This is a genomic window from Aeromicrobium alkaliterrae (assembly GCF_039529015.1).
In the GTDB taxonomy this organism is placed as follows: Bacteria; Actinomycetota; Actinomycetes; order Propionibacteriales; family Nocardioidaceae; genus Aeromicrobium; species Aeromicrobium alkaliterrae.
On the sequence record NZ_BAAAME010000004.1, the window covers coordinates 666,513 to 723,023 of the forward strand.

The following is a 56,511-nucleotide window of genomic DNA, read 5'->3' on the forward strand; positions in this document are numbered from 1 at the left end:
CTGCGGGGCCCTCGTCGGTCAGCGGCCCTTCGGGCGCATGAGGGAGCGGATCGCGGGGGCGAAGACGCCGACGTCGATCGAGGCGTCGAGCGAGCGCATCGCGCCCATCCCGATGCCGAGGCTCAGCAGCGACGTCGCGGCCTGCTCCGGGGTCAGCGCGAGCTCGATGCCCTCCTCCTCGGCGATCTGGGCGATCAGGCCGGCGGCCATCGTGCGCATGTCGCGGTGCCGCTTGACCAGCTCGCTCGCGACGAAGGGGCTGTGACGCGCAGCGGCGGCGAACTCGACCTCGAGCGCGGTGTACCGCGGGCTGCCGACGCTCTTGCGGGCCCACTCGACGAAGGCGTCGATGCGGCTGTCGAGGTCGGTGCGAGCGCTGAACGCCTCGACGATGCCCTCGATCTGCTCGGCGTGGAGGCTGTCGAGCACCGCGAGGCACAGCTCCTCCTTGCCGGCGAAGTTCGAGTAGACCGCGCCCTTGGAGAAACCGGCGGTGACGGCGACCTTGTCCAGCGGCGTGGCGGCGTAGCCCTCGGTCAGGAACAGGTCGCGCGCGACCTCCACGAGACGCTCGCGCGTCTGGGCCTGCCGCTCCGCTCGGGTGATCCGGGTCCCGTCGACCGTCACGTCGTCCTCCTCACATCGGTGCGCCTCCATCTTGGCGGACCGTTCAGATACCGATAGTATCCGAAACGTGATCAGCACCGACACCCTCATCATCGGCAGCGGCTTCTCCGGCATGGGCATGGCCATGAAGCTCCGCGAAGCCGGCCGCACCGACTTCCTCGTGCTCGAGAAGGCCGACGACGTCGGCGGCACGTGGCGCGACAACACGTACCCCGGCGCGGAGTGCGACGTCCAGAGCCACATGTACTCCTTCTCCTACGAGCTCAACCCGCAGTGGTCGCGCGAGTACTCCGGCCAGGCCGAGATCTGGGAGTACATGCGCGGCGTCGCCAAGAAGCACCACCTCCACGACGTCATCCACTTCGGCACCGAGATGACGGGCGCCACGTGGGACGAGGACCGGCAGCGCTGGACCGTCACGACCAACGGCGAGACGTACGACACGCGCGTGCTCGTCTCGGGCATCGGCGGCCTACACATCCCGAACATCCCCCAGATCAAGGGCGCCGAGTCCTTCACGGGCGCACGCTTCCACTCCGCCCAGTGGGACCACGACGTCGACCTGACCGGCAAGCGCGTCGCGGTCATCGGCACCGGCGCCAGCGCGATCCAGTTCATCCCGCAGATCGCCCCGATCGTCGGCCAGCTCGACGTGCACCAGCGCACCGCCCCGTGGGTCGTGCCGAAGTCCAACCACGACATCGTGGGCAAGAAGAAGGCCTTCATCTCCAAGGTCCCCGGCGGCACGCGCGCCTACCGCAACCTGCACTACTGGATGAACGAGGCGACCCAGCTGGGCTTCACCGGCCCGCTGCAGAACATCACCTCGGTCGTCGAGAAGAAGGTCTCGGGCTACATCCGCAAGACGGTCAACGACCCGGAGACCGCCGAGAAGCTGATCCCCGACTACCGCCTCGGCTGCAAGCGCGTGCTCAAGACCGACAACTACATCCCGGTCTACAACCAGGAGAACGTCGCACTGATCGACACCGGCGTCGAGGAGATCACGCCGACCGGCATCCGCACGAAGGACGGCGAGTTCCGCGAGGTCGACGTCATCATCTACGGCACGGGCTTCCACGTGACCGACGCGTTCCAGTGGGTCCACGTGACCGGCGAGGGCGGCCGCGACCTGTCGAAGACCTTCGACGAGCACGGCATCGAGACCTACAACGGCATCGCGGTCTCGCACTTCCCGAACTTCTTCCTGCTGCTGGGTCCGAACACGGCGCTCGGCCACAACTCGGTCGTGTTCATGATCGAGCAGCAGACGAAGTGGATCATCAAGCTGCTCGAGGCGATGGACGAGCGCGGGGCCGGCGCGGTCCAGCCGACGTCACAGGCGCAGAGCGAGTTCAACGACGCGATCCAGGAGAAGGTCTCCAAGGGCGTGTGGAGCCAGGGCGGCTGCACGAGCTGGTACCTCGACAGCAAGGGCAAGAACCGCACGATCTGGCCCGGCTTCACGTTCCGCTACTGGTGGCACCTGCGCACCGTCGAGCGCGACGACTTCATCTGGCACACCGCCGCCCGCGAGACCACCCGCGCCGCGTAGCCGACGTACCGCTCGCGAGTGAGTTTCCGCCCCTCCGCGAGTGAGTTTCCGCCCTCGCGAGGGGCGGAAACTCACTCCTGGCGGGGCGGGAATCCACTCGCGGCGGGGCGGGAATCCACTCGCCGCGGGGCGGGAATCCACTCGCGAGCGGTCGTTCGTCAGTGGGGGGCGACGGAGACGACGCGGAGCACGGCCTCGCCCGCCTCGTCGGAGGCGTCGAGGTCGACCTCGGCCGTGATGCCCCAGTCGCGGTCGCCGTCGGGGTCGGCGAACGTCTGGCGCACCGTCCACGCCCGTGAGCCCGGGTCGAACGACGCCGGCGGGGTCTCGTCGACCTGGAAGAACTGCGGTCCACGGGCCTCCGGTCCGGTGCCCAGCTCGTCGTACTCCTCGCGGTAGGCCAAGATCGCCTCCCGCCACGCCTCGGCGTCCCAGCCGTCGTCGCCGTCGAGCTCGCCGAGCGCCGTCCACCGGCCGAAGGCCGCCAGCTCGACCCGGCGGAACAGCGCGTTGCGCACCAGCACCCGGAACGCCCGCGCGTTGCCCGTGACGGGCCGGGGCGGGGCGTTGCCGTCGGCCTTGGGCCGCACGTCCGCGGGGTCGGTGCCGGGGTTGATCAGCTCCTCCCACTCGTCGAGCAGGCTGGAGTCGGTCTGGCGCACGAGCTCGCCGAGCCACTCGGTCAGGTCCTCGAGCTCGGTGTCGCGCGCCTTCTCGGGCACCGTGCGCCCGAGCGTCTTGTAGACGTCGGAGAGGTACCGCAGCACCAGCCCCTCGGATCGCGCGAGCTGGTAGTCACCGATCAGCTCGGAGAATGTCATCGCGCGCTCCCACATCTCGCGCACGACCGACTTCGGCTTGAGCTCGTGATCGGCGACCCACGGGTGCCCGATCCGATACGCCTCGTAGCCGGCCGTCAGCAGCTCCTCGAGCGGCTTGGGGTGCGTGATCTCGTCGAGCAGCTCCATCCGCTCGTCGTACTCGATCCCGTCCATCTTCATCTCGTTGATCGCCTCGCCGCGGGCACGGTGTCGCTGGGCGTTGATGATCGGGCGCGGGTCGTCGAGCGTGGCCTCGATGACCGAGACGACGTCGTGCGCGTACGTCGGCGACTCGCGGTCGAGCAGCTCCAGCGCCGCGACCGCGAACGGCGACAGCGGCTGGTTGAGCGCGAAGTTGGCCTGCAGGTCGATCGTGAGCCGCAGGGTGCGGCCCTCCGCGTCGGGCGGGTCGACGGCCTCGACCACGCCGCCGGCGAGCAGCGCCTCGATGATCGCGTCGACCTGGGCGAGCATCCGGTCCTGCGACTCCTCGGTCTCGCCGCTCTCGCGCAGGAGCCGCTCGAGCGACGCCCGGGCATCGCCGGGCCGGCTGACGACGTCGAGCACCATCGCGTGACTGACCCGCATCCGCGACACGAGCGGCTCGGGCGTTCCGCCGACGAGCTTGTCGAACGTGCCCTGCCCCCACGACACGAAGCCCTCGGGCGCCTTCTTGCGCTGGACCCGCTTGAGCTTCTTCGGGTCGTCGCCGGCCTTGCGCACGAGCCGGGCGTTCTCGATCTCGTGCTCGGGCGCCTCGACCACGACGTGCCCGATCGTGTCGTAGCCCGCACGCCCGGCGCGCCCGGCGATCTGCTGGAACTCCCGGACCTGGAGCTGGCGCTGGCGCGTGCCGTCGTACTTGCTGAGGCCGCTGAACAGCACCGTGCGGATCGGCACGTTGATGCCGACGCCGAGCGTGTCGGTGCCGCACACGACCTTCAGCAGGCCCTGCTGCGTCAGGGTCTCGACGAGTCGCCGGTAGCGCGGCAGCATCCCGGCGTGGTGCACGCCGACACCCATCCGCACGAGCCGCGAGAGGGTCTTGCCGAACGCCGACGAGAACCGGAAGTCGCCCAGGGCCTCGGCGATCTGGTCGCGCTCCTCGCGGGTCGCGACCTTGATGCTCGTGAGCGCCTGCGCCCGCTCGAGCGCGGAGACCTGCGTGAAGTGGACGACGTAGACCGGCGTCTGCCCGGTCTCGACGAGCTGCTCGAGCGTCTCCTGCACGGGCGTCGTGACGTACTCGCTGACCAGCGGGACGGGCCGCTCGGTCGAGGTGACGACGGCGGTGTCGCGCCCCGTGCGGCGCGTCAGGTCGCCCTCGAGGCGGGTCGTGTCGCCGAGCGTGGCCGACATCAGCAGGAACTGCGCCCGCGGCAGCTCGATCAGCGGCACCTGCCAGGCCCAGCCGCGGTCGGGGTCGGCGTAGAAGTGGAACTCGTCCATCACGACCAGGCCGATGTCCGCGCCCGCGCCCTCGCGCAGCGCCATGTTCGCGAGGATCTCCGCCGTCGCCGCGATGATCGGGGCATCGGCGTTGACCGCGGCGTCGCCCGTGACCATGCCGACGTTCTCGGCACCGAAGATCTCGCACAGGTCGAAGAACTTCTCGCTGACGAGGGCCTTGATCGGCGCGGTGTAGACGCTGCACTCGCCGCGCGCGAGGGCCGCCGCCATCGCGCCCGTGGCGACGAGGCTCTTGCCGGAACCGGTCGGCGTTGCCAGCACGACGTTGGAGCCGGCGACGCACTCGAGGATCGCCTCGTCCTGCGCGGGGTACAGCGTCAGACCGCGGGACTCGACCCACGTGGCGATCGCCTCGTAGACGGCGTCCTCGTGGTCGGGACCGGCTTCGGGCAGCAGGTCGACGAGGCGCATGCCTGCATTCTCCCCGGCTCGACCTACGGGACCCCCGTCGGGCCGTCGTCGGCGCTCGCTAGGGTCGAGTCATGCGTGCGGTGCAGATCACAACCCTGGACGGTCCCGAGGCAGTTGGCGTCGCGGAGGTCGAGGCCCCCGACTCCGCCGGCAAGGTGCTCATCGAGGTGAAGGCCGCCGGCGTGGCCTTCCCCGACGTGCTCCAGTCGCGCGGCCAGTACCAGCTGCGGCCCGAGCTCCCGTTCGTGCCGGGCTCGGAGGTCGCCGGGATCGTCGTCGAGGCGCCCGAGGACTCCGAGTTCGCCCCCGGCGACCGCGTCGCGGCCCTGAGCTTCCTCGGCGGCTTCGCCGAGCACGTCGCGGTGGACGAGCAGTTCGTCTTCCCGCTGCCCGAGGCCGTCTCGTTCGAGAAGGGCGCCTCGGTCATCTTCAACTACGGCACCGCCTACTTCGCGCTGATCGAGCGCGGGCACCTGCAGCCCGGCGAGACCGTCCTGGTGCACGGCGCCGCGGGCGGTGTCGGCACGGCAGCGATCCAGGTCGCCAAGGCGTTCGGCTCCGGCTCGGTCGTCGCCGTGGTGTCGACCCCGGAGAAGGGCGATGTGGCGATCACCGCGGGCGCCGACTCCTACGTCCTGGCCGACGGCTTCCGCGAGGCGCTCACCGAGAAGTTCGACCTCGTGGTCGACCCGGTCGGTGGCGACCGCTTCACCGACTCCCTGCGCAGCCTGGCCGAGGACGGCCGCCTGCTCGTGATCGGCTTCACCGGCGGATCGATCCCCGAGGTCAAGGTCAACCGCCTGCTGCTGAACAACACGACCGTCGTGGGCGTCGGCTGGGGTGCGTACGCCCTCTCCCGCCAGGGCCACGTGCGGATGGAGTGGGACGCGCTGCTGCCGCACCTCGTCTCGGGTGCGCTCGACCCGGTCATCTCCTCGACCCGGCCGCTCGAGGGCGTGGTCGACGCGCTGCTGGAGATCGACCAGCGCCGGGCCACCGGCAAGGTCCTGCTCGTTCCCTGAGCCGCCTCGCACCGTGCCCAACCCCACCGAGGTCCACGACCCGCGCTCCGGCGCCTGGGTCGCGGTGCTGACGTCCGCCACGACCACGGCGATCCTGCAGGACGGGTACGACACCCTGGCGGGCACGCTGCTCGCCGCGTCGAGCGTCGAGGGCCTGCGCCCCGACCAGCTGCGCGAGGTCGCCGGACTCGACGACCCGGAACCGCGGGGGTTCGTCGACCTCGTCACGGTCGCGCCACACCCGCTCATGACGATCCACGACGAGGGCCGCTTCCGCCTCGAGCGCACCCGTGTGCCGAACGGCAGCTGCCTGTGGCGCGTCGATCCCGAGGGCGAGCGCCGGGTGCTGACCTACTACGACGGCCCGGCCTACGGCTGGCGCAACGGCCGCGGGTACACCGCGCCGACCGAGCCGCTCGGCCCGTGGGCCACGTTCAGCGGTGCCGAGTACGCCGCGGCCTTCCCCGCTGGCGAGACCGATCGGGTGGGCCTGGTCGCCGTCGGCGACGAGCCCCCCGAGGGCTTCGCCTGGACCCGCCCCGGCATCTCCCAGCGCTACGTCGACGTGACGGACCTGGACAACCTCACCGCGCGCTGACCCATCCGCCCTCCACCAGATGTGCGCACTTGTTCGGCAGAAACGGGCCCCAGCCGCCGAGTAGGTGCGCACATCTGGAGGGCGGAGCGGGGAGCGCCCTAGCCGCGGAGCTGAGCGGAGAGGGGGCAGTCGAAGGGGTCGCGGGCGCGCAGACCGACGTTGTTGAGGTAGTCGACCACGATCGCGTAGGAGTGGAAGAGGCCCACCTCCATGTAGTCGATCCCCTCCCGCTCGCAGTGAGCCCGCACCAGCGGCTGGGCCTTCTTGAGGTTGCAGCGCGGCATGTTCGGGAACAGGTGGTGCTCGATCTGGTAGTTCAGGCCACCCATCGCCCAGTCGACGACCGGGTTGCCCTTGACGTTGCGCGACACCATGACCTGGCGGCGCAGGAAGTCGAGCTTCATGCCCGGCGGGATGATCGGCATCCCCTTGTGCGCCGGCGCGAACGAGGCGCCGAGGCAGAACCCGAAGACCGCCATCTGCAGCGCGAAGAAGGCCAGCGCCTTGCCGAGCGGCAGGAAGGCCAGCAGCACCACGACGTAGATCGAGAGCCGCCCGACCACCAGGGCCAGCTCGGTGCGACGCCACGGCTGCTTCGAGGTCTTGTCGCGCGCGGCGCGGATGCTCTCGGCGTGGAGATTGAGGCCCTCGAGCGTGAGCAGCGGGAAGAACAGCCATCCCTGGCGCTTCACGAACCAGCCGGCGAACCCGGTCGTGCGCTGGGCGACGATCCCCGGCGTGAACGCGATGGCGCCCGGCCCGATGTCGGGGTCGTAGCCCTCGAGGTTCGGGCCACGGTGGTGCATGTTGTGCTTCGCGCGCCACCAGGCGAAGCTCAGGCCCGCGAACGCGCCGGCCAGGATCCGTGCGGTCCAGGCGTTGCGCGCCGGCGAGGCGAAGATCTGACGGTGCGCGGCGTCGTGGCCCAGGAATCCGAACTGCGTCACGACGACGCCGAGGACCGCCGCGAGGATCAGCTGGAACCAGGAGTTGCCGAGCAGGAAGAAGCCGACCCAGATCCCGACGAACGCGGCGACGTGCACGCCGATCTGGAGGATGTAGTACCCGCGCCGCCGCTCGAGCAGACCGGCGGCCTTGACCTCCTGCATGAGGTCGGTGAAGTGGCTGACGTACCCACCGGGGCGGCTGTCGCTCGCGGGGCCGGGGTCGTCGATCGTGTCGGTCGTGGGGTTCATCGGGGTCCGCCTCGGGACTCGGGTGTGTGCGACACCGAGCCCGGTCGTCCTCCGCGCGGCCTGCGTACCCCCTCAGGCTACGCGTTCGACGAAGGATCCGCTGACGTGAAGACCTCGCCGTTGCGCGGCATGCCCTTGACGGCCGACCGGGCCGGGTCCTTGGCGAAGGCCTCGAGCGCCGGATCGAGCTCTCCGGTCAGGCCGAGGTCGGACCAGCGCATCACGATCCCGGCCGCGGCGTCGACCGAGGCTCTGTCCATGAGCTGCACGTGCAGGTGGGGCATCGAGGTGTTGCCGGTGTTGCCCACGGCCGCCAGGACCTCGCCGGTCTCGACCCGGTCGCCCACGGCCACGGCCGCCGAACCGCGCTGGAGGTGCGCGTAGGCGGCGAACGTGCCGTCGCCGTGGTCGACCACGACGTGGTTGCCGAGCACGCGGCCGGTGCCGGCGGCCTCCCGCACGAGCGCCTCGAACGTCATCATCAGGGCGAGTCCCTGCCACGTGTTGCGGGCGCGGTGGTCGCGCTGGGCGTCGCGCACCCGCACCACGGTGCCGGCGGCCATCGCGTGGATCGACTCCCCGAAGCACGGGTACTCCTCCGGGCGGCTCGAGCGGAGCGCGAACCGCACGATCGGCGGCGTCGCCGGGCCGGACGGGCTGCAGAGGTCGATCGCTGCGTACTGGCCGCGGGTCCGGGTGCCGTGGCTCGGCAACTGCTGGCCAGGGCCGTTCATCGAGACCCACCGCCCTCGGACCGGCGGCGCCAGGACCACCGGCTCTCGTTCCGGAGTCGTCGGCGCAGCCCCGACCACGAGCGTGAGCACGGCGAACGGCACGGCGAAGTACAGGACGGCGGCGAATCCACCGGGGAGCCCCAGGCCGCCGACGCCGGGGAGCACGGCGCCCAGCACGTCGACCACCAGCAGAGCGAACAGCAGGAGCATCAGCGCGTCCCAGAGCGGCCTCAGCGCCGCGATCCCCCGCATCATGCGTCTCCCTCGCTGTCGTGGCTCAGTCGTCGGTGCGCGCGATCCGGACGGCCGGCGCGATGTGCTCGAGTCTTCCCTGCTTCCAGGCGCGATGCACCAGGAGGCCGGCGACGATCGACCCCATCGTGCCGAGGAAGAGGTCGCCCAGGGTGTCCTCGTAGAGCCGGTTCGGCAGGGCGTCCCAGCGGTGCAGGAACGCGAAGTACTCGGCGATCTCCCAGGCCAGGGCGGCCGTGACGCCGAACGCGAGCGACCGCTCCAGCACCGCGGCTCGCGTCGCCCTGCGGTCCATGGTCAGCAGCAGGACGGCCACGACCAGGAGGCCGGTGTTCATGAAGTGCATCCAGTCGTCGAACCACCAGATCTGGTCGTACAGGTCGAGCCGGTTGCCGAGGATGTCGGAGAAGCACGGGATCGTGATGCACAGGTCGGCGAGCCACGGGAAGCTCATCCGCTCGCGCCAGTACAGCGCCCAGAGCAACGGGAGGGTGAAGGCGAGGGCCGGATACCCGACCGCCCGCCACCAGGCGCCCTTGTCCTGCATGTTGCCCAAGTCGGGCGCGATGAGGGCGCCGAGCAGCAGCACGAGCAGGATCGCCTTCGCGGCGATGTCGAGCTGACGAACGGTGGAATCGAAGCGACTCCGGGGCACGAGGTCGCTGTCCATCCGTCGACCCTAGTCGCCCCACCCCCGCGCCCTCTCATGCTGTGCGCTCAGTTCAACGATGTGGATGTGCCGAAAGCGCTCATCTGGGCGCACGTCTGCGCCTAGGCTCGCTCCGTCGATGTCTGTGGAAGGACTGTGCTGGTGCTGAGCAAGCTGCGGATCTGGATCGGGGCCACCGCGCTGGCCGTGCTGGCGACCTCGGGAGGCGTGGCGCAGGCCCAGGCTGACGAGATCCCGCCGACCCCGCCCTTCACCGACGTCGCGACGAGCCACACGTTCTTCACGCACATCTCGTGGTTGGCCGAGCGCGGCATCTCGACCGGATACGGCACCGCCCCGAACCGCACGTTCCAGCCTGCGGCCCCCGTGCTGCGCGAGCAGATGGCTGCCTTCCTCTATCGCCTGGCCGGCTCGCCGACCTACACGGCGCCCGCGACCTCCCCGTTCACCGACGTCAGCACCTCGCACGTCTTCTACCGCCAGATCTCCTGGCTCTCCGCCCGGGGCATCTCCACCGGCTACGACCTCGGCGGTGGCCGCAAGGAGTTCCGTCCCGGCCAGCCCGTGCTCCGCGAGCAGATGGCAGCGTTCCTGTTCCGGTTCGAGGGCGGCACGCCCCACCCGCAGTACCGACCGAACGAGTCGAGGTACTTCTTCCAGGACGCGGTCTTCCACGCCTTCGAGCAGCAGATCAGGTGGATGGGCAACTGGGAGATCAGCACCGGGTACACCACGAGCTCGCCGTTCGCCCGACACTTCCGTCCGGGGGACCCGGTCCTGCGCGAGCAGATGGCGGCTTTCATGTTTCGGCTCGACCACACGCTGCCGCCGTCCCCGCCCCAGATCAGCATGCCGGCGTCCGCGCAGCTCGACGTCGGTAGCCAGGTCGAGCTGGCGCTGGTCCTGGCCGACGACCGCACGGGGACGTGGTCGACCAGCGCACTCCTTCCCCTGCCACCAGGACTCACCCTGGACGGGGCCCGGATCACGGGTCAGCCGACCACCGTCGGCACCTGGGTCGTCGACGTGATCTTCACCGACCAGGCAGGCCGCACGGCCGAGCACCGCCTGACGATCTCGGTCGGCACGCCGGCCGACAGCGTCACCCGGTCGGATCTCGCGACGTACCTCTACGTGTGCGCGGACCAGCCCCCCGTGACACGGCCGACGACCTCGCCGTTCACCGACCTCGACGCCGACGACCTCGGCTACGACGCCGCTCTGTGGTCACGCCAGGCCGGGCTCATGTCGGCGTCCGGCACGACGTTCCGACCCGACCATCCGGTGACGAACGCCGACCTCGCGCAGCAGCTGTACTCCTACAAGGGCAGCCCGGCCCACAGCCCCCAGGTGGTCTCGCCGTTCCTCGACGTCAGCACCTCGCACCCGCAGTACCACTTCATCGACTGGGTCGCCGCGACCGGAACCATGCGCTTCGACTCGACCGGTCGGTTCTACCCCGACCGGCCGGTGTCCCAGGCCGAGCTGGACGACCTCCCGTACCCCTGCCTCGCCGGCTGACGCCGGAGACGGATCGGGCGGAGGCGCTCAGTCGATGATGTGGCCCAGCACGGCGGGCAGGGTGGCCTTCCAGCCGTGCTTGAGATCGGCGACCGACACGCTGAACTGACCCTCGACGACGAGGTCGGTGCCGCCCGTGCGCCCGATGGAGGCCAGCTCGACGCCGTGCTTCTCGGCCAGAGCCACGAAGGCGTCGTGGTCGGCCTCCGCGACCGTCACGATCGCGCGGGCCGTGGACTCGCTGAACAGGTCGAGGAAGGGATCGTCGAGCGCGACCGTGACGCCGACGTCGTGCCGGAACGTCGACTCGGCGAGCGCGACGGCGAGGCCACCGTCGGACAGGTCGTGGGTCGAGGTCAGCACGCCGGCCGCGATCGCGTCGCGCACGAGCGCGCCGAGCGCCTGCTCGGCCGGCAGGTCGACGCGCGGCGGCAGGCCACCGAGGTGGCCGTGGACGACGTCGGCCCACGTGCCGCCGGAGAGCTCCTCCTCGGTCGAGCCGAGCAGCAGCACGTGCTCACCCTCGGCCGCGAAGCCGTGGCGCACGCGCTTGGTGACGTCGTCGATCACGCCGAGCACGCCCACGACGGGCGTGGGCAGGATCGCGGTCTCGCCGGTCTGGTTGTAGAACGAGACGTTGCCGCCCGTGACGGGGATGCCGAGCTCGGCGCAGGCGTCCTTCAGACCGTGCGTGGCCTGCTCGAACTGCCACATGACCTCGGGATCCTCCGGCGAGCCGAAGTTCAGGCAGTCGGTCACGGCCAGCGGCAGCGCGCCGGCGACCGAGATGTTGCGGAACGACTCGGCCAGCGCGAGCTGCGCGCCCGCGTACGGATCGAGCTTGGCGAAGCGGCCGTTGCAGTCGGTCGAGACCGCGACGCCGAGGTTGGTCTCGTCGTCGATGCGGACGACGCCCGCGTCGTCGGGCTGCGACGTCACGGTGTTGCCCTGCACGTAGCGGTCGTACTGGTCGGTGACCCACGACTTGTCGGCGATGTTGGGCGAGGCGACGATGCGCAGCAGCTGCTCGAGGATTTGCTCGCCCGTGGTCGGGCGCGGCAGCTGCTCGGCACCCTTGGACTGCAGCATGTCCTGCCAGATCGGGCGGGCGTAGGGACGCTCGTACGTCGGGCCGTCGTGGGCGACCGAGCGCGGGGGCACGTCGACGACGGTGTCGCCGTGCCAGTCGATCACCAGGCGGCCGGTGTCGGTGACCTGGCCGACCACCACGGCCTCGACGTCCCACTTCTCGGCGATGGCCATGAAGCCGTCCAGGTGCTGCGGCTCGACGACCGCCATCATGCGCTCCTGGCTCTCGCTCATCAGGATCTCCTCCGGCGACAGCGAGGAGTCGCGCAGCGGCACGGTGTCGAGCTCGACGTGCATGCCGCCGTCACCGGCCGAGGCCAGCTCGCTCGTCGCGCACGAGAGCCCGGCGCCGCCGAGGTCCTGGATGCCGGCGACGACGCCGGCCTGGAAGAGCTCGAGCGTGCACTCGATCAGCAGCTTCTCCATGAAGGGGTCGCCGACCTGCACGCTGGGGCGCTTGGCCGGACCGTCCGCGTCGAAGGTCTCCGAGGCCAGCACCGAGACGCCACCGATGCCGTCGCCACCCGTGCGGGCGCCGTAGAGCACCACGTGGTTGCCGACGCCGGAGGCGTGGGCGAGGTGGAGGTCCTCGTGCCGCAGCACGCCGACGCACAGGGCGTTGACGAGCGGGTTGCCGAGGTAGGTCTCGTCGAACATGACCTCACCGCCGATGTTGGGCAGGCCGAGGCAGTTGCCGTAGCCGCCGACACCGGCCACGATGCCGGGCAGCACGCGCGCGGTGTCGGGGGCGTTGAGCGGACCGAAGCGCAGCGGGTCCATCACGGCGACCGGGCGGGCGCCCATCGCGAGGATGTCGCGGACGATGCCGCCGACGCCCGTGGCCGCGCCCTGGTAGGGCTCGACGTAGCTGGGGTGGTTGTGCGACTCGACCTTGAACGTGACGGCGTAGCCCTGGCCGATGTCGATGACGCCGGCGTTTTCGCCGATGCCAGCGAGGGTCTTGCCGAGCGGGGTCTCCTGCGGCAGCTCGCCGAACTTCTTCAGGTGGACCTTGGAGGACTTGTAGGAGCAGTGCTCGCTCCACATCACCGAGTACATCGCGAGCTCGGCGCCGGTGGGGCGCCGGCCGAGGATCTCGACGATCTTCGCGAACTCGTCGGGCTTCAGCCCGAGCTCGGCCCACGGGAGCTCGCGCTCGGGGGTGGCCTCGGCGTTCGAGACGGTGTCCAGGACAGGCTTCGCGGGAGCGTCGGTCACGCGCCCATCGTATCGGTGCCGCTCAGCGACCCATCCGCTCCCATGTCGCGTCGATCCCGGCCATGACGTCGATCTCCAGGACGTCGGCCACGTCGGGGCTGCCGATCTCGCGCGCGACGTACTTCGCGACGAACTTCTTGACCTCCGCGTCGACCCCCGCAGCCTTGCGGACGACGCTCGCGCGCAGCCCGTCCGCCTTGAGGTCCATGCGGATGTCGCGGGCTGCGGGCGGGATCACCTCGATGACGATCCGCAGGTCGTCGGTCGCCCGCGCGTGCACCGTGATCGGCACGACGAGCTCGCCGTGGAAGTGGTGCTTGTCGACCTGGAGGTCGAGCTCGAAGTCCAGGTGCACCGGCAGCATCACGGTGTAGACGACCTCGTCGTTCGCGACGGAGCGCACGACGGGGTCGCCGACGTCGCCGTGCGCGGTCACCTGGGCGACGCGGCCGGGACCGACGCCGATCGGCCCGAGCTCCATCGGGCGTCCGGCGATCTGGCCGATCGCGGCCAGGATGCGCTCCTGGGTCACCGCGGCGCGGAAGAACGCCTCACCGAACTCGGCGTACGAGCAGAACGGCGTGGGTGTGACCTCCGTCATGTCGCGACAGTAGCCCAGCCTCGCGGCCTCCGGAACGGTTCGCGCGGATCAGGCTCGGGGTGTCGGATCGGGCGCCTCGAGCGCCGGGGGCGTCACCGTCGGGCGCCGGCGGGCGCCGGGGATGCGGGTCGCGAGCGAGCTCAACGGCTCGACCGCGTTGTTCAGGACCGCGACGGCCTGGTTGAGCGTGGGGATCGCCGCGCCGAGCATGTCGACGCGGGGCACGAGCGCCTCGAAGGTCTCCCCCAGCTCGACGAGCCGGTCGAGCGTGCCACCAGGCTTCAGCAGGGTCTCGAGGATGCCCTGGTCGGCGAGCAGCTGCTCGAGCAGTCCGCCCTCGGCGAGGATGCGGTCGAGCGGACCACCTTCCTCCAGGAGCCGGTCGAGCGCACCGTCCTGCTCGACGATCCGCTCCAGCGGGCCGTCGGGCGCGAGCAGCCGGTCGAGCGGTCCGCCGGGTGCGAGGAAGCGGTAGAGCGCGCCGTCCTCGGCCAGCGCCCGGTCGAGCGGACCGCCGGCCTCCAGGAGGCGGATGAACGGACCGTCCTCGGAGGCCATCCGGTCGAGCAGGCCGTCGCGGGCGAGCGCCTTGCCGATCGGACGGTCGTCGGCCGTCAGCTCGGCCAGCGTGTACGCCAGACCGACGGGCCCGTGCTCGTCCTCCATGATCCGGCTGATCCGGTCGAGCAGACCGCCTTCGGAGAGGATCTTCGAGAGCTGCGTCGCGTAGCCGCCGTCGCGCAGGAGCGGGCCCTGCGGGGAGACGAAGTAGCCGAGCGCGAGCGTGGTCTGGGTCGCCGCGACGGTGACCCGCACCGGGAGCACGGCAAGCTGGCGGAGGTCCATGGCCGTCAGCGTAGGGCGACGGACCGCCGGTGTCACTCGCCGTGACAACCGGTCAGAGCGAGCCGGCGAGGGCGCCCACCAGGGCGAACAGCGCCACGACCATCGAGATCGGCACGAGCCACAGAGCGGCGATCGTGAGCGAGATCGACCAGCCGATGCGCGGCGGCGCGAAGTTGCGGGCGCGCCGCAGGTCCTCGACCCCCTCGATCCAGCGGGCCGGCATCGTGACCCCGCGCCACGCGCCCCGCAGCCGGGAGAAGACGCGCGAGCCGCCGCCACCGGCGATCTGCTGCAGGATGCCGCGGGTCTCGTCGGCCCGGTCGCTCATCTCGACCATGATCCCGAGCTCGGTCGCGAGCGCGACCGGGTCGTCGACCGCCGCCACGACCTGACGGCGACGCCACGCGAACGCGGCGGAGACGGCGGCCATCGCCACCGCGACGACCAGTCCGACGATGCGGAACACCCCGTCGGAGGCCCCCGCGACGATCGCGGTGACCGCGATGAACGGCAGCGGGACGGCCACCAGGATCGCGGTCGGGATGCGGAGGACCCGCACGGCGACCACGAGGAGCTGGGCGGCGCGCTCGGCGGCCTGCCCCGTGCTCGTGTCGATCCGGGACGTCACGCGTCCCGCAGCCTCGTTGGTCCGGCGACCCCAACCTCGTGCGCGCTCACCCACGGCACCAGCCTACGGATGCGGCGGAAGCAGGAGTAGCGTCGCGCCGTGGCGGTGACCCTCGCGCTGATCTCGGCGCTGACGTACGGCGTGAGCGACTTCCTCGGCGGGATCTTCTCGCGCCGGGCCAGCGCGTGGCAGATCTCGGTCGCGGGGCAGAGCTCCGCCGCGGTCGTCACGTGGTGCGCCGCCCTGGTGCTGACGGGCGATCCGACCCGCACCGACCTGCTGCTCGGCGCGCTCGCCGGCCTGGGTTCCGGGTTCGGCATCGTGTTCCTCTACCGCGGGCTCGCGCACGGCCGGATGGGGGTCGTCGCCCCGGTGTCGGCGGTCGGCTCGGCGCTGGTCCCGCTGGCCGTCGGGCTCGGGCAAGGCGACCGACCCTCCGCGCTCGCGGTGGTCGGCGTGGTCTGCGCGTTCCCCGCGATCTGGCTCGTCGCCCGCCCACCGGAGGCCCTTCGAGGCTCGCAAGCTCGCACCTCAGGGACCGGGCGAACGACTGAGGACGCTCCGGCGAGCGGGTTCACCGACGGCGTGCTGGCGGGCCTGGGCTTCGGCCTCCTCTTCGCGGCCATCGGCCAGGTTCCGGACACAGCCGGCTTCACCCCGCTGGCGGTCGCCAACACCACCGCGATCCTGGCGGTCGTCGCGATGGCCGCGGCCCTGCGGCAGGCGTGGGTGCCGCGCACCCCGGCGGCGGCCCGAGGGGTGCTCCTCGGCCCACTGAGCTTCATCGCCTCGGGCACGTTCCTGCTCGCGACCCACCACGGGCTGCTGTCGATCGTCTCGGTCATCGCGGCGCTCTACCCCGCCTCGACGGTGCTGCTGGCGTGGCTGGTGCTGAAGGAGCGGATCGGGCGTGGCCAGGCCCTGGGCCTCGCGGCAGCAGCCGTCGCGGTCGCCCTCGTCGCTCTCGGTTAGGTTCGAGTCGTGCGCATCGCCACCTGGAACGTGAACTCCATCCGCAGCCGGATCGACCGCGTGGTCGCCTTCCTCGAGCGGCACGACGTCGACGTGCTCGCGATCCAGGAGACCAAGTGCCGCGAGGACCAGTTCCCCGGGCTCGAGCTCAGCACCCTCGGCTACGAGGTCGAGCACTTCGGCCTGAACCAGTGGAACGGCGTGGCGCTGATCTCGCGCGTCGGCCTGGAGGACGTGCAGCGCCAGTTCGCCGACGACCAGCCGCAGTTCGCCGACGTGCTCGAGCCGCGGGCGATCGGCGCCACGTGCGGCGGGGTGCAGGTGTGGAGCCTGTACGTGCCGAACGGGCGCGAGCTCGACCACGAGCACTACACGTACAAGCTCGCCTGGCTCGAGCGTCTCCGTCAGCAGGGCGAGGCCTGGCTCGCCGCCGATCCCGACGCCCAGATCGCCCTGACCGGCGACTGGAACATCGCGCCGGAGGACGACGACGTCTGGGACATGGCGGTGTTCGAGAACAGCACCCACGTCTCCGAGCCCGAGCGCGCCGCGTTCCGCGCGATGATCGAGACCGGCTTCACCGACGTCGTCCGACCGCACACCCCCGGCCCGGGCGTCTACACGTTCTGGGACTACCAGCAGCTCCGCTTCCCCAAGCGCCAGGGCATGCGCATCGACTTCCAGCTCTGCTCCCCCGCCCTCGCCGCCCGCGTCAGCGGCGCCTGGATCGACCGCGAGGAGCGCAAGGGCAAGGGCGCCAGCGACCACGCCCCGGTCGTCATCGATCTCGACTGAGGCCGTCCGCCCCCCTCCCTCCCCCAGATTTGCGCACTTCTTCGGGTGAATCGGGCCTGCGATGCCGAGCTAGCGCGCAAATCTGGCGGCGGGGGCTCACCAGGTCGGGCGGAGGGGGAACGAGCTCGTGCCGTCCTCGTGGGGCTTGACGGCGAGGACGTGGTGGAGCTCGATCTCGTCCTCCTCGAAGGCCAGACGCGAGCCGGCCATGTAGAGGCCCCACACCTTCGCGGTGCCGAGCGAGACCTCGCCGAGCGCCTCGTCCCAGTTCTCGACGAGGTTGCGGTTCCAGTCGCGCAGGGTGAGCGCGTAGTGCTCGCGGATGTTCTCGCTGTGGCGCACCTCGAGGCCGGCGTCGTGCGCGGCCGAGACGATGCGGCCGACGCCAGTCAGCTCGCCGTCGGGGAACACGTAGCGGTCGATGAACGCGCCCGCGCTGGCGGGCGAGGTGTTGTTGTCGCGCGTGATGCAGTGGTTGAGCAGGCGGCCGCCGGGCGTGAGCTTGTCCTCGATGAAGGCGAAGTACGAGCCGTAGTTCTTCACGCCGATGTGCTCGGTCAGGCCGATCGAGCTGATCGCGTCGAAGTCGCCCTCGGTGACGTCGCGGTAGTCGAGGAAGCGCACCTCGGCACGGTCGTCGAGGCCCTGCTCCTTGATCGCCTGCTGGGCGTAGAACGCCTGCTGCTCCGAGAGCGTCACGCCCAGGGCCTGCACCCCGTAGTGCTCGGCGGCGTGACGGACCATGCCGCCCCAGCCGCAGCCGAGGTCGAGCAGCCGCTGGCCGGGCTTGAGGTCGAGCTTGCGGCAGATCAGGTCGAACTTCTCGGCCTGCGCCTGCTCGAGGGTCGCGTCGAGCTCGGGGTAGACGGCGCACGTGTAGGCCATCGACGGACCGAGCACGAGCTCGTAGAAGCGGTTCGAGACGTCGTAGTGGTGGTGGATCGCCTCGGCGTCGCGCTGACGACTGTGCCGCCAGCCCTCGAACGCGCGGCGGGTCCGCGAGAGGTGCTCCTCCGGCGGCGGGGTGGGCGCGATGAGGTTCGCGAGCCCGAGGCTGCGCAGGACCTTGACCAGCTCGGCCGGCGGCGGGAGCTTGAAGGTGAGCCGGCTGCGGAAGTGCCGCATCAGCTCGTACGGGTCGCCGGGGTGGATGCCGTCGATCTCGAGGTCGCCCGCGACGTACGCCCGGGCGAAGCCGAGGTCGCCGGGGTGCGACATCAGGTAACGCAGTCCGCGCTCGTTGAGCAGGCGCACGGTGTACGTCGAGTCGACGTCACCGGCCGTGCTGCCGTCGTAGGCCTCGAACCGGAACGGCATCCCGTGCCGCATGAGCTTCTCGAGCGCTCCCGCGATCGTCATGAGTTCCTCACCGCCTTGTCGTACAGGGAGGTCAGCCGCCCGTTCGGGTCGTACCGACTCCGCAGATCGTCCATCGCCACGGTCCCGTAGAGCCGCGCGAAGGTTTCCTCGTCGTAGAAAGCCTCGGAGTAGAGCGATTTGTGCCCGCCGAGGGCGTGGACCTGGGTCTCGATGGCCCGGTTGACCGCGCCCGGCTCGGCATCGGCCGCCACCTGGACCGTGCCCCAGAACCCGGCGTTGACGTAGATCGCGCCGGTCTCGAGCGGGTAGGACGACCACGAGGTCGTGGTGCGCAACGGGCACAGCCAGACCGGTCGCATGCCGACCTCGGCGTCGAACCAGGTCAGGAACTCGGGGAGCGCCTCCAGCGGCACCTCGATGTCCTGGATCACGCGCTCGCGGCCGGGGACCTTCTTGATCTTGTCGAGCGTCTTGACGATGCCCAGCTTGGTGTCGAGGCCGACGAGCCGGTGGTAGACGTCGCTGCGGCGCCAGCGGCGCGGCCAGATCCGGCGCACCCAGGGGTTCTGGGCACCGAACGCCCCGGAGCACCAGAACCAGTCGGTGTCCCAGCGCCACAGGTAGTCGAGCATCGTGAGGCCGTCGGTCTCCTTGGCCTGGATCGACCGGAAGTAGATGTCCTGGCCGGTGTAGTCGCTGACGTCGATCGGCGCGTCGGTGAACTCCGCGAGGCTCAGGTAGATCTCGTCGGGCGTGAAGGCCGTGCCGTCGAGGCCGTCGACGCGTCGGCCGTCGTGCTCGCCGGTCTGGCAGATCTCGTGGATCGCCTTGATCGCGTGGTCGGCCGAGTCGAAGCGCACGTGCCGCAGGGACACCCGCTCGGGGACCCGCTCGAGACGGATCCGCAGGCGGGTCGCGTAGCCGAGGCTGCCGTAGGAGTTGGGGAACGCGTTGAAGAGGTCGGCGTGCTCGCCCTCGGGCGCGATCGTGAGGATCTCGCCCGCACCGGTCAGCACGTCCATCTCCACGACCGACTCGTGCGGAAGACCGTTGCGGAACGAGGTCGACTCGATGCCCAGACCGGTCACGGCCCCGCCGAGGGTGATGGTGCGCAGCTGCGGCACCACGAACGGGATCAGCCCGAGCGGCAGGGTCGCCGCGACGAGGTCCTCGTAGGTGCACATGCCCTGCACGTCGGCGGTGGCGTCGCGGGTGCTGCTGCCGGGGTCGATCGAGATGACGCCGTCCAGGCCCGAGACGTCCAGGCCCGGACCGACGGCGGACGAGCGCGGCCGGAACAGGTTCGAGGTGCGCTTGGCGAGGCGGACCGGGGAGCCAGGGGCGATCGCGGTGTACGACTCACGGAGGCGATCGACGGCAGCGGCGTGCGACTCCCAACCCTTCACGGTTCCAGATTATGACGATCCGTCACGGAAGCACCAGGGTGTCGTTGCACACAGCAACCAGATTTCGCTCTCAGCAGAACCGGGAGGCGGCCCTACGCCCCGCCCCGGTGGTTGAGGTGCGAGTGCCGCCTGCGGCGCGAGCCTCGAAACCCTGGCCAGCTCCACCCGGAAAGTGACCACGGTTTCGAGGCTCGTCGCCAGAGCTCCTCGCACCTCAACCACCGGTGGCCGACGACCCGCCCCTTGAGGTGCGAGCGAGGAACGAGTGAGCCTCGAACGGGGTCGCCTCAACCACGGGTTGGTCAGGCTCAGGCGAGGTGCCAGACGAGGGCCTCGCCCGGGCCCTCGAGCAGCAGCGGCGTCGCCGATCCGGTGACGCGCAGCTCGTCCCCGGCGTCGAGCGTCTCCCCGTCGACCGTCACGCTCCCGCGCGCCACGTGCACCAGCACCCGCTCCTCGACCTCGATCTCGACCGGTGCGGACGGGCGCACGACCTCGAGCCAGGCCCGCGTCTGGACGCCGACGGCCGGGTGCCGGCCAGGACCCTCGGGCACGTCGACCGCCGCGTACGCGGGCGCCGCGTCGTGCTCGGAGCGGAGCATCATCTGGACGAAGACGAGCGGCTCGACGTCGGAGGCGTTGCGCTCGGCGTGCTGCGCCCCCTCCCCCGCACTGAGCCGCTGAGCCGTGCCCGGGCGGATCACGCCGCCCTGGCCCGTCGAGTCGCGGTGCTGGAGCTCGCCCTCGAGCACCCACGTCACGATCTCGACGTCCTCGTGGCGGTGCTCGTCGTAGCCGCCGCCCGGCGCGACGGTCTCGGTGTTGATCGCGACCAGCGCGCCGAAGCCCACGTTGTCCGGGTCGTAGTGCGCGCCGTAGCTGAAGGAGTGGCGGGTCGACGTGCCGTCGCCGGTCGAGAGGTACCGGTCGGTCGCGCGGCGCAGGTCGCGCCCGGAGAGGTCAGGCATAGCCGAGCTCGTGCAGGCGGTCGTCGTCGATGCCGAAGTGGTGAGCGATCTCGTGGACCACGGTGATCCGCACCTCGTCGACCACGTCCTGCTCGGTCTCGCAGATCGCCAGCGTGGGGTTGCGGAAGATCATGATGCGATCAGGCAGCACGCCGCCGTAGGTCGTGTCGCGCTCGGTCAGGGCCACGCCGTCGTACAGGCCCAGCAGGTCGGGCTCCTCGGCCGGTGCCTCGTCCTCGACGAACAGCACGACGTTGTCGAGCAGCTGGGCCAGCGCGGGCGGCAGCGAGGCCAGGGCGGCCTCGGCGAGCTCCACGAAGCGGTCCTCGTCGACGTCGATCACACCGTCATCCTGCCAGCCGGCCGGGCGCGTCGGACGCGCTCGCGTTGCCATGCCGATCGCGCCAACTGTCCCTAGGATTCGCAGGTGACCACGAGAGACGTCTTCGCCGCGGCGACGCCACGGCTGAGGGCGACGATCGACGCCGTCGACTGGGCCTCGACGAGCCTCGGGCCGGTCTCGTCCTGGAGCCCGGCACTGCTCGGCACGGTCGACCTCATGCTCCACAGCGAGTTCCCCATGACGCTGCTCTGGGGCCCCGACTTCACGCTGGTCTACAACGACGCCTACGTCGAGGTCATCGGCGACAAGCACCCGACCGCGTTCGGGGCGCCGTCGCAGCAGATCTTCGGCGAGGCCTGGTCCCAGATCGGACCGATGATGCGCGAGGTGGCCGCCACCGGGGAGAGCCTGCTCGTGGAGGACGCCCTCGTGCCCCTGCAGCGGCACGGGTTCCTGGAGGAGTGCTACTTCACGTTCTCGTACTCGGCCGTGCGTGGTGAGGACGGCACCGTCGAGGGCGTGCTCGACGTCGTCACCGAGACGACGCGCGCCGTGCTCGGCCGGCGCCGGCTGGAGTCCCTCGGCCGGCTCGCGGACTCGCTCGCGAGCGCCGCGTCCCTCGACGACCTGCGGCGCCGCACCGTGCGCTCCCTCCACGCCCACGGCGACGACTTCACCGTGGTCGAGCTGTTGCTGGCCGACCAGATCGACGAGCAGTGGTCGGCCGAGCTCCACGGCACCACGGCCCGCGAGCTCCTGGCCGGCGAGGTCGTGGTGGAGACGTCCGCCGACGGCCTCCGCACGGCGTGGGTCGCACTGGAGTCCGACCGTGAGGATCTCGCGGTGTCGACGCTGATGATCGAGCTCAGTCCCCAGGTGCAGCTCGACGACGACCTCCACGACTTCGTCCGCCTCACCGGCTCCGTCGTGGGACGGGCGCTCGCCCGGACGCGGGCGGGAGCGATCGAGCGCGCCCATCTCGACCAGGAGCGACGCCTCAGCGAGACGCTGCAGAACAGCCTCCTGAGCCGACCGGCGCAGGCCGCGGGCCTCCAGGTGGCGGTGCGCTACCTGCCCGCCGCCGAGGAGGCCCAGGTCGGCGGCGACTGGTACGACGCCTTCGAGCTGCCCGACGGCGACCTGTGCCTCGTCATCGGCGACGTCGCGGGCCACGACCGCGAGGCCGCCGCCGGCATGGCGCAGCTGCGCAACCTCGCCCGCGGAGTCGCCCTGACGCTCGAGGACACCCCTGCTCCGATCCTGCGGTCCATCGACCGCGCGGTGCAGCAGCTCCGGATCGACGTGCTGGCCACGGCCGTCATCGTCGAGGTCGATCGGCAGGACGACGGCTCGGCCCTGGCGACGTGGTCGAGCGCCGGGCACCCCCCGCCCATCGTCGTGAATCCTGACGGCACGGCGCGCATCAGCGAGGACAAGCCCGACCCGCTGATCGGCGTGGGGCACTGGGAGCGCGTCGACCACGTCGAGCGCCTCGCACCCGGCTCGTTCCTCGTGCTGTTCACCGACGGCCTGGTCGAGCGGCGCGGCCTCTCGATCGACGACGGCATCGCGTGGCTCGAGCGCACGCTGAGCGGTCAGCAGCACCTCGACGCCGAGGCCCTGTGCGACCTGCTGCTCAGTCGCGTCCCCACCAGCATCGAGGACGACGTCGCCGTGCTGGTGCTCAAGGTGGAGCCGGCCGCCTGAGCGGTGCGCGGACACCGCCGTGTCCTGCGTAGGCGTCGCCGCCCTGGGTACTCCCCGGTCCCATCGACCCGGACCGAGGACGAGATGACCCAGAACCCGCTGACCGCGATCGCCCTGAACTGCACGCTCAAGCCCGCCCCGGCGGCTTCCAGCTCCGACCTCATGGCGAACCAGCTCCTCGACGCACTGGCCGAGCACGACGTGGCCGGCACCGTCGTGCGCGTCGTCGACCACGACATCCACCCCGGCGTCGAGGCCGACATGGGCGACGGCGACGCGTGGCCCACGATCCGCGACCAGATCCGCGGCGCCGACATCCTGGTGTTCGTGGCGCCCACCTGGCTCGGGCACATGTCGAGCGAGGCGCAGCGAGTCCTCGAACGCCTCGACGCGGAGCTGTCCGAGACGCGCGAGGACGGCAACCCCCTCATGTTCGGCAAGGTCGCGGTCGTCGGCGTCGTCGGCAACGAGGACGGTGCCCACAAGATCACCGCGGACCTCTACCAGGGTCTGAACGACATCGGTTTCTCGATCCCGGCCCAGGGCGGCACGTACTGGAACGGCGAGGCGATGCAGGGCGTCGACTACAACGACCTCGACGAGTCGCCCGAGGCCACCATCGGTGCGCTGAAGACGGCGGCGGCGAACGCGGCGCACCTGGCCCGGCTCCTCAAGGACACGGCGTACCCCGCCTGAGCCGAGGACACCAGCGGCTATGCTGTCCCGGCGTCAATGCCCCGTTCGTTTAGCGGCCTAGGACGCCGCCCTTTCAAGGCGGTAGCGCGGGTTCGAATCCCGTACGGGGTACCGAGATTTTCACTGCAATTGCAGTGGAAATCGGTATAGCGGAAATCGGACAAGCGGCGCGTGGCCCACATTTGGCCCGCACCAGGATTCGCGCCACTGGTCATCGCGCCCTCATCAAAGGGCGCTCGAGTCGCGTCGACGCCGTCAACGGCCACTGGCACTGCGGCACCAGCGCGCCCTGCGAAACCCTGTAGTTGCAGCGGATCCTGGGCGCCGACTAGCGCTGGGGCCCAAGTCCGCAGCGAGGACGATCTCCGCGCCGACACCCGAGTTCGTCCCCAATCGGACCTGCGCCACCGCCGCCGCAGGGCGGTACCGCTGGTTCCAGCGTCGCCGATTCTGGAAACAAGCCAACGGACAGATCAGCCCCCGCGGGACCGGGCTGGTTGGACCCGGCTCTTCGCACGCCATGTGGCGTCGCAAGGAGCGCGCGAAATCCCTCTGGATGCCGTTGGGCAGACCGATCAGCTGCTGAGGAGCCGCCGGAGCTCCGACGGCTCCACCTCGCGCGTCAGCGCCTTGAGAAGCCCGGACCTTGTCTCGTAACCAGCGGCGCGCGCCGCGCGAGACATGCTCTCGCCGGCCCGCAGCCTGGCGATGGCGGTGTTGAGTCGCGCGTGGACCCGCCACCGGTGGAACGGCAGTCCGGTCTGTTCGGTGAACAGGCGCTGCACGTGTCTCGAGCTGGCACCGTGGCGTGCGGCGATCTCGTCCAGCGGCGCTGAGGAGATCCGCGCTTCACGGGCGACCGCTGCGGCCACGGGGTGCGTCGGCACGACGAGCGCGAAGTGGGGAGCGCGCAGACTGCGCAGCACCTCACCCAGTGCCGTCCGAAGATCGGCGATCTGCTCCTCCGTGCGAGGCGCCACGGCAAGGATCGTCGTCATGACGTCGACGACTGCCGGGACGACCCCGAGCCGCTGGACGCGCACCGGTGGGACGTCCTCGTCGTGAAGCAGCGGACCGAGCACGAGGCTGCCGGACTCGTACCGGGCCGCGTGCGGGACATCGGGCGCCAGCCAGAGCGACTCGTGGGTGCGCAACGTCACCGGATCGCCGTCAACCGTGAGGTATGCCGCACCAGTCACGACGTGGATGAGGTGCGGCTCCTCGTGAGCGTGCTCGGCATGACCGAGAAGGCGAACCGCATGCTCGGGGACCAGCTCGGTGAGCCGCCGCTGGCGGGTCGCGAGGCTCATGCGGGCACCTCCGGTCTCGAGTGGCGTGTTCGTCACCTGGTCGTGTCACACCCGGAACCGGATGGCGACCTGGGTATCTTAGCCTTGCCTTACCCCCGCCGTCGCGGCGCCCTGCGCCGCCCGTCCACCAAGGCCTGTCCCCATGCGCACTCGCACGCTCCACTCTGTCGTTCCGGCAGCGCTCATCCTCGGTCTCACCCTTGCCGCCTGTTCCGCACCCGACGACGAGGAGGCGGCCTCCGACGAGACCCGTGTCGTCGCCACCGACCAAGGCGACGTCGAGATCCCGGCCGACCCGCAGCGCGTCGTGGTGCTGAACTACGCGCTCGCCGGCTACCTCTACGACCTCGACGTGCCGGTGGACGCGATGATCCCCGAGGACACCGAGGGCGAGGGCGTCTTCTCCGACTACTGGGCCGACGACGCCGAGGCGGCCGGCACCGAGTTCATCCCGTGGAGCCCGGACGGCTTCGACATGCAGGCGATCCTCGACCTCGACCCCGACCTGATCATCGCCGGCGGCGTCGGATTCCCGCTGTTCCAGGCGACGGAGGCCTACGACGATCTTAGCGACATCGCGCCGACCGTGATCGTTTCGGGCGACAAGACCACGTGGCAGCAGCAGTACGAGTTCCTCGCGACCGAGGTGTTCGACCAGCCCCAGGCCTATGACGACGCGGTCGCGGAGTACGACGCCCGGCTCGCCGAGGTCCGCGACGAGATCACGGTGCCCGACGGCGAATCGGTGTTCATGAGCCTCACGGTCGACCTGACCCCGTACGTGCTGATCGAGGACCAGGGCCTGCCGACTGTGTTCAGCGAGCTCGGCTTCACCCCGGCCCCGCTGTTCGCGACGGGCGCCTACGAGCCGTACACGCCGGGCGGCGACTCCTTCACGCTGTCGACCGAGCAGGTCGGACAGGTCATCGACCAGGAGAACGTCTTCGTGCTCGGCTTCAACGGCGCCCCGGTCGATGTCGAGACGCTCGAGGCCAACCCGGTCTGGGCGGCGCTGCCCGCGTTCGCCAGCGGCCAGGCCCACGACCTGCCGTACTACGTCTACCGCGGTGACTTCGACGAGACGATGGAGCTGCTCGACGTGGTCGAGGAGATGTTCGCGACCGCATGAGCCAGCGACGTTTCACCGTGCACCCGCTCGTGGTGCGCAGGCTCACGGTGCTGGCCACCCACGACGTCACCCCGCGCATGCGCCGGGTGACGTTGGGGGGTCCGGAGCTGGGCGCGTTCACCCGCGACGGCCTCGACCTGCCGGCCTTCGTCAGCGGCACCTTCGACGACCACGTCAAGGTGCTGCTGGCGTCGGACGGTCCACTCGAGGACATCCTGCCCGTGCAGCTGGCGCACGGCATCGAGTGGACGGTGGCCGAAGCGCGCATCGATCGCGACTACACGCCGCGACGCGTCAGCGCCACCGAGCTCGACCTGGACTTCGTGGTGCACTCCTCGGACCCCGCGCACGCCGCTGGCCCGGCGGAGGCGTGGGCTGTGACGGCGGCAGTCGGTGACGAGCTGGCCATCGTGGGTCCGAAGTCGTCGACCGTGCTGCCGACAAACGTCGACCGGGTGGTGCTGGTGGCCGACGAGACCGGTCTTCCGGCGATCGGGCGCTACCTCGAGCAGCGCCCGGTGGCGGCGCCGGTCACGGCCGTTATCGCGATCGGCGACGCTTCGGCCCGCCAGGACCTGGCGTTCGGGCCCGAGGACGACGTGGTCTGGGTCGTCGCTGCGCCGGGTGACGCCGAGCCGGTCATGGCTGCCGTGCGCGACCTGGACCCCTCGGTCTGGCGAGGACGCCCCTACGTCTGGGCCGGTGCCGAGGCGCGCTCGTTGCTGCCGCTTCGGCGCCTGGTCTCGCGCGAGCACGGCGTGCCCAAGGACTGCGTAGACATCACGGGGTACTGGCACCAACGTGTCGCGACTGCGGAGGAGGTCATGCAGGCCGACCTGGTCGAGCACACCGCCCCGGCGGTCACCCTCCCACCAGCGCCTGTGTCGTGGCTCGCGCTCCGGGCCGCCCTGCAGCTGGGCGTGCTCGACGCCGTCGACGAGCAGCAGGACGCGGGGGGCACCACCCGCGAACAGGTGGAGGAGCGGCTCGCGCTGCCCACCGGCAGCCTGTCCGAGCTGGTCGCGGTGCTGCTGGAGGAGTCGCTGCTGAATGCCGACTCGAGCCTGCTGTCCCTCGCCGATCCGGTGCGCGAGCTGTTGGCCGACGAGCACGAGCGCGAGGAGCTCGACGGGCCGGAGGCCGACGCGGTTCTGGCCCTGGCCGACCTCGCGGCCGCGTTCCGCGGCGGGGCGAGCGCCTGGGAGGTGCGGTTCGGCCAGTCGCTGGCCGAGTCGGCCCAGACCGACGAAGAGCTCGCGGAGGAGCTCGAGCACGAGTCCGAGGGCCTCGCGTACCTGATGCCCGGGCTGGTGGGTCTGCCGTGGTGGGAAGACACCCCGAGGGTCGCGGTGGCAGGGCCGGGCCGCGACGCCGTCCTCTCGGCGCTGCGGGAGTCGACGTCGGCCCGGTGCGTCGCTGCGGCCGACGACGAGTCCTGGGCCGCGACGGACGTGCTGGTCGAGGCGCGGTCGCTGACCCACCGCACCGACCACGAGGTGCGCGCACACCTGGCCTCGCGACTCGGCACGACGCCCACCCTGGTGCTGGTGGAGCCCACGCGCCCCGATGCCCTCGGCCCGGGTGGAGCGGCCGAGGCGTTGGTGCAGGTGGCCAGGACCGGTGCCGGTCCGCGGTCGACCGTTCGTCTGACCGCGCTCGCCGCCGCGGCGGGATGGTCGGTGTCGTCGACCCACGACCTCGGGTGGGGGGTCACGGCCCTCGCCCTCGCGCCGACCGCGATGCTCGACCGATGATCAGCACGGCAGACGAGACCGGTACCGACGTGAGTGCTCCGCGTCGCGTCCTCGGGCTGGTGGTGGCCCTCGGCATACTCGCCATGGCGTGTGTCGCCAGCGTGGGGATCGGTTCGGCCCTCCTCTCACCGGGCACGGTGCTTCGCGCGTTGACCGACCCGGACGGGTCGATCTCGCAGATCACGATCACCGAGGTGCGGGTGCCGCGCACGCTGCTCGGCCTGCTGGCCGGCGCGGCGCTCGGCGTCGCGGGCGCTCTGATGCAGGCGCTGACCCGCAACCCCCTGGCCGACCCCGGCATCCTCGGCGTCAACGCCGGGGCCGCGCTGGCGGTGTCGATCGGGGTGGCGGCCTTCGGTCTCGTCGACATCGGTGACTACGTGTGGTGGGCGTTCGGGGGCGCGCTCATCGGCACCGTGCTCGTCTATGGCATCGCCTCGCGGGGTGCCGCGGGCACCACGCCCGTGCGTCTCACGCTGGTCGGCGCTGCACTGACCGCGGTGTTCCTCGGGCTCTCACAGACGCTGGCGCTGATCGATCCGCGCACGTTCGACCGCATGCGCTTCTGGGAGGTCGGCTCGATCACGGACCGCCCGGCCGGCACCGTCGGGACGGTTGTGCCGTTCGTCCTCGTGGGCCTCGTCGTGGCGCTGCTGTCGACCCGCGCGCTCAACGCGCTCGCGCTCGGCGAGGACGTCGCACGGTCGGTCGGCGTCCGGGTGGGGCTGACGCGCGCCCTGGGCCTGGTGGCGGTGGTGCTGCTGTGCGGTGCCGCAACCGCCGCCGCCGGCCCGATCGCGTTCATCGGCTTGATGGTGCCGCACGCGGTGCGGTGGATCACCGGACCCGACCAGCGCTGGGTCCTGCCGTACGCGATGGTGCTGGCCCCGGCGCTGCTGCTCACCGCCGACGTCATCGGCCGACTCATCGTGTGGCCGTCCGAGGTGCAGGTGGGGGTCGTCACGCCGCTACTGGGTGCGCCGATCCTGATCGCGATGGTCCGACGCTCGGGATCGAGCTCGTGGTGAGCGCGGTCGCAACACGCGACCCTCGGGTGCTCGCGCTACGGGTGGGCCCGGTGAGCGCCCGGATCAGGACGCGATCGGCCGTCGTCATCGGCCTGCTGGGTGCCGCCGCACTGGGCACGATGCTGCTCGCCCTGACGGTGGGGCGCGGCGGGCTCGAGCCGGGGTCGATCCTCTACGCCCTCACCCCGGACGCGTCGAAGGCAGACCGGCTGGTGTTCGAGTGGCGCGGTTCGCGCGCCCTGGCCGCCATCGTCTTCGGAGCCTGTCTCGGCGTAAGCGGCGCGATCTTCCAGACCGTGACCCGCAACCCGCTCGGCAGTCCCGACGTGATCGGCCTGAACGCCGGCTCCTACGCCGGTGTAGTCGCCGTGATCTCGCTGGGCGGCATCGGCTTCACCGCGATGGCCGTCGGCTCGATCACCGGTGGTCTCGTCGCCGCCGCAGCCGTGTACCTGCTGGCGTTCAAGCAGGGGGTCAACGGGTTCCGACTCATCATCGTCGGCATCGCCGTGGGTGCGGTCCTGACCTCGTTGACCTCGTGGTTCAGCGTCAAGTCCGACCTGGACGTCGCGCTGCGCGCCGCGATCTGGGGTGCCGGCTCGCTGAACGGGACGCGGTGGGAGGTGCTGGCTGCCGCAGGCGGCTTGGCGCTCGTGACGGCGCTCGCGCTGCCCCACGTCGCCCGCGTGCTCCCGCAGCTGGCCCTCGGCGACGACGCCGCGTCATCGCTCGGGTTGCGCCTCGAGCCGACCAAAGCGCTGCTCGTGGTGGTCGGCGTGGTCCTGTCGGCGCTCGTCACGGCCGTGACCGGTCCGATCCAGTTCATCGCGCTGGCCGCGCCCCAGATCGCACGCCGCCTCGTCACCCCCGGTGGCGGGTCGGGGCCTGATGTGGTCGGGTCGGCCCTGGTCGGAGCGGTGCTCCTGGGCACGGCCGACCTGCTGGCCCAGTACGCGCTACCGGGGACGACGGTGCCGGTCGGCGCCGTCACCGTAGTCCTGGGCGGGGTCTACCTCGTCTGGCTGCTGTTCAGGGAGAGTGGTCGGTCATGACGTCCTCGGAGCACGCCGCGATCGCTGCGGAGTCGTTGGCCGTCGGGTACACGAACGACCCGGTCGTGTCAGGGCTCGACCTGGCGGTGCCCGTCGGGTCGTTCACCGTCATCGTCGGCCCCAACGCCTGCGGCAAGTCGACGCTGCTGCGCGCCCTGGCCCGGCTGCTCACCCCGCAGGAGGGACGGGTCGTCATCGGGGGCGAGGACGTGCGGTCGTTGTCGGCCAAGCAGCTAGCGCGCAAGATCGGCTTGCTCCCGCAGGCGCCGATCACCCCCGACGCCATCACCGTGATGGACCTCGTCAGCCGCGGTCGGTACGCGCACCAGAGCATCGTGCGCCAGTGGTCACCCGACGACGAGCGCGCGGTCGCGTCGGCCATGGCGGCCTCCGGTGTCTCCGAGCTCCGCAACCGCCGGGTCGACGAGCTGTCGGGCGGCCAGCGCCAGCGGGCCTGGATCGCGCTGACGCTCGCGCAGGAGACCGACGTGCTGCTGCTCGATGAGCCGACGACGTTCCTCGACATCGCCCACCAGGTTGAGGTGCTCGAGCTTGCCGTCCGCCTGCGCGAGGAGGGCCGCACCGTGGTGGCCGTGCTGCACGAGCTGGGCATGGCCGCGCGCTACGCGACGCACCTGGTCGCGATGCGCGACGGCCGTATCATCGCGCAGGGCACGCCGGCCGAGGTCGTGACCGAAGCGGTGCTCGAGAAGGTCTTCGACCTGCAGGCCCGGGTCATCCCCGATCCTGACACCGGGTCACCCGTCGTCCTGCCCCGCACCGTCTCGCGGCGACGTCAGGTGTGACACCGACGCGCGACTGCCACTCTCCGTGAGCAGCGCAGGTCCGAGGACCACCACCGTCAGGATCAACATCGCCGGACTGCCCGTGGGTCTGACGGGCCAATCCGCGTGGCTCATCACCCCATCGCGCAGCATCCGACGGTACGGTCCCCATCGCTATGCGGATGGCGATCGCCGGGCCATTCGGGTGTTGATGGGTGGCCCGCATTTGGCCCACACGAGATTCGTCAACAGCCAACGCCGACCGATGGTGATTCAGATCTGAATTAGCCGCTGACCTGCACAGACGTCGAGATCCAACGACAACCGAAGAGTTCTTCGCCGGGCTTTCAAGGCGGTAGCGCGGGTTCGAATCCCGTACGGGGTGCCACGGTCCTGACGCCGGCTTCGCGGGCGCAGTCGCCCAGCCGGATCGGGCTCACCGACCTACGCTGGAACCACCGCGGTCGGTGGCCTCGACGGCGGCGGCCCGCCGGTCTCCCCCGGTGCGGCCAGATCCCGTCAGGAGCCCCGATGTCGCACCCGAAGCCCGCTTCCGACGAGGGCGCACCCCTCGGTCGGCGGGCCGTGCTCGGCCTCCTGGGGCTCGGAGCGGTCGGCGTCGTGACGGGCAGCTCGGTGCAGAACGGCCTGAGCCAGATGCTGGCGTCCATCCAGATGCGCGACCCCACGGGACTCACGTCGCAGATCCCGCTCGGCGACACCTGGCGCTACTACTCCGTCACCGGGGCCGTCGAGCCGCGCACGCGTGCCGACTACAGCCTGAGGATCAGCGGACTGGTCGACCAGCCCGCCTCGTACTCCTTCGCCGACCTGGAGGGTCTCCCACAGACCGAGTTCGACGACACGTTCCAGTGCGTCACCGGGTGGTCGGTGCCCGACGTGCCGTGGCGCGGGGTGCGCGTGGCCGACCTGCTGGAGGCCGCGGCGCCGACCGACGACGCCGTGGGCGTGCGCTACAAGTCCTTCGACGGCACCTACACCGTGAACATGACGCTCGAGCAGGCCCGCGCCGACGACGTCCTCGTGGTGCTCGCGATGTACGACGCCCCGGTCACGCACGACCACGGCGGCCCCGCGCGCATCTACTCGGGCTCGATGTACGGCTACAAGAGCACCAAGTGGCTCTCCGAGATCGAGGTCACCGCGAACAACGCCCCGGGCTACTGGGAGGACCGCGGCTATCCGCTGGACGGGTTCATCGAGGATGAGTGACCCCGTGGCCGACAGCACCGACCTCGACCGCTTCGCCCTGGCCGAGCGCCTCGTGCACCGCTCCTTCGCCGTGCTGATGATCGTCTGCATCGTCACCGCGGCGATCCTCTACAACGGCGCCCTCATGATGGCGGTCGGCCACCGCCACGTCGTCGAGACGATCCACGTGTGGTGCGGGTTCGCCCTCCCCGTGGTGCTGCTGCTCGGCGCCGTCTCGAAGGCGTACCGCGCCGACCTCGGCCTGCTGAACCGCTTCACCCGCACCGACTGGCGGTGGCTCCGCAGCCGGGGCCGACGCACCGGCCGCATCCCCGTCGGCAAGTTCAACGCCGGGCAGAAGATCAACTCCTGGCTCGTGGCCGGGTCGACCGGTGTCCTCCTCGGCACGGGCGTGCTCCTGTACTGGCCCGACCTGGTGCGCCTGTCCTGGCGCGCCGGAGCCACCTTCGTCCACGACTGGTTCGCGCTCGGCCTCGGCCTGCTGGTGATCGGTCACATCACCTACGCCATGCGCGACCCCGAGGCGCGTCGCGGCATGCGCACCGGTCGGGTCTCGCGCAACTGGGCGCGGGCCGAGCACGAGGCGTGGGCCGACGAGGTCACCACGCGATCGACAGGTACTGGGTCTCGGTGAACTCGCGGAGCCCCTCACGGGCTCCCTCACGCCCGAGCCCGCTCTGCTTCACCCCGCCGAAAGGCGCGGACGGGTCGGAGACAAGGCCGCGGTTGATGCCGACCATTCCGGCGTCGAACGCCTCACCGAGCCGCATGGCCCGCTGCAGGTCCCGGCTGAAGACGTAGGACGCCAGACCCATCTCGGAGGCGTTGACCCAGCGCAGCAGCTCCGCCTCGTCGCGCCACCGCACGACCGGCGCGACCGGACCGAACAGCTCGTGCTCCAGGATCGGGGCGTCGGCCGGCACGTCGACCAGGACCGTCGGCGGGTAGAAGTGTCCGCCGAGGTCGGGCAGGGCAGCGCGGTGGGAGATGCGTGCGCCCGCGGCGACCGTCTCGGCCACGACCTGCTCGAGGGTGTCGACCGCAGAGGCCGAGATCAGGGGACCGACCTCCGCTCCGTCCGACGAGGCCCCGACGGTCAGGCGCTCGGTCGCGGCACCGAGCTTGGCGACGAACTCTTCGTGCACGTCGGCGTGCACGTAGAAGCGGTTGGCTGCGGTGCAGGCCTGGCCGCCCCCACGGAACTTGGCGACCATCGCGCCCGCGACTGCAGCGTCGACGTCGGCGTCGTCGGCGACCACGAACGGGGCGTTGCCCCCGAGCTCCATCGAGGCGTTGACGACGCGGTCGGCGGCCTGCTTGAGCAGGATCGATCCGACACGGGTCGATCCCGTGAAGGAGATCTTCCGGACCCGCGGGTCCGCCAACCAGGTCGTCGCGATGCCGGCCGCGTCGGTACCCGGGACGACGTTGACGACGCCGTCGGGGACCCCCGCCTCGACCAGGAGGCGGGCGACCGCGAGCGCGGTGAGCGGCGTCTCGGCCGCCGGCTTGAGCACCACGGTGCACCCGGCCGCCAGCGCGGGCGCAATCTTGCGCGTGGCCATGGCGGCCGGGAAGTTCCACGGCGTGATGAGCGCCGCGACACCCACCGGTCGGTGGGTCACGACGGTGCGGGCACCACCTGCGGGCGCCGATCCGTAGTCGCCACCGGGGCGGACCGCCTCCTCGGCGAACCACCGGAAGAACTCGGCCGCGTAGCCGACCTCGGCCCGCGCGTCGGCGAGGGACTTGCCGTTCTCCCGCGTGATCAGGTCCGCGAGGTGCTCCGCGTCGCGGTGCATGAGCTCGAAGGCGCGACGCAGGACCTCCGACCGGGCTCGCGGTGGCGTGAGCCGCCACGAGTCGAACGCCCGCGCCGCGGCGTCGACGGCCGCCGTGGCGTCGTCCACGTCACCGTCGGCAACGTGCGCGATCACGGCACGATCGGCCGGGTCCTCCACGGCGAACGTGCCCGACCTGCCGGCCTGCCACCGACCGTCGGTGAGGACGCCGAGCGCGGGGTCGAACGACAGGAGCTGCGTGCTGGTCATGGGGGCCTCTCGGGCGTGAGCCTGCGCGACGGGCTCGACCGCCGGGCCGGCGGCAGGCGCGCAGGGGGGGATCTGGTGCTGGTTCCGGTGCTCGGTCAGGGGTCGACGGCGGGAGGTGTCATCAGGCGCTGCGGAAGGCCTCCGCGAGGACGTCGAGGGCCTCGTGCAGCAGCTCGTCACCGATCGACAGGGGAGGCAGGAGCCGCAGGACGTTGCCGTAGGTGCCGCAGGTCAGGACGATGACGCCCTGGCGGTGGGCATGCGCCGCGACGGCCTTCGTGAGCTCGGGGTCCGGGTCGGCCGTCTCGGGATCGACCAGCTCGACCGCGATCATGGCGCCGCGCCCCCGGACGTCGCCGATGCGCGGGTCGGACGCCTGCAGGTCGCGCAGGCGCGTCAGGGTGATCGCCTCGATCTCGCGCGCCCGGGCCAGCAGTCCGTCGGCCTCGATCGTCTCGATCGCCGCCAGGGCGGCCGCGCAGGCCACGGGATTGCCGCCGTAGGTGCCGCCGAGGCCGCCGGTGTGCGTGGCGTCCATGATCTCGGCGCGGCCCGTGACGGCCGACAGCGGGAGACCGCCGGCGATACCCTTCGCGGTGACGATGAGGTCGGGCACGATGCCCTCGCGGTCCGAGGCGAACAGGTCGCCGGTGCGCGCGAAGCCGGTCTGGACCTCGTCGGCCACGAACACGACCCCGTTCGCTCGACACCAGTCGACGAGCGCGGGCAGGAAGCCAGGTGCCGGCTCGATGAAGCCGCCCTCGCCCTGGATGGGCTCGATCACGACGCAGGCCAGGTTCTCGGCACCGACCTGCTTCTCGATCACGTCGATCGCCCGCGCGGCCGCCACCGCACCGTCGAGTCCGTCGCGGAACGGGTACGACAGCGGTGCCCGGTAGACCTCGCCCGCGAACGGCCCGAAGCCGTGCTTGTAGGGCATGTTCTTCGCCGTCATCGCCATCGTCAGGTTCGTGCGGCCGTGGTACGCGTGGTCGAACACCGCGACCGCGTCGCGCCCCGTGTGCACGCGCGCGATCTTGACCGCGTTCTCGACGGCCTCCGCCCCGGAGTTGAACAGGGCCGTCCGCTTGTCGTGGTCGCCCGGCGTCAGCGCGTTGAGCCTCTCCGCGACCGCCACGTAGCCCTCGTACGGCGTGATCATGAAGCACGTGTGGGTGAACGCTGCCACCTGCTCCTGGACGGCCGCGACGACGCGGGGTGCGGCGTTGCCGACCGTCGTGACCGCGATGCCGGAGCCCAGGTCGATCAGGTGGTTGCCGTCGACGTCGACGACGACACCTCCACCGGCCGCGACCGCGAACACCGGCATCGTCGTGCCGACGCCGCTCGCGACGGCACCGTTCTTGCGCTCCATCAGCGCGGTCGACCGCGGACCCGGGATCGGGGTGGTCAAGAGGCGTTGCTGGACCGGCTCGGACATGGGGTGTCCTCTCGTCGTCGGGACCCGTCGCCCCGAGTGTTCCGCGCCCGGTCCATGCGGTCCAATACTTGTTCCTCATCAAACCCATGTCGGTGAGGCATAGTTGCGGGATGGAGCTGCGCACCCTTCAGTACTTCCTCGCGGTGGTCGAGCACGGGACGGTCACGCGCGCCTCGGAGGCCGTCCGGGTCACCCAGCCCGCGCTGTCCCGCCAGGTCCGACAGCTCGAGCGTGAGCTGGGCCTGGACCTCTTCGAGCGCACGCGGGGACGGCTCGTCCTCACCTCGGCCGGCCTGGCGCTCGTGCCCCGCGCTCGTGCCGTCGTCGCGGAGGCGCGATCGCTCGAGGTCGCGGCGAGCGTGCTCGCGAGGGGCGGGATCGAACGGGTCACGATCGCCGCTCCCCCGACGACGCTGGCGGACATCGTGGCGCCCTTCGTCGCGACCCTCGGGCCGACCGACCCCACGCCGATGGTCACCGAGCTGGACGGGACCGACCAGCACGACGCCGTCGACCTCGTCGTGGCGGCCCAGGGGCTCTACCCCGGACGGACGCGGCTCGCGCTCCCTCCGCTCCCCGTCTTCGCCTACGTCGGTCGCGACCACCCCTGGTCGGGCGAGCGCGAGGTCGCCCTGGACCGGCTCGTGCACACCCCCGCGATCGTCCTCGGACCCGGCGCGAGCTCACGGATGGCCCTCGACGCGGCGATGTCCGAGGCCGGCCTCGGGCTCGACGACCCGCTCGTGGTCAGCGGTGGCGCGGTCGCCCAGGCGCTGGCGGCCGCGGGGCGCGGGGTCGCGGTGGTCTCGGACGACCCGCGGTTCGGCCTGACCGGTGCGCGCGTGGTCCGCGCCGACCGATCGGAGATCTCCGTGCACCTCGACGTCTCGTGGTCGGGCACGAGCCCTGCCGCCGACCAGCTGGCGGCGCTGGCCCAGCGACTCGTCACGTGGGTCGGCCACCGGTACGGTCCCGAGGGCCCGGGCGACGCGGCACACCGGCGGCACACCTAGGCTCCTCGAGAACGCGACGACCACGACTCGAGGAGCCCACCGTGTCCGAGACCATCGACCTCACGATCAGCGACGGCATCGCCCACCTGGTGCTGAACCGCCCCGAGTCGGCCAACGCGTTCGACCTGCCGACCGCCACCGCGTTCGGCGCAGCGGTCGACGAGATCGCCGCCTCCCCCGACGTGCGCGTCGTGCTCCTGAGCGGCGCCGGCAAGCGGTTCTGCGCCGGAGGTGACGTCGCGAGCTTCGACGCCGCCGACGATCCGCAGGCCTACATCCGCGAGCTGGCCGACGTGCTCGACGCGGCCATGCAGCGCTTCGCGGCGCTCCCCGTCGCGACCGTCGTCGCCGTCCAGGGTGCCGCCGCCGGCGCCGGCCTGAGCGTCATGCTCGGGGCGGACGTCATCGTCGTGCACCCGTCCACGAAGTTCGTCACCGCCTACGCCGGCATCGGCCTGACCCCGGACATCGGCCTCTCGTGGCTCCTGCCCCGGGCCGTCGGCCAGGTGCGGGCCCTGGACCTGCTGATCACCGGCCGCGTGCTCGACGCGCGCACGGCGCTCGACTGGGGCCTGGTGACCGAGGTCGCCGAGGACGATCCCCTCACGCGCGCCCGCGAGATCGCCGCCACGATCGCCGGCGGCGCGTCCGGTGCGCTCGGCGAGGCCCGGCGACTCGTCCGCAGCAGCTGGTCGGTGTCGCGCAGCGAGGCCGGCGACGAGGAGGGCCGCACGATCGCCGAGCGCGTCGGGGGCGACGAGGCCCAGCAGCTCATCAGCGCCTTCGTGGGTCGCGGTCGCTGACCAAGGATCCCGCCGCGGCCACGACGGTGTTGCGAAGAACGCCCAGACGCTCGACCTCGACCTCGACGACGTCGCCCGGCTGCATCAGCCACGGCGGGGTCCGCGAGTAGCCGACGCCGGACGGCGTTCCGGTGGCCAGGAGGTCACCGGGGTTGAGGGTGAACGTCCGACTGACCAGCGCCAGCGTCTCACCGACCGTGTAGACCATTTCGTCCGTACTGCCCTCCTGGACGACCTCGCCGTTGACCCGGGTCCGGATCTCCAGACCGTCGCGCAGGTCACCGACCTCGGCTGCTGGAACCAGGGGTCCCAACGGGCCTGACCCGTCGGCGTTCTTTCCGAGGATCCACTGCGACGTCAGCTTCTGAGCGCGCCGAGCCGTGACGTCGTTGAACGTCGAGTAGCCGACGACCGCTGCGAGCGCCTCGTCCGGCGTCGCCGCAGCGAGCGTCGTCCCGACCCAGGCCACGACCTCGCCCTCCCAGTCGAGCCCGTCCTCGTCCACGGGCACCGGGATCTCGGCGCCACCGACCGAGAGCGAGGTCGGCCACCGCGCGAACAACGTGGGGAACGGCGGGACGCCACCGGCCGCGTACGAGCCCTCGGCCACGTGCTTGAGGTAGTTGAGGCCGATGCAGATCACGCGCGCGCCCGGGAGCACCGGCGGCACCAGCTCGACCTCCGCCACCGGGACGGCCGGCCGCCCGGCACCGGGTTCGGTCAGGAAGCGACGCGGATCGGACCAGAACTCCTCGAGCCCGGCCAGCGGGACGACGCCAGCGCCGTCCTCGGTGAGGGTGCCGACCGCCGCGGCGCCCTCAGCATCTCGGAAGCCGACCAGACGGACGCCCATGATTCCTCCTGCAGGTGTGGTCCACGTAAACATCTATATGGTTAAGAGGTATCATGTCGACGTGACCTCCCGCGCACCGCTGTCCCGGTCCGAGCACCTGGCCGACACCCTCGAGGAGCAGATCCGCCTCGACGGCCTGGCCGACGGGCAACGAGTCGGCAGCTTGGACGACCTGCGGGCGTCGAGCGGCTACTCCAGACCCACCGTCAGCGAGGCCGTCCGACTGCTGCGGGACCGAGGGGTCCTGACCGTCCGGCCGGGACGCGGCGGCGGACTGTTCGTCGCCGACCGCGGACCGGTGGTACGACTTCGACACACCCTCCTGTCCGTCGCGGACGCGCCGACCACCGTGGCGGACGCGATCGAGCTGCGCGAGCACCTCGAGCTCCTGGTCGACCTCGGCGCCGCCCGCTGCCGGACCGATGCCGACATCGTCGACCTCCGCGCTCTCGTGACCGCCATGGGCGAGGCGCCGGACTGGCCGGCCTTCATGGCCTCGAACTGGGCGCTGCACGAGCGCATCGCGATCATCTGCCCCAACGAGATGGCCCGCGCCGTCTACCTGTCGACGCTCGGCCAGCTGAGCTCGACCACCCCGGACCTCGACGGCGAGACCGATGCCCGCGCCTACCGCGAGTCGCGACACCGAGCCCACGTCGACCTGGTCGAGGCGATCACCTCCGGCGACCTCGAACGTGTCGCCGTGGCCGTCGCGGCCCACGCCTCCTCCCCGACGCAGGCACGGTCGTGAACGCCGCCGAGGCCCGGCACCACGCGGCCAACCTGCTGCACGCCTACGCCGAGATCGCGGATGCCCAGGACGTCGACGCCGCCGTCGCGCTCCTCGGCGACGCCGAGGTGGAGCTCCCGTCCGGCGGCTTCGATCAACCAGAGGACGCGCGGCCCTTCTTCGAACGGATCTGGCCACGGCGCACGACGCGGCCCCATCGACACGACGTGACCAACCTGTTCGTGGAGCCCGAGGGCGCGGACTGGCGTGCCTGCGCCCACTACGTCCGATGGATGATCGAGGACCAGCCCGTCGTGCACACGCTCGGTCGGTACGACGTCCTGCTCACCATCGACGGCGACGCGCTGACCGTTCGACGCCTCACGGTGGCGCGGGAGTGGACGCGAGCCTGAGCCGCACCGGCGTCACCGAGCGCCGAGGCCGTCAGGCGTGCGGAAAAAGGCGAGGACCATCTCGGCCAGCCGGTCGGCGTACTGGGACCAGTCCTCGTCGGAGAACTCGCCGTGAGCCCCCTGGGCCCGCATGGCACGGTGCACGAACGACGCCATGATCGTCTCGGCGGCAGCCCGCACCGTCTGGCTCACGTCCGTCCGCTCGATCTCCGACCAGTACGGCGTGGTGACCGTCGCGAAGAAGTCGTAGCCCGCCTCGAGGGCCGCCTGCCCGGGGTCGCTCAGGGCACGCCGGTCACGCCGACCGAACAGGTCCGGCAGGACGGCAGAGTGGGAGAACGCGTCCGCGAGGGCCCGCACGTAGACCCGGACGACACCTTCCAAACTCTGCGGAGCCGCCTCCACGGCGGCGACGATGCGCGCCTCGAGATCGCTGAACATCCGCTCCTTCAGGACGGCGAGCAGCTGGTCCCGACCCTCGAAGCGCCGGTAGATCGAGCCGACCGAGACGCCGGCCCGCTCGGCGACGGCCGCCATCGTGGTCTCCTCGTACCCCACCTCGGTGAGGACCTCCTCGGCTGCGGTCAGGAGCTTGCGGAGCGCCTCCCGGCTGCGAGCCTGCTGCGGCGGCCGGAAACCCACGGCGTCGAACTGGCTCTCCATGCCGGGATCCTAACGGTGGACCGACCCACACCCCGGGCCCAGGCCGTCGGCCCGGTCCCCAGGAAATCTTCGCCCGGTGATTGACGTCACACTCGGCGAGCCACATACTGGCTCTGATGCGAATGTGAATGTCTGTTCGCGTTAAGCGAGTGAGAGCGGGCGAGGTGCCCCGACGGCGCGCTTCCCACCCACCGAAAGGTTCCACCCTGATGGCAACCGAACCGCGGACCACCGTCCCGTCGCCGACACCGAACCCGGTCGTCCCGCGCATCGCGATGGTGATCGGATTCCTCCTGTTCACCGAGCTCGTCTACGGCATCCTGCGGGGGTTCTACGGTCCGATCGTCAGCGACATCGCCGACCACCTCGGCATCAGGGACAGCAGCTTCAACTGGTTCGAGACCGCCCAGCACAGCATGGCGGCCTTCATGGTGCTCGTCTTCTCGCGGCTCGGCGACGTCCGCGGGCACAAGCGGGTGCTGCTCTGGACCACCTGCATCACGGCGGCAGGGTCCTGGATCCTGGTGTTCGCCCCGTCGTTCACGACGTTCCTGATCGGGTACGCGCTGCAGGGCGCCTGCGCCGTCTGGCTCTCCGTCGAGATCGCGATCATCTACAAGCGGACGGCGGGGTCGGAGCACCAGCACCGACTGAGCCGCCGCGCGGCAGGCATCCTCGTCGCCTCGTTCTACCTCTCGATCATCGTCGGCGCCGTCTCCGCCGGTGCCCTGGTCGGCACGGTCCCGCTGCCGGTGCTGCTCTCGTTCCCCGCCATCCTGACCACCGCCTGCATCGTCGTGGTCTGGTTCGGCATCGAGAACGACGAGCCGGCCACCGAGTCCGCGCAGCTCGACTGGGCGGGCCTCGGCCTGCTGGCCGCGTCTCTGGGATCGTTCCTCGCAGGAATGGTGGCCCTTCACCTCCAGGGCGCGGGCAGTCTCCTCCCGTGGGCGCTGATCGTCGCCGGCCTCGCCATCCAGGTCCCGTTCGCCCGTTACGAAGCTCGCCAGAGCGAGCCCATGATCGACGTGACGCTCCTGAAGGTGCGGGCGCAGTGGCCCGTCCAGCTCGCTGCCCTGCTCTACGGCATCGCGCTGCTCGGTGCCGAGATCCCGATCATCACCTACTTCCGAACTGATCCGGACGTGGCCGGCTACGGTCTCGGGACCCCGGCGGAGTTCGTGTCCGTCGGCATCGCGACCCAGGTCGTCGGCATCGCGATCGGCGCTCTCACGGTCCCCGTCATCGCGCGCTGGCTCGGAGCACGGCGAGCCGTCGTGCTTGCCGCGGTCGTCGGGGCGACCGGTATCAGCCTGTGGATTCCTTTCCATGACTCGACGGCCCTGGCCCTGGTCAATGTCGGCGTCACCGGCCTGGGAGCCGGAGCCGTCATGGCCTCGCTGCCCGTCCTTGCAGCCACGGCGGCACCCGCTGACCGCACCGGGTTCGCGACAGGCATGACGAACGCGGGCAAGACGATCGGCGGGGCCATCGCGTCGGCCGCCTTCGCAGTCGTGCTGTCGGCGACGGGCTCGCTGGAGGGACTCACCGAGGGTTACGCCCCGCTCTCGGGCTACATGACCGTCTGGATCACCTGCGGCTCGGCCGCCTTCCTTGCTGCCGTCGCGCTCTGGCTGCTTCCGCGCTCGGTCGACGAGGAGCCGCTCCCGAGGCGGATCTGACACCACACCCCCCACGCCCGCCCGTCACCACCTTCGAAGGACTTCATGGCCGCCATCGCCCAGGCCGAGGTGCACCACCTCTCCGTGCCGCAACCGAACCCCATCCGCAGCACGTACGGATCCTCTCTGGACGTCCTTGGCGTGGTGACCGTGCGCGTCACGGACACCGATGGCCGGGTGGGCGAAGGCTGGACCTACGTCATCGGCGGCGGGGGTGCGTCCGTGGCGTCGTTCATCGCCACCGAGCTGGTGCCGCTCGTCGTGGGCGCGGACCCGGCGCAGGTCCGAGGACTCTGGCAGCGGATGTTCATGCACTCCCTGAGTCGGGGTCGCAAGGGCGTGGCGATGTACGCCTTGTCGGCGGTCGACATCGCCGTATGGGACCTGCGGGCCACGACGGCTGGTCAGCCCCTCCACGCTCACCTGGGAAGCGTCAGTGCCGAGGTCCCGGTCTACGGCGACGGCTGCTGGGTGTCGATGACCCACGACGAGCTACGAGCCGCCGCGGAGTCCTACGTCGCCCGTGACTTCTGGGGGGTCAAGCTCAAGGTCGGCGCGGACCTCGACGACGCGGTCCGACGGGTCGAGATCGTCCGTGACGTCGTGGGTCCCTCGGGCCGCGTCATGGTCGACGCCAACCAGCGCTACGACCTGCTCACGACGCGCCGATTCGCCGCAGCGACGGCAGATCTGGACCTCACGTGGCTCGAGGAGCCGATGATCACCGACTCGATCCACGACTACGCGCGGCTGCGCGGCCGGGTCGACGTACCGATCGCCACGGGCGAGAACGAGTACTCGCGCTACGGGTTCCGCGAGCTGCTCGAGCACGAGGCCGTCGACATCCTGCAGCCCGACGTGCACCGCATGGGTGGGATCACGGAGTTCATGCGCGTCGTCGCCCTCGCTGACGCGTGGAACGTCCCTCTGGCGCCCCACACGTCCTGGGAGCTGCACAGCCAGCTGGCGTGCTGCAGCACCACCGCCCTGGTCGTCGAGTACTACGAGTGGTTGCCCGAGGACTTCTTCGCGGTACGTCCGGCGATCGCGAACGGCGTCGTGTCCGTGAGTCAGGAGATCGGCACCGGCGTCTCCATCGATCCCGCCTCGTTCGAGAAGTACGCGGTGACGACGTAGGAGTTCGGCCCGCGCGGAAGGCTCGGTCACGATGGATCTGCTGACCGGCTTCGGCGCGATCGTCGTCGGCATCGTCGCCGGCATGGGGCTCGCGCACTTCGGTGTGGTGGACGACAAGACGCAGCAGGCCCTCGGGGAGATCGCCTTCTTCGTCGCCGGACCCGCACTCATGATCACGACGATCAGCGAGGTCCCACTCGACGCAGAGATTGGCAACCTGGCGACGTCAGTGGTGTCGTTGGTGACCTGCTTCGGCCTCTACGCGCTGACGGCCCGGTTGGCCTGGCGCACCAGCGCCGGGCCGCTGCTCGTCGGCTCCCTGTCAGCGAGCTACGTGAACATCGGCAACCTCGGACTCGACGTGGCGGCCTACGTGGTCGGCGACGTCACGATCGTCGTCCCGGCACTGCTGGTGCAGATGGCGATCGTCCAGCCCGTGTCGTTGGTCGCCCTCGACCGGATCACCGGCCGCGGAGGCGGGCTCCTCCTCACGGCCCGGCGCACCGTCTCCAATCCGCTCCTGCTGGCAGCAATCGTCGGCATCGCGCTGGCCGCGACCGAGTCGCTCGTGCCATCCGTCGCCGAGGCACCCCTCGACCTCCTCGCGGGCGCCGCGATCCCGCTCATGCTGCTGTCCTACGGTGCCGCTGTGAGGCTCAGCCCACGCCTCGGTCGCTCCGGCCACAACCGCGAAGTTCTGCTCGCCAGCCTGCTGAAGCTCTTCGTCATGCCCCTGGTCGCCTGGTCCGCCGGCGTCGCCTTCGGCCTTCGCGACCAGGTCCTGCTGGGCGTGGTCGTCACGGCAGCCCTTCCCACGGCTCAGAACGTCTTCCTGCACGCGACGCGTTACCGGGTCGGCGAGGACGTCTCGCGCGAGACGATCTTGGTCACCACCGTGGCGTCGCTGCCGGTGGTCCTGATCATCGCGCTCGTCCTGGGGTGAGCGGCCGGCAACGCCCACGGGCACCTCGGCGGTGCCGAGGTGCCCGTGGGCCGTGCGTCGGCGCTGTGCGCCGTGAGAACTACGAGGCGGGGATCGCCGGGAGCAGCAGGTACGACGACGCCTCGGCGCCGAAGTGCACCGTGACCGTGCCGCCGAAGATCTCGGCCGGGCGGTCGACCGGGTCGTTGTGGGTGAACGGCCCGACCCCGGTCATCGTGTACATCGCGTTCTCGAAGTCTGTGCCCTCGTTGCTGTAGTCACGACCACCGATGCCGAGCTGCAGGACGTAGCCAACCGGGACCACGATGCTCGTGGGCCAGATCTCGACGTCGACGTCCACCGGCTCACCGGGCACGAGCGGCTCGATGCGGTCGTGGCTGTGCACCGGGCGGTACGGCTCGGACTTCTGGGCGTCGAGGCGCCGGTGGGAGGCGCGGAGCCATCCCAGCGCCACCGGGACCTTCGGGTCGTTGGAGCCGATGAAGGTGACCTCCGTGCCGTCGGGGTCGAGGAGCCGCAGGCTCACGAACAGGTCGGCGTCGACCGTGGCGGAGGAGATCCTCAGCTTCAGCGCGGACGGACCCGTGAACTCCCGGTCGTGGTCGGCGGGCGGCAGCGAGAACCGGAGGTCCTCCCGCAGAGGGTCGTAGCTCAGCGTTCCCGACGCGCCGGGCGAGGTGCGGAGCTCCATGGTCTCCGGGCAGAGGTGGAGCTCGGTCCACTCGGTCCGGGCGATCGGCCACTCGTGCTCGAACCGCGGCTCGAACTTCTCGCCCGGGTGGCGCACGAGCAGCTCGACGGGGGGCCGCTCCAGCCAGCCGTTCTGCTCGTCCTTCAGGAAGGTGCCGAAGAACTGCTTCTGCAGCGCGAGGCCGCGATCGTTGTAGAACGGGCTGAAGTGGGTGTCGCCGTGCATCTCGAGCCACTTGAGCTCCGACCCGGCCCCCAGGTACCCCTCGACGTTGCCGCGCAGGTGCAGGCCCATCCCACCCCAGTTGCCGGCCGAGAGCAGCGGGACCTGGATCCGGGAGAGGTCGGCGGAGCGCTCCCGGTAGAACTCGCTGTCCAGCTGGCGGGCCTGCACCTCGGCGTAGAGGTCGCGCCGGTTCTCCCGCAGGGTGTCGTCGTCGAGGTCGACGTCGCCACCGACGGGGAGTCCGGTGTTGCGGTCGACCGGCCCGCGGCTGCCCATGCCGTACTGGACCGTGACCATCTGGCGAGCCTGGGCCCCGCGGACGAACTCGCACGCGATGCCGCCGTGGCGGCCGCCGTCGCGGTAGTGGTCGGCGAAGCCCTCCCAGGCGCAGATCGCCGCGAGATGGGGCGGCCGCAGGGCGGCCACCTGCCACTGGTTGGTCGCGAAGTAGGAGATGCCGAGGAGACCCACCTTGCCGTTGCTCCAGTCCTGGACCCCGGCCCACTCGATGGACTCGTAGAAGTCGCGGGTCTGGACGGCCGTCAGGATGTCCATGAACCCCGGCGAACGCCCACTGCCCCGCGAGTCGACGCGGACGCACACGTAGCCGTCCGGAACCCACTTCTCGGGGTCGGCGACCTCCCAGTTCTGATACCGCCCGGTCGATCCTTCCGAGACCTCCGGGAACGCCTCGTTCATGCGTCGCCAGTTCGCCGGGTACCCGTCGGCCAGGTGGAGACCCTTGCCATAGGGACCCATCGCCAGGATGACCGGGTAGTGACCGGCCTCCGTCGGACGGAACACGTCCGCGCGCAGGACCGCGCCGTCGCTCATCGCAATCGGGACGTCCCGGTCGACCGTGATCCCGTCGACCTCGGTGGATTCTTCGTGCATCGTGGCCATCGTCAGCTCAGCTCTCTCTTGAGGATCTTTCCTGTGGACGTCATCGGGAGCTCGTCCGTGAACTCCACCAGGCGGGGGTACTTGTAGGCGGCGAACTGCTCCTTGCCCCAGGCGACGAGCGTCTCCTCGGTGACGTCGTCGTGGTCCTTGTTCTTGACGACGACGGCCTTGATCTCCTCGCCGTGCGACTCGTGCGGGACGCCGATGACCGCGACGAGGGACACCGCGGGGTGCTGCATCAGCACTTCTTCCAGCTCGCGCGGATAGACGTTGTAGCCGCCGCGGATGATCATGTCCTTGGAGCGGTCGACGATGAAGTAGTAGCCGTCGGCGTCCTTCTTGGCCAGGTCGCCGGAGCGGAACCAGCCGTCTCGGATCGCCTCGGCCGTCGCCTCGGGCCGGCCGTAGTAGGCCTTCAGGATGTTGGGACCCTTGATCGCGATCTCTCCGATCGCCTCCGGATCACCCTCCGGCACGTCGCTCCAGTCGTCGTTGACGAGCTTCATCTCGACGCCGGCGATCGGCCTCCCGACCGAGCCGATGCGCGGCTCCTCGCCGTCGACGCTGAACGAGGCGATGCCGGAGGTCTCCGAGAGGCCGTAGCCCTCGAGGATCGTGACGCCGAAGCGCTCCTGGAAGTTCTTGTGGACCTCGACCGGCAGCGCGGCGCCGCCGGACGAGGCCACGCGCAGGTTGGCGGCGAGCTCGGCGACCGGGTGCTCCGGCGTCAGGGCACCGAGCAGGCCCCAGTACATCGTGGGAACGCCGGCGAAGAAGGAGACCTTCTCGCGCAGCATGAGACCGATGGCCGCCTCCGCCTCGAAGCGCGGCAGGAGCACGACCGTGCCACCGAACGCGAAGGCCGTGTTCTGGACGACCTGCTGGCCGAACGCGTGGAAGAGCGGCAGCACGCACAGGTACGTGTCGGGGTGGTCGGCGTCGGCGCCGTACATCGACTCGGCCACCAGGGCGGTGTGGCGCATGTTGGCGTGGCTCAGCTCGGCGCCCTTGGGCTGACCCGTCGTGCCCGACGTGTAGAGAATGACCGCGGTGTCGTCGCCGCCGCGCTCGACCGTCTCGAACGTCGGCGGGTGCTGCGACCACGGCGTCGAGGCCGCCGCGAACACGACAAGGTCGACGTCCCTGCCCTCGGCCGCCTCGCGCGCGGTCTCGCCGATGGGCAGCTCTGCGGTGCCCTCAAAGGCGAAGTGGGCCGCCGCGCCGGAGTCGTCGAGGTGGTAGGCGATCTCGTGCGCCTTGAGCAGCACGTTGAGCGGCAGCACCGTCGCGCCCGCCTTGAGGATGCCGAAGTAGACGAACGCGAAGTGCGGGAGGTTCGGGCACGACAGCGCGACCGTGTCGCCCGGCTTCACGCCACGCTCGACGAGGAAGCTCGCGACCTGGTTCGCCGCACCGTTCACCTGGGCGTAGGTCAGTCGGCTGTCGCCGAACACGACCGCGATGCGCTCCGGATACGTCTCGGCCGAGCTCTCCAGCAGGCCAGCGAGGTGGCGCTCCGTCATGGGCTGTCCCTTCCTTAAATGTGAACCGTTGTTCGCGTTCATCTTCTGGCATGGCCGCCACCATGTCAACCGCTCCGCGTGACCCGGATCACCGCTGAGCCGTCAGGGCGCGGCGCAGCACGGGGCCGCAACACTCGCTGCGATCCCGTGCCGGTCGTCACGATCGGGCCGAGACGGCCCGGCGTCGTCAGCCCAGACGCACGAGGGCGTCCCGGGTGAGGTCCGCGACACTGGCGTACCCGCCCAGGCCCATCGTCAGGTCGGCCTCGGCGAGCAAGCAGGAGAGGACGAACTCGATCCCGGCCTGCCCTCCGATCGCGGCGCCGTAGCCGTAGGGGCGGCCGATGCCGACCGCGGTGGCGCCCAGCGCGAGCGCCTTCACGATGTCCGGACCCGAGCGCGGACCGGAGTCGAAGACGACCGGCATCCCGTCGGCGGCGTCGACGACCCCGGGCAACATCTCGAGCGCCGGTGCCGTGGCCGCCTGCCGTCCGCCGTGGTTGGAGCAGTAGATGCCGTCGACCCCGCCGTCGCGGGCGCGACGCACGTCGTCGGGATGGCAGATCCCCTTGAGCAGGAGGGGCAGGTCGGTGAGCCCGCGCAGCCAGGCGAGGTCGTCCCAGGTCAGGGTCGGGCTGCCGAAGGTCGCGGCCCAGTGCATCGTCGCGGCCACCGGGTCCTCCTCGGGCGAGACGGCGAGCCGCGAGCGGAAGACCGGATCGCTGAAGTAGTTGGCCAAGCAGTATCCGCGCAGCTGCGGGAACGTCGCGTGCTGCAGGTCGCGGGGTCGGTACCCGAGCGTCCAGGTGTCGAGCGTGACCACGATGCCGGCGAAGCCGGCGGCTTCGGCGCGGCGCACGAAGCTCTCGGCAACCTCGCGGTCGTTCGGCGTGTAGAGCTGGAAGAAGCCCGGCGTGTCACCGAGCGCGGCGGCGACGTCCTCCATCGGGTCCTGCATCAGCGTCGAGGCCACCATCGGCACCCCGGAGGACGCGGAGGCAGCGGCCGTGGCGAGGTCGCCGTGCTCGTCGTCGGTCATGATCCCGATGACGCCGATCGGCGACATCAGCAGCGGGGTCGGCATCCGGTGCCCGAACAGCTCGATGGACAGGTCGCGCTCGGCCGCACCGGAGAGCATCCGCGGCACGATCCCCCACCGCTCGAAGGCGCTGACGTTCCCGCGCTGAGTGTGCTCGTCGCCGGCGCCGCCGGCGACGTAGTCGAACAGGCGGTGCTCCAGCCTCTCCCGCGCCGCCGCCTCGAGACCGGCGAAGGTCACAGGGTATGGCGGCGGGTTGTCGCCCTCGAGCCCTGCGAAGTAGATCCCGAGGTTGAAGTCCGCGTAGTTGGCCATGTCCGTCTCTCGCTTCTCGTGCCGGTTGATCCGTGGGGAAGGGCGGCCCGCTGGCCGGGCGCGCCCCGAGGCGTCGGCAGCAGCCTCGGCCACCGTGCCGTGACCCTTGACACACTACCAACTAACATGAATGCTAATTCACATTCGCTTCAAAGTCCTGCACTCAGAGAGAGGGAACGTCATGACGATCACGGTCACCCCCGACATCCTGGAGATGGTCCGCGCCAGCATCGGGCCAGCCCCCGACGACTTCGAGCTGCCCCTGCCCCCCGTCAACCTGACCATCGACGAGGAACGCGAGCACCGGAAGCGCGAGCTCGCGGCAGCGTTCCGAGTCTTCGGCAAGCTCGGGTTCTCGGAGGGAGTCGCCGGACACATCACCGCCCGCGACCCTGAGCACCCCGAGACCTTCTGGGTCAACCCGTTCGGGATGAGCTTCAACCAGATCAGGGTGTCGGACCTGATCCACGTCGACCACGACGGCACACTGCTGCACGGGAAGCGGCCGGTGAACAAGGCGGCCTTCTGCATCCACTCCGAGGTGCACCGCGCGCGGCCTGATGCCGTGGCCGCGGCTCATGCCCACTCACCCAACGGCAAGGCGTTCGCCTCGCTCGGCATCCCGCTCGCGCCGATCACGCAGGACGCATGCGCCTTCTACGAGGACCACGGGCTCTACTCCGACTTCCGCGGCGTGGTCAACGACCTCGAGGAGGGCCGCCGGATCGGCATCGCGCTCGGAGACGCGAAGGCCGCCATCCTGCAGAATCACGGCTTGATCACGGTCGGTCAGAGCGTCGCGGCGGCGGCCTGGTGGTTCATCACGATGGAGCGCTCGTGCCAGACGCAGCTGCAGGCGATGGCCGCCGGCACTCCGAAGCTCATCGACCACGACACTGCGGTCGACGTCCGGAACCAGATCGGCAACCCCGTGGCCGGCTGGTTCCAGTTCCGGCCCCTGTGGGACCAGGTCGTCGCAGACTCTCCCGACCTGTTCGACTGACGGCAGCAGCCAGCACGACGAGTGGCAACGAGAGGGGCCCGGCAACCGCAGGGCCCCTCTCACCCAGCGGCATCGTCGGTCCCGTGTCACGGTGGAGGCACTCCCCCACCGACGAACAGGACGCACCATGCCCGTCACCGTGAACGACTTCAGCCACGTGCGACTCACCGTCAGCGACATCGACGTCTCGCGCGACTTCTACGACCAGGTCTTCGGCTTCGACGTCGCCTTCGAGCTCCCCGACAACCCCGACGAGGAGACGAAGGAGCAGCTCGCGTTCCTCTTCGGCGGCGTCATCTACTCCTTCGCCGGGGGCCTGCTCGGCCTGCGCCCGGTCGCACCGGGGCAGGACAAGTTCGACGAGGACCGTGCCGGACTCGACCACGTCAGCTTCGCCGTGCCCGACCGCGCTGCGCTCGAGCAGGCCGTCGCGGTGCTGGACGAGCTCGGGATCGCCCACGAGGGCATCAAGGACCTCGGCGACATGGCGATCCTGGAGTTCCGCGACCCCGACAACATCGCGCTCGAGCTCACCGCCGGCTGAGACGGCCGGGCCCCAGGCGCTCGCCCCTCTAGACGCTCAGCAGGTTCCTCGGCGGCGCGAGCTCCTCCCGTCCCGACGTCCTCAACCCCTGTCGCACGAGCGCCTCGGCCTGCGCCACGCCGGCCGCGACACCGTCGACGACGGGCACCCCGAGGTCGACCGACAACCGCGCACCGAGGTCGGCCATGCCCGCGCAGCCCAGCACGACGACGTCGGAACGGTCCGCGGCGAGCGCGGCCCGCGCGTGCTCCCGGACCGTCTCGTAGGCCGTCGGATCGGTCTCGAGCTCCAGCACGCCGATGCCGGTCGCGTGGATCCCGCGGCACTGCCGCTCGAGCCCGTACAGCAGCGCCAGGTCCTCGGTGTGCCCCACGGTGCGGGCCAGCGTCGTCACCACGCTGAACCCCCGTCCGAGATAGGCAGCCGTCCGCATCGCGGCCTCGGCGATGCCGACGATAGGACCGGTCGCGACCTCGCGCGCCGCCAGCAGCCCCGGGTCGCCGAAGCACGCGATGACGAACGCGTCGACACCGGCGCGCTCCCCCGCCGCGACCTCGGAGAGCACACCCGGGACGCTCATCGCGTCGTCGTGGTGGCTCTCGATCGCCGACGGCCCCACGGCGGGGCTGACGACCTCCAGGGCGACGCCCGGGCCGACGACGGCCCGGGCGCACGCACCGATGGTGTCGGTCATCGACGCCGTGGTGTTGGGATTGACGACCTTGATCCACATGCTCAGGCGACCTGCTCCGCCAGGGCGGCGGCCCGACGGTCGGCCACGCCGTCGATGTTCATCCGCAGCGCGAGCACGTAGTAGAGGCCGGCGCCCAGCGCACACCCCACGAACCAGCTGTAGTCGGGCAGCCAGGTCACCACGTCGGCCAGCTTCGGGATCACGACCGTCAGGATCGAGATCGCCCCGGCGACCGTCACCGAGATCACCGCGGCCGGGTTGTAGCCCCGCTCGTAGTAGTAGGTCCCGTCCTCGTCCAGGGTGAACAGGTCGTCGACCACGACCGCCTGGCGGCGCACCGCGTAGTAGTCGGCGATGAGGATGCCGAACAGCGGGCCGATCAGGGCGCCCAGCAGGCCGAGCGTCCAGAAGATCGCCTCGGGGTTGGAGTACCAGTTCCACGGCGTCAGCAGGATCGAGCCGACGGCCGCGATCATGCCGCCCATCCGCCAGCTGATCTTCTGCGGCGAGACGTTCGAGAAGTCGAACGCCGGCGAGATGAAGTTCGCCACGATGTTGATGCCGACCGTCGCGATCACGAACGTCAGGCCGCCGAGCAGGATCGCGACGTGCGTGTCGATCGCCTCGACGGTGTGCACCGGGTCGGTCAGCAGCTCACCGAAGACCGGCACCGTCGCCGAGGCCGTCAGCACGACCAGCAGCGAGAAGACCACGAAGTTGACCGGCAGGCCCCAGAAGTTGCCCCGCTTCACCGCGTCGAAGGACCTGCCGTACCGGGCGAAGTCACCGAAGTTCAGCATCGGTCCGGAAAAGTAGGAGACCACGAGCGCGATCGCACCGAGCATCGTCGTGACGGTCTGCCACCCCGTCAGCTCGACGTCGGACAGGTTCAGGCTGATGTCGAAGTCGGCCTTCCAGAGCATGTAGCCGCACAGGATGATCATGACGACGTAGACCGCCGGGCCGCAGAAGTCGATGAACCTGCGGATCGACTCCATGCCGCGCCAGAACACGGCCGCCTGCACGGCCCACAGGATCGCGAAGCTGACGTAGCCGAGCGCGGACAGGCCGAGGAAGCCGTGCTGGTCGACGTCGGCGTACTGGCCGAGACCCGGCCACAGCTTGATGAAGACGATGTTGAGCGACGTGGCCGCCAGAAAGGTCTGCACGCCGTACCAGGCCACCGCGATGAGTCCACGGATGATGGCGGGGATGTTCGCGCCGAGCACGCCGAACGACGCGCGGCAGATGACCGGGTACGGCACTCCTGCGACCTGGCTCGGCTTGGCCACGAGGTTGCAGAACAGCTGCACGATGCAGATGCCGACGATCAGGCTCACGAAGACCTGCCAGCTCGTCAGACCGAGCGCGAACAGGCTGCCGGCCGTCACGTAGCCGCCGACGCTGTGCACGTCGGACATCCAGAACGCGAAGATGTTGTAGGTGTTCCAGCTCTGGTCCTCCAGCGGCGCGAGGTCCTCGTTGGCGAGCCGGGGGTCGTAGCCCTTCTTGACCCAGCCGCGTCCCGGCGGGTGGCCCGCGGCTTCGACGACGTCGGCGTCGGTCTCGTGGTGGATGTCGGTCATGGGGTGCTCCTGGGGTCAGGGTGAGGAGGAGAGCGACGCCCTCGTCGCCTGCCGTCGACGCTAGGAACGCCAGGTTTCGTCCACGCTCGTCGCACGATGACCCCGGCGTAACGGGATGGATATAGGCATTCCGTCCCGGCACGCCTCACGGCTGCACGAAGACGTCCGGGTCGCCGGCGAACGCCTCGATCGCCGACCGCAGGTGCTCGTAGTGGGTCGCGCTCTCGGCGACGAGCCGCTCGGCGTCGCGCGCGACGAAGGCCTCGACCATGCGGTCGTGCTCACCGTGGAACGCGACGCGCCCGGGCTGGGAGACCCGGGCCATCGGCCGTGCCGGCTCGGTGATGTTCCAGGCGGACTCGTACATGCGCTGCAGACGCGCCATGCGGGCCGGGGCGATGAGCGTCATGTGGAATTCCCGCGACCGCGCGTGGTACGCCCGTTCGTCACCGGCGTGGACGGCCTCGGCCAGTGACTCGTGGACGTCCCGCAGCGCCAGGTCGTCGGCAGGGGTGGCGTGCTCCACGGCCGACCGCAGCGCGGACGACTCCAAGGCCTGGCGCACGTCGTACAGCTCACGGAACTCGGCGAACGTCAGGTGTGCGACCCGGTAGCCCACGTGCGGCGTGTGCTGCACCAGGCCCTCGCCGATCAGGATCTTGAGCGCCTCGCGGACCGGGTTCTGGCTGACGCCGAAGAACGCGGCGACGGCGTCGATCGGGATGGGGGTCCCGGGCGGCTCGTCCCCGTCGAGCATCGCCCGGCGCAGGTCGCCCAGGACCTGCGGCTGCTCACCCTCGGGCGTCGTGTTCACCAGTCGCGTCGCGAAGAGCGACCGATGGCGACGCCCCGTCACGATGCCAGGTCGACGTCGTGGCCTCCACCGAGGTCGGTGCAGTCGACGCCCGTGACCCCGTGGGCAGCGAGGTACGCGCGGGCGCCGACGTCGCCGGCCAGGTGCTCGACGAGCGGACCCCAGTGGTCGCGCCCGATCACGACCGGGTGGCCCGGCCCCGCGTCGAAGGTGGCGCGTCGCAGCGTCGGGGCACCGGGGCGAGGACCGAGCACGCGCAGCACCGCCTCGGGCGCCTGCTCCGGGAGGTCGACCAGAGTCACCACCGCAACCTCGGCCGAGCTCGCCTCCAGCGCCGCGAGGCCCGCCCGCAACGAGGCCGAGAGCCCGACGGCGTGGTCGCGCACGACCACCGGTTCCGCGTCTGCCGGCACCAGGTGGAGGGCGCACTCGGCCAGGTCGCCCAGCGAGACCACCACCGGCCCGCAGCCACCCTCGCGCAGCGCCGCGCAGGCCAGCGCGATCCACGCCGTCCCGTCGCTGCTGCGTGCCAGTGCCTTGGGCAGGCCGAACCGGGTGCCAGAACCGGCGGCCAGCACGAGGCCGGCCACGCCGTCAGGCACGGCCCGCCTCCTTGCCGAAACGACTCAGCACGAACGACTCCACGATCTGCGCCACGGTGTACAGCACGAGCGAGACCACGGTGATCACGACGACCAGCGCCCACACCTTCGTGTTCTGGGATCGTCCCGCCGCCGAGACCACGCCGTAGCCGATGCCCTGCCCCGTCGCCAGCCACTCGGCGATCAAGGCACCCGTGATCGCTCCCGGCACGGAGATCCGGATCGCCGCGAACAGCGAGGGCAGGGCCGACGGGAACGCGACCCGACGCAGGGCGTCCCAGTCGCTGCCGCCGTAGACGTGCACGACGTCACGCATCTGCGGCGAGACGGCCCGCAACCCGAACACGATCGTCACGAGCGCGGGGAAGAGCACCACGATCCCGCTGATGACCGCGACCGAGGAGAACCCTCGGCCGAAGATCAGGATGATGACCGGCGCCATCGCGATCAGCGGCACGGCACGCAGGATCATCGCGACGGGCATCACGGCCGCCTCGATCCCCTTGCTGAGCACGATGAGGCCCGCCAGCACGATCGCCGCGGCCATGCCAGCCGTGAAGCCGATCCCGGAGTCGATCAGCGTGCGGCCCAGCAGGTCGAGCACCTCGGCCCGGTTCTCGCCGGCGTCCTCGTCGCCGACGAGGTACGCCCAGACGTCGGCCGGGCCCTTCGCGATGAAGTCGTTGTCGACCCACGCGACCCACGCGACCCACAGCAGCAGCGTGATCGCCGCGACCGAGACGGCACTGAGGATCGTCCTGGCCAGGTTCCAGCCGACGCTGCGGAGCCGTCCCATCGCCACGTGCCGCGCGACGCTCCTGCGGTCCTCGAGGGGGACCAAGCCGAACTCGCTCACGTCACACCACCTTCCCGGTGGCCCAGGGCGCCACGAGGCGACCGAGCAGGCCGAACAGCGCGTACCCGAGGCCCGCGACGGCCGCGCACGCGAACATGATGCTCCAGGCCCGCTCGGCGTTGAGGTTCTGCGCGGAGTTGATCAGGGCCGGCGCCACCCCACGGTCGAGCCCGCCGATGTACTCGCCCAGGATCGCCCCGAGGAAGGCGGTCGGTGCGGCGATCTGCAGGGAGGAGATGATCGACGGCAGGGCCGCGACGACCTGCACGCGACGCATCTGCTGCCACCGGCCCCCGCCGTAGACGCTGACGACGTCCAGACTCGTCCGGTCGGCCGAGCGGAAGCCGAGCACGGCCCCGACGACCGTCGTGAAGAACACCGAGATCGCCGCGATCACGACCGCGGTGGGGCTCGGGTCGCCCGGTTCCGGCGGACCCAGCACGACGTACAGCAGCGGCACCAGCGCGACGAGCGGCAGGCAGTAGCTGATGACGGCCACCTGCATGATGACCTTCTCCATGAAGGGCACCAGCAGCACGACCGACGCGACGACGAGCGCGAGGCCGTTGCCCCACAGGAACCCGAGGAACGCCTCCTCGATCGTGCCGGTGAAGTTCGCCCGGTAGAAGTCGAAGCCGGTGTCGCCGAACTCGGCGACCACCCCGGCGGGCGTCGGGATCTCCTTCTCCGAAAGCACCGTCGCCGCCGCGATCCACCAGACGCCCACGAGGGCGACCAGACCGCCCCCGCCGATCAGGAACGGTCTGGCCCGCTCGGGGATCACCGCCGCCACCTCAGTGCTCGTCCGTCGCGGCGCCGCCGGCGCCGAACAGCAGCTCGGACGCCTCGTCGTGCAGCGCGTGGAACTCCGGCGTGCGCATCATCTCGGGCAGTCGCGGGCGGGGCAGGTCGACGTCGATGATCGCCTTGATCCGGCCCGGGCGCGGGCTCATGACCGCGACACGGTCGGACAGGAAGATCGCCTCGGCGATGCCGTGCGTGACCATCAGCGTCGTGGCGGGCTTCTCGGTCCAGATCCGCAGCAGCTCGACGTTGAGGCGCTGACGCGTCATGTCGTCGAGTGCGCCGAACGGCTCGTCGAGCAGCAGGACCGACGGCTTCACGACGAGTGATCGCGCGATCGACACGCGCTGCCGCATGCCCCCCGAGAGCTGCGCCGGCTTGGCCTTCTCGAAGCCCTCGAGACCGACCAGGCGGATCAGCTCGTCGACCAGCGCCGCGTCGGGCTTGGTGCCCGAGACCTCGAACGGCAGGCGGATGTTGGCCAGGACGCTGCGCCACGGGAGCAGCGCCGAGTCCTGGAACGCGATGCCCAGCTCGTGGTCACGGCGCAGCTCGAGCGGGCTCTTGCCCTCGACGAGCGCCGTACCGCTGGTGGGCTTCTCCAGCCCCGCGAGGATCCGCAGGATCGTCGACTTGCCGCAGCCCGACGGGCCGAGCAGCGACAGGAAGCTGCCCTTGTCGGTGAACAGCGTGGCGTCGTCGAGGGCCGTCACCTTCTTGCGGCCCAGCGTGAAGGTCTTGGAGAGGTTCTGGATGCGGACCCCGGTGCCCAGGGAGCCTTCGACTCCCTGGGCACCGGTGCCGGCGATGGCGTTCACGAGTGACTAGTCCTTGAGCTCGGGCTTGTCCTCGTACAGCTCGGTCAGCAGCGAGAGGTCGAAGATGTCCTCGGCCTCGAGGTCGATGCCGGCCGCGGCGAGGGTCGCCATGTTCTCGTCGATCAGGTCGTCGGTGATCGTGAAGAACCCGTTGGCCTGGACGTCCTCGGTGAGGATCAGCTCCTCGCACTGGATCGTGGCCTGCTGGACCTCCTTGTCGAGCTCCAGGCCCAGGTCCTTGCCGTACTCGTCGACCGCCAGGGCCGCGCCGCCCTCGATGTCGTTGCAGGCGTCCTTCCAGCCGAGGATCTCCGCCTCGAGGAACGCCTTGACCTTCTCGGGCTCGTTGGCGATCGTCTCGTCGGTCGCGATGATGCTCTCGGCCACGAACGGCAGACCGTTGTCGGCGAACAGCAGGTTGGTGACCGGCAGACCCTGCGACTCCACGATGATCGACTCGTTCGTGACGTAGGCCAGGAAGCCGTCGACCTCGCCGTTGACGAGCGGGGCCGGGTCGTACTCGACCGGCACCTTCGTGACCTCGGACGGGTCGATGTCGTTGGCCGCGAGCAGCGCGTCGAACAGGACCTCGTTGCCACCGGCCTGGA

At 70.7% G+C, this 56,511-nt stretch carries 53 protein-coding genes and 1 tRNA gene (1 of these 54 cut by a window edge); 25 read left to right on the plus strand and 29 right to left on the minus strand.

Features of this window, described 5'->3' with window-relative positions; all coding sequences use genetic code 11:
• Positions 1 to 18 precede the first annotated feature (18 nt).
• On the minus strand, positions 19 to 627 hold the full coding sequence (locus tag ABD127_RS11335; RefSeq protein ID WP_344201380.1) for a TetR/AcrR family transcriptional regulator: 609 nt from the start codon (positions 625 to 627) through the stop codon (positions 19 to 21).
• 67 nt (positions 628 to 694) lie between these two features.
• Between ABD127_RS11335 and ABD127_RS11340 the strand changes: the two genes are divergently transcribed.
• Complete coding sequence (locus ABD127_RS11340) at positions 695 to 2,182, plus strand: flavin-containing monooxygenase (RefSeq protein WP_344201382.1); 1,488 nt, start codon at positions 695 to 697, stop codon at positions 2,180 to 2,182.
• Positions 2,183 to 2,340: 158 nt separating this feature from the next.
• Here the strand turns inward: ABD127_RS11340 and ABD127_RS11345 are convergent, their stop codons facing one another.
• Complete coding sequence (locus ABD127_RS11345) at positions 2,341 to 4,884, minus strand: DEAD/DEAH box helicase (RefSeq protein WP_344201385.1); 2,544 nt, start codon at positions 4,882 to 4,884, stop codon at positions 2,341 to 2,343.
• 71 nt (positions 4,885 to 4,955) lie between these two features.
• Here ABD127_RS11345 and ABD127_RS11350 point away from each other — a divergent pair, with 71 nt between their 5' ends.
• On the plus strand, positions 4,956 to 5,906 hold the full coding sequence (locus ABD127_RS11350; RefSeq protein WP_344201388.1) for an NADPH:quinone oxidoreductase family protein: 951 nt from the start codon (positions 4,956 to 4,958) through the stop codon (positions 5,904 to 5,906).
• Between the two features lie 13 nt (positions 5,907 to 5,919).
• A complete protein-coding gene (locus ABD127_RS11355) occupies positions 5,920 to 6,504 on the plus strand; it encodes a hypothetical protein (protein WP_344201390.1) in 585 nt (194 codons plus the stop codon).
• A 98-nt stretch (positions 6,505 to 6,602) separates the two neighbouring features.
• Here ABD127_RS11355 and ABD127_RS11360 read toward each other — a convergent pair whose 3' ends face one another.
• The 3 genes from ABD127_RS11360 to ABD127_RS11370 form a co-directional block, all read right to left on the minus strand.
• A complete protein-coding gene (locus tag ABD127_RS11360; protein WP_344201393.1) occupies positions 6,603 to 7,700 on the minus strand; it encodes a fatty acid desaturase family protein in 1,098 nt (365 codons plus the stop codon).
• Between the two features lie 77 nt (positions 7,701 to 7,777).
• Positions 7,778 to 8,689 carry a M23 family metallopeptidase gene (locus tag ABD127_RS11365; protein WP_344201396.1) on the minus strand — a complete coding sequence of 304 codons (912 nt, stop codon included), beginning with the start codon at positions 8,687 to 8,689 and terminating at the stop codon, positions 7,778 to 7,780.
• A gap of 22 nt (positions 8,690 to 8,711) precedes the next feature.
• A complete protein-coding gene (locus ABD127_RS11370) occupies positions 8,712 to 9,356 on the minus strand; it encodes a DUF2238 domain-containing protein (RefSeq protein ID WP_344201398.1) in 645 nt (214 codons plus the stop codon).
• Between the two features lie 141 nt (positions 9,357 to 9,497).
• Between ABD127_RS11370 and ABD127_RS11375 the strand changes: the two genes are divergently transcribed.
• Complete coding sequence (locus tag ABD127_RS11375; protein ID WP_344201401.1) at positions 9,498 to 10,877, plus strand: S-layer homology domain-containing protein; 1,380 nt, start codon at positions 9,498 to 9,500, stop codon at positions 10,875 to 10,877.
• A 27-nt stretch (positions 10,878 to 10,904) separates the two neighbouring features.
• Here ABD127_RS11375 and purL read toward each other — a convergent pair whose 3' ends face one another.
• The 4 genes from purL to ABD127_RS11395 are packed head-to-tail and all read right to left on the minus strand — an operon-like array spanning position 10,905 to position 15,259.
• On the minus strand, positions 10,905 to 13,184 hold the full coding sequence (purL, locus tag ABD127_RS11380; RefSeq protein WP_344201404.1) for a phosphoribosylformylglycinamidine synthase subunit PurL: 2,280 nt from the start codon (positions 13,182 to 13,184) through the stop codon (positions 10,905 to 10,907).
• Positions 13,185 to 13,206: 22 nt separating this feature from the next.
• Positions 13,207 to 13,785: a hypothetical protein gene (locus ABD127_RS11385; RefSeq protein ID WP_344201407.1), complete on the minus strand. Its 579-nt coding sequence runs from the start codon at positions 13,783 to 13,785 to the stop codon at positions 13,207 to 13,209.
• Positions 13,786 to 13,833: 48 nt separating this feature from the next.
• Positions 13,834 to 14,631: a hypothetical protein gene (locus ABD127_RS11390; RefSeq protein ID WP_344201410.1), complete on the minus strand. Its 798-nt coding sequence runs from the start codon at positions 14,629 to 14,631 to the stop codon at positions 13,834 to 13,836.
• A 52-nt stretch (positions 14,632 to 14,683) separates the two neighbouring features.
• Entirely contained in the window at positions 14,684 to 15,259 is a 576-nt protein-coding gene (locus ABD127_RS11395; RefSeq protein WP_344201413.1) for a hypothetical protein, read from the minus strand.
• Positions 15,260 to 15,358: 99 nt separating this feature from the next.
• Between ABD127_RS11395 and ABD127_RS11400 the strand changes: the two genes are divergently transcribed.
• Positions 15,359 to 16,231: an EamA family transporter gene (locus ABD127_RS11400; protein ID WP_344201416.1), complete on the plus strand. Its 873-nt coding sequence runs from the start codon at positions 15,359 to 15,361 to the stop codon at positions 16,229 to 16,231.
• Positions 16,232 to 16,240: 9 nt separating this feature from the next.
• Positions 16,241 to 17,026 (plus strand): exodeoxyribonuclease III, encoded by a 786-nt coding sequence (locus ABD127_RS11405; RefSeq protein ID WP_344201419.1) that lies wholly within the window; start codon positions 16,241 to 16,243, stop codon positions 17,024 to 17,026.
• 96 nt (positions 17,027 to 17,122) lie between these two features.
• Here ABD127_RS11405 and ABD127_RS11410 read toward each other — a convergent pair whose 3' ends face one another.
• The 4 genes from ABD127_RS11410 to ABD127_RS11425 all read right to left on the minus strand — a co-directional run bounded on the left by ABD127_RS11410 (position 17,123) and on the right by ABD127_RS11425 (position 21,063).
• A complete protein-coding gene (locus ABD127_RS11410) occupies positions 17,123 to 18,385 on the minus strand; it encodes a class I SAM-dependent methyltransferase (protein WP_344201424.1) in 1,263 nt (420 codons plus the stop codon).
• Entirely contained in the window at positions 18,382 to 19,752 is a 1,371-nt protein-coding gene (locus ABD127_RS11415) for an FAD-binding oxidoreductase (protein ID WP_344201427.1), read from the minus strand. Before ABD127_RS11415 ends, ABD127_RS11410 begins: the two co-directional genes overlap by 4 nt.
• A 308-nt stretch (positions 19,753 to 20,060) precedes the next feature.
• Positions 20,061 to 20,720: a pirin family protein gene (locus ABD127_RS11420; RefSeq protein WP_344201430.1), complete on the minus strand. Its 660-nt coding sequence runs from the start codon at positions 20,718 to 20,720 to the stop codon at positions 20,061 to 20,063.
• Positions 20,713 to 21,063 carry a metallopeptidase family protein gene (locus ABD127_RS11425; RefSeq protein ID WP_344201432.1) on the minus strand — a complete coding sequence of 117 codons (351 nt, stop codon included), beginning with the start codon at positions 21,061 to 21,063 and terminating at the stop codon, positions 20,713 to 20,715. Before ABD127_RS11425 ends, ABD127_RS11420 begins: the two co-directional genes overlap by 8 nt.
• 84 nt (positions 21,064 to 21,147) lie before the next feature.
• Between ABD127_RS11425 and ABD127_RS11430 the strand changes: the two genes are divergently transcribed.
• From ABD127_RS11430 to ABD127_RS11440, 3 genes are all read left to right on the plus strand, one after another.
• Positions 21,148 to 22,770 carry a SpoIIE family protein phosphatase gene (locus tag ABD127_RS11430; protein WP_344201434.1) on the plus strand — a complete coding sequence of 541 codons (1,623 nt, stop codon included), beginning with the start codon at positions 21,148 to 21,150 and terminating at the stop codon, positions 22,768 to 22,770.
• An 84-nt stretch (positions 22,771 to 22,854) separates the two neighbouring features.
• Positions 22,855 to 23,466, plus strand: a complete 612-nt coding sequence (locus ABD127_RS11435; RefSeq protein WP_344201437.1) for a flavodoxin family protein — start codon at positions 22,855 to 22,857, stop codon at positions 23,464 to 23,466.
• A 38-nt stretch (positions 23,467 to 23,504) separates the two neighbouring features.
• A tRNA-Glu gene (locus tag ABD127_RS11440) sits at positions 23,505 to 23,577 on the plus strand.
• Between the two features lie 464 nt (positions 23,578 to 24,041).
• Here the strand turns inward: ABD127_RS11440 and ABD127_RS11445 are convergent.
• Positions 24,042 to 24,776: an AraC family transcriptional regulator gene (locus tag ABD127_RS11445; RefSeq protein WP_344201440.1), complete on the minus strand. Its 735-nt coding sequence runs from the start codon at positions 24,774 to 24,776 to the stop codon at positions 24,042 to 24,044.
• Positions 24,777 to 24,918: 142 nt separating this feature from the next.
• Between ABD127_RS11445 and ABD127_RS11450 the strand changes: the two genes are divergently transcribed.
• The 7 genes from ABD127_RS11450 to ABD127_RS11480 all read left to right on the plus strand — a co-directional run bounded on the left by ABD127_RS11450 (position 24,919) and on the right by ABD127_RS11480 (position 32,391).
• Positions 24,919 to 25,905, plus strand: a complete 987-nt coding sequence (locus ABD127_RS11450; RefSeq protein WP_344201442.1) for an ABC transporter substrate-binding protein — start codon at positions 24,919 to 24,921, stop codon at positions 25,903 to 25,905.
• Positions 25,902 to 27,659, plus strand: coding sequence for a siderophore-interacting protein (locus ABD127_RS11455; protein WP_344201445.1), 1,758 nt, complete (start codon positions 25,902 to 25,904; stop codon positions 27,657 to 27,659). Before ABD127_RS11450 ends, ABD127_RS11455 begins: the two co-directional genes overlap by 4 nt.
• Positions 27,656 to 28,687: an iron chelate uptake ABC transporter family permease subunit gene (locus ABD127_RS11460; protein ID WP_344201447.1), complete on the plus strand. Its 1,032-nt coding sequence runs from the start codon at positions 27,656 to 27,658 to the stop codon at positions 28,685 to 28,687. Before ABD127_RS11455 ends, ABD127_RS11460 begins: the two co-directional genes overlap by 4 nt.
• A gap of 50 nt (positions 28,688 to 28,737) precedes the next feature.
• Positions 28,738 to 29,739 carry a FecCD family ABC transporter permease gene (locus ABD127_RS11465; protein WP_344201450.1) on the plus strand — a complete coding sequence of 334 codons (1,002 nt, stop codon included), beginning with the start codon at positions 28,738 to 28,740 and terminating at the stop codon, positions 29,737 to 29,739.
• Positions 29,736 to 30,545 (plus strand): ABC transporter ATP-binding protein, encoded by an 810-nt coding sequence (locus ABD127_RS11470; protein ID WP_344201453.1) that lies wholly within the window; start codon positions 29,736 to 29,738, stop codon positions 30,543 to 30,545. The genes ABD127_RS11465 and ABD127_RS11470 overlap by 4 nt, the downstream gene beginning before the upstream one ends.
• A 510-nt stretch (positions 30,546 to 31,055) precedes the next feature.
• Positions 31,056 to 31,757, plus strand: a complete 702-nt coding sequence (locus tag ABD127_RS11475) for a molybdopterin-dependent oxidoreductase (RefSeq protein WP_344201455.1) — start codon at positions 31,056 to 31,058, stop codon at positions 31,755 to 31,757.
• Positions 31,758 to 31,761: 4 nt separating this feature from the next.
• Positions 31,762 to 32,391, plus strand: coding sequence for a cytochrome b/b6 domain-containing protein (locus ABD127_RS11480; RefSeq protein ID WP_344201457.1), 630 nt, complete (start codon positions 31,762 to 31,764; stop codon positions 32,389 to 32,391).
• On the opposite strand, the gene ABD127_RS11485 is transcribed toward ABD127_RS11480, so the two are convergent.
• Both ABD127_RS11485 and gabT read right to left on the minus strand, forming a co-directional pair.
• Positions 32,357 to 33,808, minus strand: a complete 1,452-nt coding sequence (locus ABD127_RS11485; protein ID WP_344201459.1) for an NAD-dependent succinate-semialdehyde dehydrogenase — start codon at positions 33,806 to 33,808, stop codon at positions 32,357 to 32,359. The two genes, ABD127_RS11480 and ABD127_RS11485, sit on opposite strands and share 35 nt — an antisense overlap.
• A 121-nt stretch (positions 33,809 to 33,929) precedes the next feature.
• Positions 33,930 to 35,249, minus strand: coding sequence for a 4-aminobutyrate--2-oxoglutarate transaminase (gene gabT / locus ABD127_RS11490; protein WP_344201461.1), 1,320 nt, complete (start codon positions 35,247 to 35,249; stop codon positions 33,930 to 33,932).
• A gap of 110 nt (positions 35,250 to 35,359) precedes the next feature.
• Between gabT and ABD127_RS11495 the strand changes: the two genes are divergently transcribed.
• Both ABD127_RS11495 and ABD127_RS11500 read left to right on the plus strand, forming a co-directional pair.
• Positions 35,360 to 36,262: a LysR family transcriptional regulator gene (locus ABD127_RS11495; protein ID WP_344201464.1), complete on the plus strand. Its 903-nt coding sequence runs from the start codon at positions 35,360 to 35,362 to the stop codon at positions 36,260 to 36,262.
• 41 nt (positions 36,263 to 36,303) lie between these two features.
• Complete coding sequence (locus ABD127_RS11500; RefSeq protein WP_344201467.1) at positions 36,304 to 37,065, plus strand: enoyl-CoA hydratase/isomerase family protein; 762 nt, start codon at positions 36,304 to 36,306, stop codon at positions 37,063 to 37,065.
• Here ABD127_RS11500 and ABD127_RS11505 read toward each other — a convergent pair.
• Positions 37,037 to 37,918 carry a fumarylacetoacetate hydrolase family protein gene (locus ABD127_RS11505; RefSeq protein WP_344201470.1) on the minus strand — a complete coding sequence of 294 codons (882 nt, stop codon included), beginning with the start codon at positions 37,916 to 37,918 and terminating at the stop codon, positions 37,037 to 37,039. The two genes, ABD127_RS11500 and ABD127_RS11505, sit on opposite strands and share 29 nt — an antisense overlap.
• Before the next feature lie 61 nt (positions 37,919 to 37,979).
• Between ABD127_RS11505 and ABD127_RS11510 the strand changes: the two genes are divergently transcribed.
• Both ABD127_RS11510 and ABD127_RS11515 read left to right on the plus strand, forming a co-directional pair.
• The gene (locus tag ABD127_RS11510; RefSeq protein ID WP_344201473.1) at positions 37,980 to 38,669 is read left to right on the plus strand and encodes a FadR/GntR family transcriptional regulator; all 690 of its coding nucleotides are present in this window, start codon (positions 37,980 to 37,982) and stop codon (positions 38,667 to 38,669) included.
• Positions 38,666 to 39,061 (plus strand): hypothetical protein, encoded by a 396-nt coding sequence (locus ABD127_RS11515; RefSeq protein ID WP_344201476.1) that lies wholly within the window; start codon positions 38,666 to 38,668, stop codon positions 39,059 to 39,061. The genes ABD127_RS11510 and ABD127_RS11515 overlap by 4 nt, the downstream gene beginning before the upstream one ends.
• A gap of 12 nt (positions 39,062 to 39,073) precedes the next feature.
• Here the strand turns inward: ABD127_RS11515 and ABD127_RS11520 are convergent, their stop codons facing one another.
• Positions 39,074 to 39,724: a TetR/AcrR family transcriptional regulator gene (locus ABD127_RS11520; protein ID WP_344201479.1), complete on the minus strand. Its 651-nt coding sequence runs from the start codon at positions 39,722 to 39,724 to the stop codon at positions 39,074 to 39,076.
• 209 nt (positions 39,725 to 39,933) lie between these two features.
• Between ABD127_RS11520 and ABD127_RS11525 the strand changes: the two genes are divergently transcribed.
• Genes ABD127_RS11525 through ABD127_RS11535 form a run of 3 tightly spaced genes read left to right on the plus strand, consistent with a single transcriptional unit; the run spans position 39,934 to position 43,486 of the window.
• A complete protein-coding gene (locus ABD127_RS11525; RefSeq protein ID WP_344201482.1) occupies positions 39,934 to 41,406 on the plus strand; it encodes an MFS transporter in 1,473 nt (490 codons plus the stop codon).
• A 45-nt stretch (positions 41,407 to 41,451) separates the two neighbouring features.
• A complete protein-coding gene (locus tag ABD127_RS11530; protein ID WP_344201485.1) occupies positions 41,452 to 42,543 on the plus strand; it encodes a mandelate racemase/muconate lactonizing enzyme family protein in 1,092 nt (363 codons plus the stop codon).
• A 31-nt stretch (positions 42,544 to 42,574) separates the two neighbouring features.
• Positions 42,575 to 43,486 carry an AEC family transporter gene (locus ABD127_RS11535; protein WP_344201488.1) on the plus strand — a complete coding sequence of 304 codons (912 nt, stop codon included), beginning with the start codon at positions 42,575 to 42,577 and terminating at the stop codon, positions 43,484 to 43,486.
• A gap of 79 nt (positions 43,487 to 43,565) precedes the next feature.
• On the opposite strand, the gene ABD127_RS11540 is transcribed toward ABD127_RS11535, so the two are convergent.
• The 3 genes from ABD127_RS11540 to ABD127_RS11550 all read right to left on the minus strand — a co-directional run bounded on the left by ABD127_RS11540 (position 43,566) and on the right by ABD127_RS11550 (position 48,182).
• A complete protein-coding gene (locus ABD127_RS11540) occupies positions 43,566 to 45,296 on the minus strand; it encodes a CocE/NonD family hydrolase (RefSeq protein ID WP_344201491.1) in 1,731 nt (576 codons plus the stop codon).
• 11 nt (positions 45,297 to 45,307) lie between these two features.
• On the minus strand, positions 45,308 to 46,828 hold the full coding sequence (locus ABD127_RS11545; protein ID WP_344201493.1) for a long-chain-fatty-acid--CoA ligase: 1,521 nt from the start codon (positions 46,826 to 46,828) through the stop codon (positions 45,308 to 45,310).
• 187 nt (positions 46,829 to 47,015) lie between these two features.
• Positions 47,016 to 48,182 (minus strand): alpha-hydroxy-acid oxidizing protein, encoded by a 1,167-nt coding sequence (locus tag ABD127_RS11550; protein WP_344201496.1) that lies wholly within the window; start codon positions 48,180 to 48,182, stop codon positions 47,016 to 47,018.
• 181 nt (positions 48,183 to 48,363) lie between these two features.
• On the opposite strand from ABD127_RS11550, the gene ABD127_RS11555 reads away from it, so the two are divergent.
• Together ABD127_RS11555 and ABD127_RS11560 are read left to right on the plus strand one after the other, a co-directional pair.
• Entirely contained in the window at positions 48,364 to 49,185 is an 822-nt protein-coding gene (locus ABD127_RS11555; RefSeq protein WP_344201499.1) for a class II aldolase/adducin family protein, read from the plus strand.
• A gap of 127 nt (positions 49,186 to 49,312) precedes the next feature.
• Positions 49,313 to 49,729 (plus strand): VOC family protein, encoded by a 417-nt coding sequence (locus tag ABD127_RS11560; RefSeq protein WP_344201502.1) that lies wholly within the window; start codon positions 49,313 to 49,315, stop codon positions 49,727 to 49,729.
• A 28-nt stretch (positions 49,730 to 49,757) separates the two neighbouring features.
• On the opposite strand, the gene ABD127_RS11565 is transcribed toward ABD127_RS11560, so the two are convergent.
• The 8 genes from ABD127_RS11565 to ABD127_RS11600 all read right to left on the minus strand — a co-directional run.
• On the minus strand, positions 49,758 to 50,462 hold the full coding sequence (locus ABD127_RS11565; protein WP_344201504.1) for an aspartate/glutamate racemase family protein: 705 nt from the start codon (positions 50,460 to 50,462) through the stop codon (positions 49,758 to 49,760).
• A gap of 2 nt (positions 50,463 to 50,464) precedes the next feature.
• Positions 50,465 to 52,009 (minus strand): NCS1 family nucleobase:cation symporter-1, encoded by a 1,545-nt coding sequence (locus ABD127_RS11570; protein ID WP_344201507.1) that lies wholly within the window; start codon positions 52,007 to 52,009, stop codon positions 50,465 to 50,467.
• A gap of 145 nt (positions 52,010 to 52,154) precedes the next feature.
• Positions 52,155 to 52,823 (minus strand): GntR family transcriptional regulator, encoded by a 669-nt coding sequence (locus ABD127_RS11575; RefSeq protein WP_344201511.1) that lies wholly within the window; start codon positions 52,821 to 52,823, stop codon positions 52,155 to 52,157.
• Positions 52,824 to 52,861: 38 nt separating this feature from the next.
• A complete protein-coding gene (locus ABD127_RS11580; protein WP_344201514.1) occupies positions 52,862 to 53,425 on the minus strand; it encodes a nucleotidyltransferase family protein in 564 nt (187 codons plus the stop codon).
• A complete protein-coding gene (locus ABD127_RS11585) occupies positions 53,418 to 54,281 on the minus strand; it encodes an ABC transporter permease (protein ID WP_344201517.1) in 864 nt (287 codons plus the stop codon). The genes ABD127_RS11580 and ABD127_RS11585 overlap by 8 nt, the downstream gene beginning before the upstream one ends.
• A gap of 1 nt (position 54,282) precedes the next feature.
• Positions 54,283 to 55,074, minus strand: a complete 792-nt coding sequence (locus ABD127_RS11590) for an ABC transporter permease (RefSeq protein WP_344201519.1) — start codon at positions 55,072 to 55,074, stop codon at positions 54,283 to 54,285.
• Between the two features lies 1 nt (position 55,075).
• Positions 55,076 to 55,903, minus strand: a complete 828-nt coding sequence (locus ABD127_RS11595; protein ID WP_344201522.1) for an ABC transporter ATP-binding protein — start codon at positions 55,901 to 55,903, stop codon at positions 55,076 to 55,078.
• A 6-nt stretch (positions 55,904 to 55,909) separates the two neighbouring features.
• Positions 55,910 to 56,511 carry the 3' portion of an ABC transporter substrate-binding protein gene (locus tag ABD127_RS11600; protein ID WP_344201525.1) on the minus strand. The gene runs 451 nt beyond the window's last position, so the window shows 602 of its 1,053 coding nt (coding positions 452–1,053); its start codon lies off the right edge, out of view; the stop codon is at positions 55,910 to 55,912.

What these genes read in the sequence shown, in the direction of transcription:
- ABD127_RS11345 (WP_344201385.1), bottom strand. Translation starts at nt 4,884, where the DNA reads ATGCGCCTCGTCGACCTGCTGCCCGAAGCCGGTCCCGACCACGAGGAC.
- ABD127_RS11370 (WP_344201398.1), bottom strand. Translation starts at nt 9,356, where the DNA reads ATGGACAGCGACCTCGTGCCCCGGAGTCGCTTCGATTCCACCGTTCGT.
- ABD127_RS11460 (WP_344201447.1), top strand. Translation starts at nt 27,656, where the DNA reads ATGATCAGCACGGCAGACGAGACCGGTACCGACGTGAGTGCTCCGCGT.
- ABD127_RS11475 (WP_344201455.1), top strand. Translation starts at nt 31,056, where the DNA reads ATGTCGCACCCGAAGCCCGCTTCCGACGAGGGCGCACCCCTCGGTCGG.
- ABD127_RS11505 (WP_344201470.1), bottom strand. Translation starts at nt 37,918, where the DNA reads ATGGGCGTCCGTCTGGTCGGCTTCCGAGATGCTGAGGGCGCCGCGGCG.
- ABD127_RS11365 (WP_344201396.1), bottom strand. Translation starts at nt 8,689, where the DNA reads ATGATGCGGGGGATCGCGGCGCTGAGGCCGCTCTGGGACGCGCTGATG.
- ABD127_RS11495 (WP_344201464.1), top strand. Translation starts at nt 35,360, where the DNA reads ATGGAGCTGCGCACCCTTCAGTACTTCCTCGCGGTGGTCGAGCACGGG.
- ABD127_RS11385 (WP_344201407.1), bottom strand. Translation starts at nt 13,785, where the DNA reads ATGACGGAGGTCACACCCACGCCGTTCTGCTCGTACGCCGAGTTCGGT.
- ABD127_RS11485 (WP_344201459.1), bottom strand. Translation starts at nt 33,808, where the DNA reads ATGACCAGCACGCAGCTCCTGTCGTTCGACCCCGCGCTCGGCGTCCTC.
- ABD127_RS11550 (WP_344201496.1), bottom strand. Translation starts at nt 48,182, where the DNA reads ATGGCCAACTACGCGGACTTCAACCTCGGGATCTACTTCGCAGGGCTC.
- ABD127_RS11455 (WP_344201445.1), top strand. Translation starts at nt 25,902, where the DNA reads ATGAGCCAGCGACGTTTCACCGTGCACCCGCTCGTGGTGCGCAGGCTC.
- ABD127_RS11450 (WP_344201442.1), top strand. Translation starts at nt 24,919, where the DNA reads ATGCGCACTCGCACGCTCCACTCTGTCGTTCCGGCAGCGCTCATCCTC.
- ABD127_RS11390 (WP_344201410.1), bottom strand. Translation starts at nt 14,631, where the DNA reads ATGGACCTCCGCCAGCTTGCCGTGCTCCCGGTGCGGGTCACCGTCGCG.
- ABD127_RS11565 (WP_344201504.1), bottom strand. Translation starts at nt 50,462, where the DNA reads ATGTGGATCAAGGTCGTCAATCCCAACACCACGGCGTCGATGACCGAC.
- ABD127_RS11555 (WP_344201499.1), top strand. Translation starts at nt 48,364, where the DNA reads ATGACGATCACGGTCACCCCCGACATCCTGGAGATGGTCCGCGCCAGC.
- ABD127_RS11435 (WP_344201437.1), top strand. Translation starts at nt 22,855, where the DNA reads ATGACCCAGAACCCGCTGACCGCGATCGCCCTGAACTGCACGCTCAAG.
- ABD127_RS11350 (WP_344201388.1), top strand. Translation starts at nt 4,956, where the DNA reads ATGCGTGCGGTGCAGATCACAACCCTGGACGGTCCCGAGGCAGTTGGC.
- ABD127_RS11535 (WP_344201488.1), top strand. Translation starts at nt 42,575, where the DNA reads ATGGATCTGCTGACCGGCTTCGGCGCGATCGTCGTCGGCATCGTCGCC.
- ABD127_RS11530 (WP_344201485.1), top strand. Translation starts at nt 41,452, where the DNA reads ATGGCCGCCATCGCCCAGGCCGAGGTGCACCACCTCTCCGTGCCGCAA.
- ABD127_RS11470 (WP_344201453.1), top strand. Translation starts at nt 29,736, where the DNA reads ATGACGTCCTCGGAGCACGCCGCGATCGCTGCGGAGTCGTTGGCCGTC.
- ABD127_RS11545 (WP_344201493.1), bottom strand. Translation starts at nt 46,828, where the DNA reads ATGACGGAGCGCCACCTCGCTGGCCTGCTGGAGAGCTCGGCCGAGACG.
- ABD127_RS11525 (WP_344201482.1), top strand. Translation starts at nt 39,934, where the DNA reads ATGGCAACCGAACCGCGGACCACCGTCCCGTCGCCGACACCGAACCCG.
- ABD127_RS11560 (WP_344201502.1), top strand. Translation starts at nt 49,313, where the DNA reads ATGCCCGTCACCGTGAACGACTTCAGCCACGTGCGACTCACCGTCAGC.
- ABD127_RS11570 (WP_344201507.1), bottom strand. Translation starts at nt 52,009, where the DNA reads ATGACCGACATCCACCACGAGACCGACGCCGACGTCGTCGAAGCCGCG.
- ABD127_RS11445 (WP_344201440.1), bottom strand. Translation starts at nt 24,776, where the DNA reads ATGAGCCTCGCGACCCGCCAGCGGCGGCTCACCGAGCTGGTCCCCGAG.
- gabT (WP_344201461.1), bottom strand. Translation starts at nt 35,249, where the DNA reads ATGTCCGAGCCGGTCCAGCAACGCCTCTTGACCACCCCGATCCCGGGT.
- ABD127_RS11360 (WP_344201393.1), bottom strand. Translation starts at nt 7,700, where the DNA reads ATGAACCCCACGACCGACACGATCGACGACCCCGGCCCCGCGAGCGAC.
- ABD127_RS11520 (WP_344201479.1), bottom strand. Translation starts at nt 39,724, where the DNA reads ATGGAGAGCCAGTTCGACGCCGTGGGTTTCCGGCCGCCGCAGCAGGCT.
- ABD127_RS11410 (WP_344201424.1), bottom strand. Translation starts at nt 18,385, where the DNA reads ATGACGATCGCGGGAGCGCTCGAGAAGCTCATGCGGCACGGGATGCCG.
- ABD127_RS11540 (WP_344201491.1), bottom strand. Translation starts at nt 45,296, where the DNA reads ATGCACGAAGAATCCACCGAGGTCGACGGGATCACGGTCGACCGGGAC.
- ABD127_RS11420 (WP_344201430.1), bottom strand. Translation starts at nt 20,720, where the DNA reads ATGCCTGACCTCTCCGGGCGCGACCTGCGCCGCGCGACCGACCGGTAC.